This is a genomic window from Micromonospora sp. NPDC006431, from assembly GCF_042870725.1.
In the GTDB taxonomy this organism is placed as follows: domain Bacteria; phylum Actinomycetota; class Actinomycetes; order Mycobacteriales; family Micromonosporaceae; genus Micromonospora.
The window spans coordinates 1-55677 of record NZ_JBIAHQ010000024.1 but is presented as its reverse complement, the minus strand read 5'-3'; the positions used below and the strand labels follow the sequence as shown (position 1 = coordinate 55677).

59 protein-coding genes and 2 pseudogenes (1 of these 61 only partly in view) are annotated in these 55677 nt (G+C 72.7%); 42 read left to right on the top strand and 19 right to left on the bottom strand.

What is annotated here, in order from left to right:
- The 19 genes from ACFYM6_RS29855 to ACFYM6_RS29765 form a co-directional block, all read left to right on the top strand.
- Positions 1–647, top strand: the 3' portion of a protein-coding gene (locus tag ACFYM6_RS29855; protein WP_387280792.1) for an MlaE family ABC transporter permease. Its footprint begins 124 nt before the window's first position; only the last 647 of its 771 coding nucleotides appear in the window; the start codon falls outside the window, past its left edge; its stop codon occupies positions 645–647.
- Between the two features lie 10 nt (positions 648–657).
- Positions 658–1452: an ABC transporter permease gene (locus ACFYM6_RS29850; protein ID WP_338013282.1), complete on the top strand. Its 795-nt coding sequence runs from the start codon at positions 658–660 to the stop codon at positions 1450–1452.
- 2 nt (positions 1453–1454) lie between these two features.
- Positions 1455–2750, top strand: coding sequence for an MCE family protein (locus tag ACFYM6_RS29845; RefSeq protein WP_387280791.1), 1296 nt, complete (start codon positions 1455–1457; stop codon positions 2748–2750).
- The gene (locus tag ACFYM6_RS29840; RefSeq protein WP_387280790.1) at positions 2747–3781 is read left to right on the top strand and encodes an MCE family protein; all 1035 of its coding nucleotides are present in this window, start codon (positions 2747–2749) and stop codon (positions 3779–3781) included. The genes ACFYM6_RS29845 and ACFYM6_RS29840 overlap by 4 nt, the downstream gene beginning before the upstream one ends.
- Positions 3778–4761 carry an MCE family protein gene (locus ACFYM6_RS29835; protein ID WP_387280789.1) on the top strand — a complete coding sequence of 328 codons (984 nt, stop codon included), beginning with the start codon at positions 3778–3780 and terminating at the stop codon, positions 4759–4761. Before ACFYM6_RS29840 ends, ACFYM6_RS29835 begins: the two co-directional genes overlap by 4 nt.
- Entirely contained in the window at positions 4761–6011 is a 1251-nt protein-coding gene (locus ACFYM6_RS29830) for an MCE family protein (RefSeq protein ID WP_387280788.1), read from the top strand. The genes ACFYM6_RS29835 and ACFYM6_RS29830 overlap by 1 nt, the downstream gene beginning before the upstream one ends.
- Positions 6008–7420: an MCE family protein gene (locus ACFYM6_RS29825; RefSeq protein ID WP_387280787.1), complete on the top strand. Its 1413-nt coding sequence runs from the start codon at positions 6008–6010 to the stop codon at positions 7418–7420. The genes ACFYM6_RS29830 and ACFYM6_RS29825 overlap by 4 nt, the downstream gene beginning before the upstream one ends.
- Positions 7417–8652: an MCE family protein gene (locus ACFYM6_RS29820; RefSeq protein WP_387280786.1), complete on the top strand. Its 1236-nt coding sequence runs from the start codon at positions 7417–7419 to the stop codon at positions 8650–8652. Before ACFYM6_RS29825 ends, ACFYM6_RS29820 begins: the two co-directional genes overlap by 4 nt.
- Positions 8649–9494, top strand: a complete 846-nt coding sequence (locus ACFYM6_RS29815) for a hypothetical protein (protein ID WP_387280785.1) — start codon at positions 8649–8651, stop codon at positions 9492–9494. Before ACFYM6_RS29820 ends, ACFYM6_RS29815 begins: the two co-directional genes overlap by 4 nt.
- Positions 9495–9512: 18 nt before the next feature.
- Positions 9513–10016 carry a hypothetical protein gene (locus tag ACFYM6_RS29810; RefSeq protein ID WP_387280784.1) on the top strand — a complete coding sequence of 168 codons (504 nt, stop codon included), beginning with the start codon at positions 9513–9515 and terminating at the stop codon, positions 10014–10016.
- Between the two features lie 162 nt (positions 10017–10178).
- On the top strand, positions 10179–11084 hold the full coding sequence (locus ACFYM6_RS29805) for a hypothetical protein (RefSeq protein WP_387280783.1): 906 nt from the start codon (positions 10179–10181) through the stop codon (positions 11082–11084).
- 198 nt (positions 11085–11282) lie between these two features.
- A complete protein-coding gene (locus ACFYM6_RS29800; protein ID WP_387280782.1) occupies positions 11283–12500 on the top strand; it encodes an MFS transporter in 1218 nt (405 codons plus the stop codon).
- 243 nt (positions 12501–12743) lie between these two features.
- A complete protein-coding gene (locus ACFYM6_RS29795) occupies positions 12744–13505 on the top strand; it encodes a DeoR/GlpR family DNA-binding transcription regulator (protein ID WP_073834528.1) in 762 nt (253 codons plus the stop codon).
- Between the two features lie 55 nt (positions 13506–13560).
- Positions 13561–14931: an ABC transporter substrate-binding protein gene (locus ACFYM6_RS29790; protein ID WP_387280781.1), complete on the top strand. Its 1371-nt coding sequence runs from the start codon at positions 13561–13563 to the stop codon at positions 14929–14931.
- A 57-nt stretch (positions 14932–14988) separates the two neighbouring features.
- Positions 14989–15921 (top strand): carbohydrate ABC transporter permease, encoded by a 933-nt coding sequence (locus tag ACFYM6_RS29785; RefSeq protein WP_387280780.1) that lies wholly within the window; start codon positions 14989–14991, stop codon positions 15919–15921.
- A complete protein-coding gene (locus tag ACFYM6_RS29780) occupies positions 15918–16781 on the top strand; it encodes a carbohydrate ABC transporter permease (RefSeq protein WP_387280779.1) in 864 nt (287 codons plus the stop codon). Before ACFYM6_RS29785 ends, ACFYM6_RS29780 begins: the two co-directional genes overlap by 4 nt.
- Entirely contained in the window at positions 16778–17815 is a 1038-nt protein-coding gene (locus tag ACFYM6_RS29775; RefSeq protein ID WP_387280778.1) for a zinc-dependent alcohol dehydrogenase family protein, read from the top strand. The genes ACFYM6_RS29780 and ACFYM6_RS29775 overlap by 4 nt, the downstream gene beginning before the upstream one ends.
- A 102-nt stretch (positions 17816–17917) precedes the next feature.
- Positions 17918–19771 (top strand): transketolase, encoded by a 1854-nt coding sequence (locus ACFYM6_RS29770; RefSeq protein ID WP_387280836.1) that lies wholly within the window; start codon positions 17918–17920, stop codon positions 19769–19771.
- Positions 19772–19839: 68 nt separating this feature from the next.
- A complete protein-coding gene (locus ACFYM6_RS29765; RefSeq protein ID WP_387280777.1) occupies positions 19840–20247 on the top strand; it encodes a DUF2267 domain-containing protein in 408 nt (135 codons plus the stop codon).
- A 13-nt stretch (positions 20248–20260) separates the two neighbouring features.
- On the opposite strand, the gene ligD is transcribed toward ACFYM6_RS29765, so the two are convergent.
- Positions 20261–21226: a non-homologous end-joining DNA ligase gene (gene ligD / locus ACFYM6_RS29760; RefSeq protein WP_387280776.1), complete on the bottom strand. Its 966-nt coding sequence runs from the start codon at positions 21224–21226 to the stop codon at positions 20261–20263.
- 131 nt (positions 21227–21357) lie between these two features.
- On the opposite strand from ligD, the gene ACFYM6_RS29755 reads away from it, so the two are divergent.
- Complete coding sequence (locus ACFYM6_RS29755) at positions 21358–21747, top strand: DUF2267 domain-containing protein (protein WP_387280775.1); 390 nt, start codon at positions 21358–21360, stop codon at positions 21745–21747.
- A gap of 122 nt (positions 21748–21869) precedes the next feature.
- Here the strand turns inward: ACFYM6_RS29755 and ACFYM6_RS29750 are convergent, their stop codons facing one another.
- From ACFYM6_RS29750 to ACFYM6_RS29740, 3 genes are all read right to left on the bottom strand, one after another.
- Positions 21870–22259, bottom strand: coding sequence for a VOC family protein (locus tag ACFYM6_RS29750; protein ID WP_387280774.1), 390 nt, complete (start codon positions 22257–22259; stop codon positions 21870–21872).
- The gene (locus ACFYM6_RS29745; RefSeq protein ID WP_387280773.1) at positions 22256–22984 is read right to left on the bottom strand and encodes a hypothetical protein; all 729 of its coding nucleotides are present in this window, start codon (positions 22982–22984) and stop codon (positions 22256–22258) included. Before ACFYM6_RS29745 ends, ACFYM6_RS29750 begins: the two co-directional genes overlap by 4 nt.
- 230 nt (positions 22985–23214) lie before the next feature.
- Positions 23215–23973 carry a FadR/GntR family transcriptional regulator gene (locus tag ACFYM6_RS29740; protein WP_241825229.1) on the bottom strand — a complete coding sequence of 253 codons (759 nt, stop codon included), beginning with the start codon at positions 23971–23973 and terminating at the stop codon, positions 23215–23217.
- A 135-nt stretch (positions 23974–24108) separates the two neighbouring features.
- On the opposite strand from ACFYM6_RS29740, the gene ACFYM6_RS29735 reads away from it, so the two are divergent.
- From ACFYM6_RS29735 to ACFYM6_RS29700, 8 genes are all read left to right on the top strand, one after another.
- Positions 24109–25398 (top strand): sugar ABC transporter substrate-binding protein, encoded by a 1290-nt coding sequence (locus ACFYM6_RS29735; protein ID WP_073834537.1) that lies wholly within the window; start codon positions 24109–24111, stop codon positions 25396–25398.
- 77 nt (positions 25399–25475) lie between these two features.
- Positions 25476–26426 carry a carbohydrate ABC transporter permease gene (locus ACFYM6_RS29730; protein WP_387280772.1) on the top strand — a complete coding sequence of 317 codons (951 nt, stop codon included), beginning with the start codon at positions 25476–25478 and terminating at the stop codon, positions 26424–26426.
- Positions 26423–27238, top strand: a complete 816-nt coding sequence (locus ACFYM6_RS29725; RefSeq protein ID WP_387280771.1) for a carbohydrate ABC transporter permease — start codon at positions 26423–26425, stop codon at positions 27236–27238. The genes ACFYM6_RS29730 and ACFYM6_RS29725 overlap by 4 nt, the downstream gene beginning before the upstream one ends.
- A 5-nt stretch (positions 27239–27243) precedes the next feature.
- On the top strand, positions 27244–28392 hold the full coding sequence (gene dgoD, locus ACFYM6_RS29720; RefSeq protein ID WP_387280770.1) for a galactonate dehydratase: 1149 nt from the start codon (positions 27244–27246) through the stop codon (positions 28390–28392).
- A 4-nt stretch (positions 28393–28396) separates the two neighbouring features.
- A complete protein-coding gene (locus tag ACFYM6_RS29715) occupies positions 28397–29020 on the top strand; it encodes a bifunctional 4-hydroxy-2-oxoglutarate aldolase/2-dehydro-3-deoxy-phosphogluconate aldolase (RefSeq protein ID WP_387280769.1) in 624 nt (207 codons plus the stop codon).
- The gene (locus ACFYM6_RS29710; protein WP_387280768.1) at positions 29017–29970 is read left to right on the top strand and encodes a sugar kinase; all 954 of its coding nucleotides are present in this window, start codon (positions 29017–29019) and stop codon (positions 29968–29970) included. Before ACFYM6_RS29715 ends, ACFYM6_RS29710 begins: the two co-directional genes overlap by 4 nt.
- Before the next feature lie 23 nt (positions 29971–29993).
- Entirely contained in the window at positions 29994–31223 is a 1230-nt protein-coding gene (manD, locus tag ACFYM6_RS29705) for a D-mannonate dehydratase ManD (protein WP_357440261.1), read from the top strand.
- On the top strand, positions 31213–31761 hold the full coding sequence (locus ACFYM6_RS29700) for a gluconokinase (RefSeq protein WP_387280767.1): 549 nt from the start codon (positions 31213–31215) through the stop codon (positions 31759–31761). The genes manD and ACFYM6_RS29700 overlap by 11 nt, the downstream gene beginning before the upstream one ends.
- 84 nt (positions 31762–31845) lie before the next feature.
- Here the strand turns inward: ACFYM6_RS29700 and ACFYM6_RS29695 are convergent, their stop codons facing one another.
- Both ACFYM6_RS29695 and ACFYM6_RS29690 read right to left on the bottom strand, forming a co-directional pair.
- Complete coding sequence (locus ACFYM6_RS29695) at positions 31846–32262, bottom strand: YchJ family protein (protein WP_387280766.1); 417 nt, start codon at positions 32260–32262, stop codon at positions 31846–31848.
- Positions 32263–32283: 21 nt separating this feature from the next.
- Positions 32284–32766, bottom strand: a complete 483-nt coding sequence (locus ACFYM6_RS29690) for a hypothetical protein (protein ID WP_387280765.1) — start codon at positions 32764–32766, stop codon at positions 32284–32286.
- A gap of 174 nt (positions 32767–32940) precedes the next feature.
- Between ACFYM6_RS29690 and ACFYM6_RS29685 the strand changes: the two are divergent.
- Both ACFYM6_RS29685 and ACFYM6_RS29680 read left to right on the top strand, forming a co-directional pair.
- Positions 32941–33150: pseudogene (locus ACFYM6_RS29685) on the top strand (disulfide bond formation protein DsbA); the annotation flags it as partial.
- Between the two features lie 150 nt (positions 33151–33300).
- Positions 33301–34344 (top strand): phosphotransferase family protein, encoded by a 1044-nt coding sequence (locus ACFYM6_RS29680; protein ID WP_387280764.1) that lies wholly within the window; start codon positions 33301–33303, stop codon positions 34342–34344.
- On the opposite strand, the pseudogene ACFYM6_RS29675 reads toward ACFYM6_RS29680, so the two are convergent.
- From ACFYM6_RS29675 to ACFYM6_RS29650, 6 genes and pseudogenes are all read right to left on the bottom strand, one after another.
- Positions 34304–34468: pseudogene (locus ACFYM6_RS29675) on the bottom strand (CorA family divalent cation transporter); the annotation flags it as partial. The gene ACFYM6_RS29680 and the pseudogene ACFYM6_RS29675 overlap by 41 nt on opposite strands.
- Before the next feature lie 181 nt (positions 34469–34649).
- Positions 34650–35204, bottom strand: coding sequence for a class F sortase (locus ACFYM6_RS29670; RefSeq protein WP_387280835.1), 555 nt, complete (start codon positions 35202–35204; stop codon positions 34650–34652).
- A gap of 186 nt (positions 35205–35390) precedes the next feature.
- Complete coding sequence (locus ACFYM6_RS29665) at positions 35391–35894, bottom strand: hypothetical protein (protein ID WP_387280763.1); 504 nt, start codon at positions 35892–35894, stop codon at positions 35391–35393.
- 420 nt (positions 35895–36314) lie between these two features.
- Positions 36315–37139, bottom strand: a complete 825-nt coding sequence (locus tag ACFYM6_RS29660) for an ArsR/SmtB family transcription factor (RefSeq protein ID WP_387280762.1) — start codon at positions 37137–37139, stop codon at positions 36315–36317.
- Between the two features lie 269 nt (positions 37140–37408).
- Positions 37409–37693 carry a DUF664 domain-containing protein gene (locus ACFYM6_RS29655; protein WP_387280761.1) on the bottom strand — a complete coding sequence of 95 codons (285 nt, stop codon included), beginning with the start codon at positions 37691–37693 and terminating at the stop codon, positions 37409–37411.
- Positions 37618–37917 (bottom strand): DUF664 domain-containing protein, encoded by a 300-nt coding sequence (locus tag ACFYM6_RS29650; protein ID WP_387280760.1) that lies wholly within the window; start codon positions 37915–37917, stop codon positions 37618–37620. The genes ACFYM6_RS29655 and ACFYM6_RS29650 overlap by 76 nt, the downstream gene beginning before the upstream one ends.
- Before the next feature lie 143 nt (positions 37918–38060).
- On the opposite strand from ACFYM6_RS29650, the gene ACFYM6_RS29645 reads away from it, so the two are divergent.
- On the top strand, positions 38061–39347 hold the full coding sequence (locus ACFYM6_RS29645) for a vanadium-dependent haloperoxidase (RefSeq protein WP_387280759.1): 1287 nt from the start codon (positions 38061–38063) through the stop codon (positions 39345–39347).
- Positions 39348–39445: 98 nt separating this feature from the next.
- Here the strand turns inward: ACFYM6_RS29645 and ACFYM6_RS29640 are convergent, their stop codons facing one another.
- Positions 39446–40666 carry an MFS transporter gene (locus ACFYM6_RS29640; protein ID WP_387280758.1) on the bottom strand — a complete coding sequence of 407 codons (1221 nt, stop codon included), beginning with the start codon at positions 40664–40666 and terminating at the stop codon, positions 39446–39448.
- A gap of 58 nt (positions 40667–40724) precedes the next feature.
- Between ACFYM6_RS29640 and ACFYM6_RS29635 the strand changes: the two genes are divergently transcribed.
- Positions 40725–41687, top strand: a complete 963-nt coding sequence (locus ACFYM6_RS29635; RefSeq protein ID WP_387280756.1) for a helix-turn-helix domain-containing protein — start codon at positions 40725–40727, stop codon at positions 41685–41687.
- 29 nt (positions 41688–41716) lie between these two features.
- On the opposite strand, the gene ACFYM6_RS29630 is transcribed toward ACFYM6_RS29635, so the two are convergent.
- Complete coding sequence (locus tag ACFYM6_RS29630; RefSeq protein WP_387280755.1) at positions 41717–42235, bottom strand: pyridoxamine 5'-phosphate oxidase family protein; 519 nt, start codon at positions 42233–42235, stop codon at positions 41717–41719.
- A gap of 144 nt (positions 42236–42379) precedes the next feature.
- On the opposite strand from ACFYM6_RS29630, the gene ACFYM6_RS29625 reads away from it, so the two are divergent.
- Together ACFYM6_RS29625 and ACFYM6_RS29620 are read left to right on the top strand one after the other, a co-directional pair.
- Positions 42380–43648 (top strand): MFS transporter, encoded by a 1269-nt coding sequence (locus ACFYM6_RS29625; protein ID WP_387280754.1) that lies wholly within the window; start codon positions 42380–42382, stop codon positions 43646–43648.
- Between the two features lie 81 nt (positions 43649–43729).
- On the top strand, positions 43730–44971 hold the full coding sequence (locus ACFYM6_RS29620; protein WP_387280753.1) for a lycopene cyclase family protein: 1242 nt from the start codon (positions 43730–43732) through the stop codon (positions 44969–44971).
- A gap of 7 nt (positions 44972–44978) precedes the next feature.
- Here the strand turns inward: ACFYM6_RS29620 and ACFYM6_RS29615 are convergent, their stop codons facing one another.
- The gene (locus tag ACFYM6_RS29615; protein ID WP_387280752.1) at positions 44979–45395 is read right to left on the bottom strand and encodes a dihydrofolate reductase family protein; all 417 of its coding nucleotides are present in this window, start codon (positions 45393–45395) and stop codon (positions 44979–44981) included.
- 197 nt (positions 45396–45592) lie between these two features.
- Complete coding sequence (locus ACFYM6_RS29610; RefSeq protein ID WP_387280751.1) at positions 45593–46702, bottom strand: serine hydrolase domain-containing protein; 1110 nt, start codon at positions 46700–46702, stop codon at positions 45593–45595.
- A gap of 108 nt (positions 46703–46810) precedes the next feature.
- On the opposite strand from ACFYM6_RS29610, the gene rnhA reads away from it, so the two are divergent.
- The 3 genes from rnhA (at position 46811) to ACFYM6_RS29595 (ending at position 48866) form a co-directional block, all read left to right on the top strand.
- Positions 46811–47287: a ribonuclease HI gene (rnhA, locus tag ACFYM6_RS29605; protein WP_387280750.1), complete on the top strand. Its 477-nt coding sequence runs from the start codon at positions 46811–46813 to the stop codon at positions 47285–47287.
- Between the two features lie 83 nt (positions 47288–47370).
- Positions 47371–48594 carry a cytochrome P450 gene (locus ACFYM6_RS29600; RefSeq protein ID WP_387280748.1) on the top strand — a complete coding sequence of 408 codons (1224 nt, stop codon included), beginning with the start codon at positions 47371–47373 and terminating at the stop codon, positions 48592–48594.
- The gene (locus ACFYM6_RS29595) at positions 48591–48866 is read left to right on the top strand and encodes a ferredoxin (protein WP_387280747.1); all 276 of its coding nucleotides are present in this window, start codon (positions 48591–48593) and stop codon (positions 48864–48866) included. The genes ACFYM6_RS29600 and ACFYM6_RS29595 overlap by 4 nt, the downstream gene beginning before the upstream one ends.
- On the opposite strand, the gene ACFYM6_RS29590 is transcribed toward ACFYM6_RS29595, so the two are convergent.
- The 3 genes from ACFYM6_RS29590 to ACFYM6_RS29580 form a co-directional block, all read right to left on the bottom strand.
- On the bottom strand, positions 48815–49042 hold the full coding sequence (locus tag ACFYM6_RS29590) for a hypothetical protein (RefSeq protein WP_357447365.1): 228 nt from the start codon (positions 49040–49042) through the stop codon (positions 48815–48817). The two genes, ACFYM6_RS29595 and ACFYM6_RS29590, sit on opposite strands and share 52 nt — an antisense overlap.
- 41 nt (positions 49043–49083) lie before the next feature.
- The gene (locus ACFYM6_RS29585; RefSeq protein WP_387280746.1) at positions 49084–49320 is read right to left on the bottom strand and encodes a preprotein translocase YidC; all 237 of its coding nucleotides are present in this window, start codon (positions 49318–49320) and stop codon (positions 49084–49086) included.
- A gap of 234 nt (positions 49321–49554) precedes the next feature.
- On the bottom strand, positions 49555–50445 hold the full coding sequence (locus ACFYM6_RS29580; RefSeq protein WP_387280745.1) for a pentapeptide repeat-containing protein: 891 nt from the start codon (positions 50443–50445) through the stop codon (positions 49555–49557).
- A gap of 168 nt (positions 50446–50613) precedes the next feature.
- Between ACFYM6_RS29580 and ACFYM6_RS29575 the strand changes: the two genes are divergently transcribed.
- From ACFYM6_RS29575 to ACFYM6_RS29555, 5 genes are all read left to right on the top strand, one after another.
- Positions 50614–51222 (top strand): hypothetical protein, encoded by a 609-nt coding sequence (locus ACFYM6_RS29575; protein ID WP_387280744.1) that lies wholly within the window; start codon positions 50614–50616, stop codon positions 51220–51222.
- Between the two features lie 358 nt (positions 51223–51580).
- The gene (locus tag ACFYM6_RS29570) at positions 51581–52612 is read left to right on the top strand and encodes an ABC transporter permease (RefSeq protein WP_387280743.1); all 1032 of its coding nucleotides are present in this window, start codon (positions 51581–51583) and stop codon (positions 52610–52612) included.
- 59 nt (positions 52613–52671) lie between these two features.
- Complete coding sequence (locus ACFYM6_RS29565; protein WP_387280742.1) at positions 52672–54417, top strand: ABC transporter substrate-binding protein; 1746 nt, start codon at positions 52672–52674, stop codon at positions 54415–54417.
- Positions 54418–54476: 59 nt separating this feature from the next.
- A complete protein-coding gene (locus tag ACFYM6_RS29560; RefSeq protein WP_357447378.1) occupies positions 54477–55466 on the top strand; it encodes an ABC transporter permease in 990 nt (329 codons plus the stop codon).
- 14 nt (positions 55467–55480) lie between these two features.
- Positions 55481–55677: ATP-binding cassette domain-containing protein (locus tag ACFYM6_RS29555; protein ID WP_387280741.1), on the top strand; the 197-nt coding region annotated here is incomplete at its 3' end.

Below are 55677 nucleotides of genomic sequence, written 5' to 3'. Positions count from 1 at the left end.
TCAGCTCGGTGTCCATCCTCCCGGCCGCCCTGGTCTCCATCCCGTTCGGTGCGGTCATCGCCCTCCAACTCGGCTCGCTGGTCCGCCAGCTCGGCGCGCAGTCGTTCACCGGCGCCGCCTCGGTGCTCGCCGTGGTCCGCGAAGCCGGCCCGATCGTCACCGCCCTGATCATCGCCGGCGCCGGCGGCTCGGCGATCTGCGCCGACCTGGGCTCCCGGAAGATCCGCGAGGAACTCGACGCCATGCAGGTCCTCGGGATCGATCCGATCCACCGCCTCGTGGTGCCCCGGGTGCTCGCCTCGATGCTGGTCGCCGTCCTGCTCAACGGCCTGGTCAGCGTCGTCGGCGTCACCGGCGGGTACGCGTTCAACGTCCTCCTGCAGGGCGGCACCCCGGGGGCGTACCTGGCCAGCTTCCAGGCCCTCGGGCAACTGCCCGACCTGCTGGTCGGCGAGGTCAAGGCGCTGCTGTTCGGGGCCACCGCCGCGCTGGTCGCCTCCTACAAGGGGATGACCGCCAAAGGCGGCCCGAAGGGCGTCGGCGACGCGGTCAACCAGAGCGTCGTCATCACCTTCATGCTGCTGTTCGCGCTGAACTTCGTCGTCACGGCCGTGTACTTCCAGGTCGTACCGCAGAAGGGAAGCTGACGTGGCCGTGCTGCGCTACCTGGACGACCTCGGCGGGCAGCTCGCCTTCCACCTGCGCGCCCTCGCCTGGGCGCCACGCACCCTGCGCCGCTACAAGCGCGAGGTGATCCGCCTGCTGGCCGAGGTCAGCTTCGGCACCGGCGCACTCGCCGTGCTCGGCGGCACCGTCGGCGTGATCTGCTTCCTCACCTTCTTCACCGGCACCGAGGTCGGGCTGCAGGGCTACCAGGCGCTCGACCAGATCGGCAGCAGCGCCTTCACCGGGTTCGTCTCCGCGTACTTCAACACCCGGGAGATCTCGCCGCTGGTGGCCGCGCTGGCCCTGTCCGCCACCGTGGGCTGCGGGTTCACCGCCCAACTCGGCGCGATGCGGATCTCCGAGGAGGTCGACGCGCTGGAGGTGATGGGGGTGCCGTCCCTGCCGTTCCTGGTCACCACCCGGATGATCGCCGGCTTCATCGCGGTCATCCCGCTGTACGTGATCGGCCTGCTCTCCAGCTACCTGGCCACCCGCACCATCGCGGTCGTCTACTTCGACCAGTCCGCCGGCACCTACGACTACTACTTCCACCTCTTCCTGCCCCCCGGGGACGTGCTCTGGTCCTTCGGCAAGGTGCTGGTGTTCAGCGTGATCGTGGTGCTCGTGCACTGCTGGTACGGCTACACCGCCCAGGGCGGGCCGGCCGGCGTCGGCGTCGCGGTCGGACGGGCCGTGCGTACCGCCATCGTCGCCGTCAACGTCGTGGACTTCTTCCTGTCCCTGGCCATCTGGGGCGCCACCACCACCGTCCGGATCGCGGGGTGACCATGCGACACCGTGTCCTCGGCATCGTCTTCATCGCCCTGCTCACCGCGGCGCTGACCGGTTCCGTGCTGCAGTACCGGAAGGCGTTCACCCCGGTCGACCGGGTCACCCTGCACGCCGACCGCGCCGGCCTGCACCTCCTCGAGGGCGCCGACGTCAAGGTGCGCGGGGTGGTCGTCGGCGACGTCCGCTCGGTCGGCAGCGACGGCGGCGGCGCCGTCATCGGCCTCGCGCTCGACCCGGCCACCACCGACCGGATCCCCGCCGACGTGACCGCCCGGCTGCTGCCCAAGACCCTCTTCGGGGAGCGGTACGTCGAACTGGTCCCGCCGGCGGGCAGCACCGCCGGACCGATCCGCGACGGCGCGGTCATCAGCCAGGACCGCAGCCGCACCGCCGTCGAGCTGGAACGCGTGCTCGACCAGGCGCTGCCGCTGCTGCAGTCGATCCGCCCCGACCAGCTCGCCGCCACCCTCGGCGCGATCTCCACTGCCCTGCAGGGACGCGGCGACCAGCTCGGAGCGAACCTCACCCGGCTCGGCGCGTACCTGCGGCAGCTCAACCCGGAACTGCCCACCATCGCCGAGGACCTCCGCAAGCTCGCCGTCGTGCTGGACAGCTACGACGCCGCGCTGCCCGACCTGCTCGCCCTGCTGCGCGACGTCACCGTCACCGCCGGCACCGTCAGTGACCAGCGCACCCAGCTCGCCGCGTTCCTCGCCGACACCACCGACACCGCCGACACCGCCCGGGGCTTCCTGGACCGGCACGGCGACCAGCTCATCCGCCTCGGCCAGGTCAGCCGGCCGGTGCTGGAACTGCTCGCCACCTACGCCCCCGAGTACCCCTGCCTGGTCAGCGGGCTGGTCGCCCTGCAACCCCGGGTCGAGGAGGTCTTCTCCGGCGGGCGGATGCACATCACCCTCGAGGTCACCCGCGACGGCGGCGCCTACGAGCGGGGCCGCGACGAGCCGCTCTACGGCGCCCAGGACGGCCCGAACTGCCGGCACCTGCCCGACCCGCCGATGCCCGCCCCGCAGGTGCCGGTCGCCGACGGCTACGACTACCGGGGCACCCGTACCCCGCCGCTGCTGCCCGTCGGGCTGCCCGCCGCGTCCGGCGGCGCAGCCCCGGCCGCCGCCTCCCCGGCCATGGGCCAGGCCGGCACCGGCGCGGAACAGGCCCTGGTCAAACCCCTCGTCGGTGGGCTCACCGGCACCCCGCCGGCCGAGGTGCCGGACATCGCGGTGCTGCTCTGGGGGCCGCTGCTGCGCGGAGCGGTGGTGAACGCGCGATGACCGGGAAGACGACGCCCGCGCTGGTCAAACTGGTGATCTTCGCGGCGGTGACGCTGCTGGCCACCGCGCTGCTCGCGCAGACCCTCGGCGCGTTCCCGCCCGGCGGGGTGGCCTACCGGGCCCGGTTCACCGACGTCACCGGCCTGCTGCCCGGCGACGACGTCCGCATCGCCGGAGTACGGGTCGGCAAGGTCAGCGACATCGCCGTGGTCGACGACAGCGTCGCCGAGGTCACCTTCACCGTCGACCGGGACGTGCCGGTGGCCACCAGCGTCCGCGCCGCCATCCGCTACCGCAACCTGGTCGGCCAGCGCTACCTGGCGTTGACCGAGGGACCGGGCGACGGCCGGCCGCTACGGGCCGACGGGCTGATCCCGCTCACCCAGACCAAACCGGCGCTGGACCTGACCGTGCTGTTCAACGGGTTCCGGCCGCTGTTCACCGCGCTCAACCCCGACGACGTCAACAAGCTCGCGTACGAGATCATCCAGGTGCTGCAGGGCGAGGGCGGCACCGTCGCCAGCCTGCTGCGCCGCACCGCCTCGCTGACCAACACCCTGGCCGACCGGGACGCCGTGATCGGCCGGGTCGTCACCAACCTCAACCAGGTCCTGGAGACCCTGGCCAGCCACGACCAGCAACTGGACGAGAGCGTCACCCAGCTCCAGCAGTTCGTCTCCGGGCTGTCCGCCGACCGCACCGCCATCGGCGAGGCGCTGGTCAGCCTCGGCGAGCTCACCGACACCACCGCAGGGCTGCTGCGCCAGACCCGGCCGCCGCTGGCCGCCGACGTCCGCGCCCTCGGCGACCTCGCCGGCACCCTCGACCGCAACTCCGCCGTCATCGACGCCACCCTCGGCCGGCTGCCGCAGCGCTACGAGTCGCTGACCCGGGTCGCCTCGTACGGCTCCTGGTTCAACTTCTACCTCTGCGACTTCGACGGCCGGGTGGCCGTCGCCGGCCAGCCGCCGCTGACCACGCCCGGCGTCAGCGCCACCGCCGCCCGCTGCGCCACCGGAGGCAGCCAGTGAAACCCTTCCGCGAACGCAACCCGGTCGTCGTCGGCACCGTCGGGCTGACAGTGATCCTCGCCGCCCTGCTCGGCGCCTTCCAGCTCGACCGCCTCGCCGCGCTCACCGGCCGCAGCTACCAGGCGGCGTTCCACGACGCCAGCGGACTTGCCACCGGCAACGAGGTCCGGGTGGCCGGGGTGCGTGTCGGCGTGGTGACCGCCGTGGAACTCGCCCGCGAGAGCCAGCCGTACGTCCGGGTCCGCTTCCGGGTCGACGACGACGGCGTACGCCTGGGCCGGGACACCGGCGCCACCATCCGGATCAAGACCGTGCTCGGCCAGAAGTACCTCGCCCTGTCCCCGGCGGGACCGGGCAAGCTGCCCGAGCACGCCCAGATCCCGCTCGACCGCACCGCCGCCCCGTTCGACGTGGTCCAGGCCGTCACCGGGCTCGCCGACACCCTCGACAAGGTCGACACCGACCAGCTCGCGCAGGCGTTCACCACCCTGTCGCAGACCTTCGCCGACACCCCGGCCAGCGTCAGCACCTCCCTGACCGGACTGTCCCGGCTGTCCCGCACCGTCGCCAGCCGCGACGCCGAGCTGCGCACCCTGCTCGCCCGCGCCCGGGACGTCACCGGCGTGCTCGCCCAACGCGACGAGGAGTTCCGCAAGCTCGTCACCGACGGGGAGAAGCTGCTCACCGAGGTCACCCGCCGCCGGGACGCCATCCACCAGCTCCTCGTCGGCACCGACCAGCTCGCCACCCAGCTGTCCGGGCTGGTCGCCGACAACCGCACCCAGCTCGAACCGGCCCTGCGCAAGCTGCGCGACGTGGTCGCCGTCCTGCAACGCAACCGCGACGACCTGGAGCAGACCATCAAGCGGATGGGGCCGTTCGTCACCGCGTTCGCCAACGTGGTCGGCAACGGCCGCTGGTTCGACTCGTACGTCGACGGCCTGCTCCAGCCGTACCTGCCCACGACGGGAGGACGCTGATGCCCGGTCCGGTCCAGCGCTGGCGGCGCCCGCTCGCCGCGGCCACCGTCCTGCTTCTCGCCGGCGCCGTCGGCGCCGTGGTGTGGCGGCACGAGACACCCCAACGGCGGGTCGTCGCCTACTTCACCCGCGCGGTCGGCGTGTATCCCGGCTCGGACGTCCGGGTGCTCGGCGTCCGCGTCGGTGAGGTCGAAAAGGTCGTCCCGCAGGGCCGCACCGTCCGGGTCGAGATGCGCTACGACCCGGCGTTGCGGTTCCCCGCCGACGCCCAGGCCCTGATCGTCCCGCCCAGCGTGGTCAGCGACCGGTACGTGCAGCTCACCCCGGCGTTCACCGGCGGCTCCGCGCTCGCCGACGGCGCCGAGATCCCGGTCGGGCGGACCGCCGCGCCGATGGAGATCGACGACATCTACCGGGCGCTCGACGAGTTCAACCGCACCCTCGGTCCGACGGGCGCCAACGCCGACGGCGCCCTGTCCGACCTGGTCACCACAGGCCGGGCCAACCTGGAGGGCAACGGCGCCAACCTGCACGACACCCTCGACGGGCTGTCCCGCGCGCTGACCACCCTCTCCGACGGCCGCGGCGACCTGTTCGGCACGGTGGCCAACCTGCAACGCTTCACCACCACCCTGGCCCGCAGCGACGAGCAGGTACGCCGCTTCCAGCAGCAGCTCGCCGACGTCGCCGAGCAGCTCGCGGGGGAGAAGGAGGAACTGGCCGCCGCGCTGCGCAACCTGGCCGCCGCGCTGGCCGACGTGACCACCTTCGTCCGGCAGAACCGGACCGCGCTCACCTCCAACGTCACCGCGCTGGCGGACATCACCCGCATCCTGGTCCGCCAGCAGCAGGCCGTCGTCCAGATCCTCGACGTGGCGCCGCTGGCGCTGAGCAACCTCAACCTCGCGTACAACGCGCGCTCGGGGACGCTGGACACCCGCGACAACCCGCTCGGCCCGTACGACCCGGCCAGCTTCGTCTGCTCGCTGATCGTGGACCAGCTCCCCGCCGCCGAGGTGCCGGCGAAGTGCACCGCACTCGCACAGACCCTGCACTCCCGCAACCTGCCCCTGACCGACCAGCTGCGCAAGCTGCTCAAGCTGCCGCCCGGCGCCCCGGTGGCCGGCGGGTCCCCACCGGGCTCCATCAGCTCCCCCGGTGCGCCGACCGCCGACGAGGCGCCGGGCGGCTTCCCACCCACCACCACGAGCGACCCGACGCTCGGCGGCATCCTGCGAGGCAGCGCATGAGCATCCGGCTGCTGCGCCTGCTGGCCGGCGCGCTCGCGGTGGCGCTGCTGCCCGCCGGCTGCGGCCTGCCCGAGGTCGCGGACCTGCCGCTGCCCGGCGGCAAGCCGGCCAGCGACGGCTACACCATCACCGCCGAGTTCGCCGACGTGCTCGACCTGGTGCCGCAGGCCGCCGTCAAGGTCGACGACGTCACCGTCGGCAGCGTGGAGAAGATCTCCCTGTCCGGCTGGCACGCCCGCGTCCGGCTGCGCATCGACCGCGGCGTGCGGCTGCCCGCCAACGCCACCGCCGCCGTACGGCAGAGCAGCCTGCTCGGTGAGAAGTACGTGACGGTGGCCCCGCCGCCCACCGAGCCCGCCCGCGGCCGGCTCGCCGACGGCGACCTCATCCCGCTGTCCCGCACCACCCGCGGCGCCGAGGTGGAGGAGGTCCTCGCCGCCCTCGGCCTGCTGCTCAACGGCGGTGGCCTGGCCCAGCTGCGGACCATCAACGAGGAGCTCGGCAAGGCGCTCGCCGGCCGCGAACCCGCCCTGCGGGACACCCTCACCCAGCTCGACACCTTCCTCGCCGGGCTCGATCGGCAGAAGGCCGACATCGTCCGCGCCATCGACGCGCTGGACCGGCTGACCGGCCGCCTCGCCCGGCAACGGCAGGTCGTGGGCGACGCGCTGGACTCCCTGGCGCCCGGGCTGACCGTCCTGGCCCGACAACGCGCCCAGCTCACCAAGGCGCTGACCGTCCTCGGCCAGCTCGGCACGGTCGGCACCCGGGTGGTCGAGCGCAGCCGGGCGGACACCGTCGCCGCCGTACGCTCCCTGCAACCGATCCTGGAGCAGCTCGCCCGGGCCGGCGACGACCTGCCCAAGTCGCTGGACTTCATGCTGTCGTACCCGTTCCCGCCGAACGTCACCGGCGCCATCGTGGGCGACTTCGTGAACCTGTCCGTCACCGCCGACCTGGACGCCGCCAGCATCCTGGCCAACCTGGTGGCCGCCGCACCCGCCCCGGCCCAGCCGAACCGCCCCGCCCCGGGCGCCAAGGCGCCGACCGCGCCCCGGTCACCCGGCACCGGCCCGAACCGGCCCGGCGGCAAGCCCGGCGGCATCCTCCCCGAGCTACCGCTGACCGGGTGTCTGCCGGATCTGAAGAACTTCCCGGCCATCTTCACCCCGCCCGAGGAGTGCGGGCTGCCGGAGGGCTGCCAGCTGCTCAAGCCCGGCTCGACGGTGCCGCTCGGCGGGTTGCTCCTGCCCAAGGGCCTCGTGCCGCCCGGCACGGCGTTCCCCGCCGGCACCGAGCTGCCCGACGGCACCGTGCTCACCGCCCAGTGCGTGCTCCCAGTGACCGGGGCCGTCATCGGCCAGCTCGGTGGCCTCACCGACCTCCTCGGAGGAGGGCTGATCAAGTGATCGGACGCACCGCGAAACTCCAGGTCCTCGCCTTCGTGCTGGTGAGCCTCCTCGGCGTCAGCTACGTCGGGATCCGCTACGTCGGCCTCGGGGACCGGCTGTTCGGCACCGGCTACGTCGTCCACGTCGACCTCGCCCGGGCCGGCGGCCTGTTCGCCAACGCCCCGGTCACCTACCGCGGCGTGCCCGTCGGCCGGGTCACCGCCGTCGCGCTGCGCGCCGACGGGGTCCGCGCCGACCTGCGGATCGACCGGGGCGTACGCGTGCCCGACGCGCTGCGGGCCGTGGTCACCCAGCGGTCCGCCGTCGGCGAGCAGTACCTCGACCTGCGCCCCGACCGCGACGGCGGGCCGTACCTCGCCGACGGGGCGGTGATCCCAGCCGACCGGACCGGCCTCCCGCTCGCCCCGGAGACGCTGCTGACCAACCTCGACGCCCTGGTCCGCTCGGTCGACCCGGACGACCTGAGCGTGCTGATCACCGAACTCGGCACCGCGTTCGAGGGCAACGAGCAGGCCCTCGCCCGGATCCTCGACGCGGGTGACGCCCTGCTCACCGAGGCGGACACCCGGCTGCCCGAGACGCTCACCCTGATCCGCGACGCCCGGACCGTGCTCACCACCCAGGCCGAGTCCGCCGAAGCGCTGCGCCGCTGGTCAGCCGGCCTGGCCGAGCTGGCCGCCGCCATCCGCGCCGCCGACCCGGACCTGCGCCGGCTGCTCGCCACCGGACCGCCGGCCGGCGCCGAGCTGCGGGCGCTGCTGCGCGGCCTGGAACCCGACGTCGGGGCGCTGCTCGGCAACCTGGTCACCGTCAACGGCATCGCCGCCCGGCGGCTGCCCGGCATCGAGCAGCTGCTCGTGACGTACCCGATCGCCGTGGCCGGCGGATTCACCGTCACCCCCGGTGACGGCACCGCCCACCTGGGCCTCGTGGTCAACGCCGGGGATCCGCCGTCCTGCGTCTACCGGGGCGGTAGCACCAGGTGCAGCGGCAACGAGCGCGCCGCCGGCGCCAGCGTACGCGGGGCACAGAACGCCCCCCGACCCTCCGGCCGGGAGCCGGCGCCGCCGCCGTCCGACGCGGGGGCGAACGCCGGCTACGACCCGGCGACCGGCCTGGTGCTCGGCTCCGACGGACGACCGCTGCAGTTCGGCGGGACCGGCGGACAGTACCGGACGGCCGGTGACCAGTCCTGGAAACAGCTGTTGCTCGCCGGGGTGACCCCGTGACCGGCGTACCCGAGGAGGTGGCGGTGACCAGCCGCAGGAACACCACGCTGAAAGTCATCAAGGGAGCGTTGGCCGGTGGCCCGTCCCCGGCGCGACGCCGCTTGGTCACCCGTCCCGTGCCCCGCCCGGCCGAGCCGATCGAGCAGGTGCTGGAACGCCTCGACCGGGAGCCGGTGGCGGCCCCCGCGGCGGCCGGCGACCTGAAGGTCGTCGTCGACCCTGTCGGGGTCGAAGACCCGCCCGACCCCGACGACAAGGCGGCCGGCACCGACACCGGGGGTGACCCGAAGGCGAAGGATGCCGGCGCCACCGCGGCGGCCGACGGCGGGCGGGCCGAGGCGGCGCCGGGCACGCCGGGCCGCGGCCGGGCGCTGACCGCGCTGCTCGTCGTGCTGCTCGCGGCCGCCCTCGCCGCCGCCGGCGTCTACGGCCACCGCTGGTACGTCGACCGGGCCACCGACCAGGCCCGCGGCGACGCCGTCGCCGCCGCCCGGCAGGCCGCCGTCAACTTCGTCTCGGTCAGCGCCGCCAGCGTCGACCGCGACCTGCAGCGCATCACCGCCGGCGCGACCGGCGACTTCAAGGACGAGTTCACCCGCGGCCAGGCGCAGGTCCGCACGGCCGTGGTGGAGAACAAGGTCCAGTCGCAGGGCACGGTGCTGCGCGCCGGCCTGGTCTCCGGGGACCGCCAGCACGCGGTGGTGCTGGTGGCGGTCGACGCCACGGTGAAGAACGTGAAGTCACCCGACGGGCGGCCGTCGCACTACCGGATCCAGCTCGACCTGGTCCGGGACAAGGACTCGGGCGACTGGCTGGTGTTCAAGCTCCAGTTCGTCGGCTGACCGGAGGAGGAGACCCCGATGCGTGTCCCGACCGTCCTGCGCCGCCCGCCGCGGCTGCGCCCCGTGCCCGCCCTGGTCGTCGCGCTGGTCCTGGTGGCGGCGGTGGCCCTCGCCGCCTGGTACGGCGACCGCCGCGCCGGCCAGCGCGACCAGGCAGTACGCCAGGCCCTGGCCACCGCGCCCGCCGCGGCGAAGGCACTCTTCTCCTACGACTACCGCACCTTCGACGACAGCATCGCCAACGGCCGCACCTTCGCCACCGGCGCGTTCGCCGACGAGTACGCACAGACCACCGCCGCGCTCAAGCAGACCGCCACGAAGCAGCAGGCGGTTGTGCTGGCCGAGGTGTCCGCCACCGGCGTGGTCAGCGCCGACAGCGACCGGGTGGAGCTGCTGCTATTCCTGAACCAGTACCGGCGGAACGTGACCACGGCGGGGGAGAAGGTCGACCAGAACCGGGTCGTGCTCACCATGGTCCCGGTCGACGGGGAGTGGAAGGTCGTCAAGGCCACCGCGATCTGACCGGCGGGCTCCCGTCATCGGTGCCGGCGGGACAGCATCGTCGAGCCGTCGCCGGCACCGGCCGGCGCGCAGGTCGCTGCAGGGGCTGACCGCGTTTTCCGCCGGTGTGCCCGGGGTAGGTCCTCACGGGACTGACCGGAACACATGCGTGGAGGCCCTTCGATGAGAGACAACTTCGGCAACGCGGTGGGAGACGCGTTCCGTTCGGTGATGCTGTTCCTACCCAAGGCGGTCGCATTCATCGCGATCCTGGTGGTCGGCTGGCTGATCGCCAAGGCCGTGCTGAAGCTCGTGGACAAGGTCCTGGAGCGGGTGCACTTCGACCGGGCCGTCGAGCGCGGCGGCATCAAGACCGCGCTGGCCCGCTCGAAGTACGACGCCAGCGACATCGTCGCCAAGCTGGCCTACTACGCGGTGCTGCTGGTCACCCTGCAGCTCGCGTTCGGTATCTGGGGCCCGAACCCGATCTCGGACCTGATCCGCGGCGTGGTGGCGTGGCTGCCCAAGGCGTTCGTCGCCATCGTGATCGTGGTGGTGGCCGCGGCGATCGCCAAGGCGGTGAAGGACATCATCGCCAGCGCCCTCGGTGGCCTCTCCTACGGCCGGGTGCTGGCGAACATCGTCTCGGTGTTCATCCTCGGCCTGGGCGTCATCGCCGCGCTCAACCAGATCGGCGTCGCCACCACGGTCACCACCCCGGTGCTGATCGCCGTGCTCGCCACGATCGGCGGCATCCTGGTCGTCGGCGTCGGCGGCGGGCTGGTCCGGCCGATGCAGGCCCGCTGGGAGAGCTGGCTGGCCCGCGCCGAGGAGGAGCGTCGGACCATCGCCGAGCACGCCCGGGCGTACCAGGCCGGGCGGCGGGACGTGGCGGCCCAGCTGGGCAGCCCGTACGCCGAGGCGGAGCGGACCCAGCCGGTCGGCCCGCACGGTGCGGCGGAGCCCACCCAGCCGATGCCGCACGCCGGCGCGGCGGCCACCCCGCAGCAGTCCACGGCCGGGCAGGCGGTGGACAACGACGCCACGATGGTGATCCCGCAGGCAAACGCGGAGAAGTTCCGCCGCTGACCGCCCGCGTCGCGACCGGGGTGGGGCCCAGCCGGGTCCCACCCCGGCTTCGCGTCCGGCGGGGCGGCGGGGACGACCGCCGCCGACTACCATCGGCGCATGACCTGGCGATGTTGATCCCACCCTGAAGGCCGAGGCCGCGGGCCGCCGCGGACACCGCATGTCCGGTGTCCGTCACGTCCCCGTGGGAAGGCCTCCATGCTCATTGTCTCCGCGCGTCGATCCGACGTCCGCCCGGTGGCGGCGGCGCTCTACGCGTACGCGTTCCTCACCGACCTCGTCCTGCTCTACCCGGTCTACGCGCTGCTCTTCGCCGACACCGGGCTGTCGGTCGGGCAGATCTCCTCGCTGTTCGTCATCTGGTCGGCCACCGGCATTCTGCTGGAGGTGCCCTCCGGCGCCTGGGCCGACGCGGTCTCCCGGCGGCTGCTGCTCTGCCTCGCGCCGCTGCTGCCCGCCGCCGGCTTCGCCCTCTGGGTGCTCGTCCCGTCCTACCCGGCGTTCGCCGTCGGCTTCCTGCTCTGGGGCGCCGGCGGGGCACTGCGCTCCGGCGCCCTGGAGGCGCTGGTCTTCACCGAACTCGACCGGCTCGACGCCACCGGCCGGTACGCCCGCCTGATGGGCCGGGCGAAGACCGCCGAGATCCTGGGTGTGCTCGCCGCGATGGGACTCGCCGGCCCGGTCCTCGCCCTCGGCGGCTACCGGGCCGTCGGCGCGGCCAGCGTCGCCGCCTGCCTGCTCGCCGCGGCGGTCGCGACCCGGTTCCCCGAGCACCGCCCGGCCGGCGGCGACGGCCCGGCCGACGACGACGGGTCGGACGACGACGGGTCGGACGCCGATCCGGGGTGGCTGGCGAGTCTGCGCGGCGGGCTGGCCGAGGCCCGCGCCGACCGGTCGGTCCGGGTCGCGTTGCTGCTGGTCCCGGCCGTCGCCGCGATCTGGGGCGCGCTGGAGGAGTACACGCCGCTGCTGGCCCGGGACACCGCCGTCGCGCTGGACCGGGTGCCGCTGCTGCTCGTGCTGGTGTGGGCGGGCACGACGCTCGGCGGGCTGCTGACCCCGGTGGGGGAGCGGTTGACCACCCGCGGGTACGCGGCCCTGCTCGTGGTCGCGGCGGTGGCCCTGGCCGCCGGTGCCCTGGTTCGCCATCCGGCCGGGTTCGTGCTGATCGGGGCTGCGTTCGGCGCGTTCCAACTCGCCACGGTGCTCGCCGACGTCCGGCTGCAGTCCCGGATCACCGGGCCGAGTCGGGCGACGGTCACCTCGGCCGCGGGGATGGCCACCGACCTGAGCATCATCGCGGTCTACGCCGGCTACGGCGTGGTCGCCACCGCCGCCGGCAACGCCGTGGCGTTCGCGGTGGCCCTGGTGCCGTACCTGGTGGTGGCGGTCTGGCTGGCCGCCCGCCGGACCTGACCGGCCGGGCGGGGGCCGCAGGCCGGTCCCCGCCCGGCCCGCTCGGGCGGGCCGGGTCGAGATCGGGCAGCGGATGGTGAGAAACGGGCGAGCCAAAAGAGAGGTATGCCGGATGCGCCCGGTCTCCGCTGCCCGTTCGGGCGGCATCCCGGGCGGCAAACCCAAGTCATTACCCGAGATGTGACCGTCGTCACGCCCGTTTGGCGGTGTTAGAAACAGAGGCACGAGTCGGGGAGGTGCCAGGTGGACGCAGCGCAACGGAGACACCACATCCTCACGCTGGCCCGCCGGCACGGCGAGGTCGACGTGCAGAAGCTGGCCGCCGACCTGGGCGTCGCCCCGGAGACCGTCCGTCGCGACCTGAGCATGCTGGCCCAGCAGGGCGTGGTGCGGCGCACGCACGGTGGCGCGTACCCGGTGGAGACGGCCCGCTTCGAGACCACCCTGGAGACCCGCACCACCCGGATGGTCGCGGAGAAGCGGCGGATCGCCGCCGCCGCGGTCGAACACGTCGGCGACGCGGAGTCGATCTTCATCGACGAGGGTTACACCCCGCAGTTGATCGCCGAGGCGCTACCCACCCACCGGCCGCTGACCGTCGTCACGGCCTCGCTGCACACCGCCGCGGCGCTGGCCCACTCACCCACCCTCACGGTCCTCCTGCTCGGCGGCCGCGTCCGCGGCCGCACGCTCGCCACCGTCGACCACTGGGCCACCGCCATGCTCGCCGGCTTCGTCATCGACCTCGCCTTCGTCGGCGCGAACGGGATCTCCCGGGAACACGGGCTGACCACGCCCGACCCGGCCGTGGCCGCGGTCAAGGCGCAGGCGATCGGGGTGGCCCGGCGGGTGGTCTTCGCCGGCGTGCACACCAAGTTCGGCGGCCACAGCTTCTGTCGCTTCGCCGACGTCGCCGACGTCGACACCATCGTCACGGACACCGCGCTACCGGCGTCCGAGGCACACCGCTACTCGCTGCTCGGCCCCGTGGTGCTGCGCGTCTGAGCGCCCGGCCGACCCGCCTCCACCACAACCCCACCACCACCCATGGAGGTTCACTGTGTCCAGAACACGGTCTCCTCGCCGATGGCGCGGCGCGTTCGCGGTCGCCGTCGCGGCCGGCCTGACTCTGACCGCCTGCTCCGGAGCCGGTGGCGGCTCCTCGTCCGGCCCCGGGGGTGGCAAGACCATCACCGTGCTGATGGTCGGCAACCCGCAGATGGAGGACCTGGCGAAGGTCACCGCCGACAACTTCACCAAGCAGACCGGGATCACGGTGCGGTTCACGATCCTGCCGGAGAACGAACTGCGCGACAAGGTCACCCAGGACGTCGCCACCCAGGGCGGACAGTACGACGTGGCGACGATCGGCGCGTACGAGGCACCGATCTGGGCCAAGAACGGCTGGTTGCACGAACTGAGCTCGTACGCCGACGCCGACGGCGGCTATGACGAGGGTGATCTGCTCAAGCCGATGGTCGCCTCGCTCTCCGGCGAGGACGGCAAGCTCTACGCGGCGCCGTTCTACGGCGAGTCGTCCTTCCTCATGTACAACAAGGAACTCTTCGCGGCCAAGGGTCTGACCATGCCGGAGCGACCGACCTGGCAGCAGGTGGCACAGTTCGCCGCGACGCTGGACGACAAGAAGGCCGGCGTCGCCGGCATCTGCCTGCGCGGCCTGCCCGGCTGGGGCGAGCTCTTCGCGCCACTGACCACCGTCGTCAACACCTTCGGCGGCACCTGGTTCGAGAAGGACTGGACGCCGAAGGTGAACGCGCCCGAGTTCACCGAGGCGACGAAGTTCTACGTCGACCTGATCCGCGCCCACGGTGAGCCGGGCGCCCCGCAGGCCGGCTTCACCGAGTGCCTGAACACCTTCGGCCAGGGCAAGGCGGCGATGTGGTACGACGCCACCTCCGCCGCCGGCACGCTGGAGGACGCCAGCGCCAGCAAGGTCGCCGGCAAGGTCGGCTACGCGTACGCGCCGGTCAACCGGACGACGTCGTCGGGCTGGCTGTGGGCCTGGGCCCTCGCGATGCCGAAGACCACCAAGAACGCCGACGCCGCCTGGAAGTTCATCGCCTGGGCCACCGGCAAGGAGTACGAGAAGCTGGTCGGCTCCTCCCTCGGCTGGTCCCGGGTGCCGGCCGGTAAGCGCCAGTCCACCTACGAGATCCCGGAGTACCGGCAGTCCGCCACCGCCTTCGCCGACCTCACCCTGAAGTCGATCCAGGAGGCCGACCCGGTCAGCCCCGGCCGGCAGCCCCGTCCCGCGCTCGGGGTGCAGTTCGTCGGCATCCCCGAGTTCGCCGACCTCGGCACCAAGGTCTCGCAGGAGGTCTCCGCCGCCATCGCCGGCAGCACCACCGTGGAGAAGGCGCTCGCCGACGGCCAGCGACTGGCCGAGGACGTCGCCAAGGAATACCGGTAGCCGCCGCCGGGGCCGGCCGCCGAACGGCCGGCCCCGGCCACCCCACGAGGTGAACCGATGACCCGGACCATCACCGCCGGTGCCGGCGCACCGCCGCGCCGAGCCGTCCGACCCGTCCCGCTCGGCGCACGGCAACGCTGGACCCGCCGCGCCCCGCTGCTGCCCGCACTGATCTTCGCGATCGTGGTGACCCAGATCCCGTTCCTGGTCACCCTCTACCTGTCCACCCTGGACTGGAACGCGCTGCGACCCGGCCGCCGCGCGTTCATCGGCCTCGCCAACTACGGCGAGGTGCTCACCGACGCCCGGCTGCGCGCCGCCCTGCTGAACACGGTGCTGCTCACCGCCGCCTCCGTCGTCGTCTCCGTCCTGCTCGGCCTCGGCCTGGCCATCCTGCTCGACCGCCGGTTCCCCGGACGCGGCGTCGTCCGCACCCTGCTCATCACACCGTTCCTGGTGATGCCCATGGCGGCGGCGCTGCTGTGGAAGCACGCCATCTACAACCCGTCGTACGGCCTGATCAACGGCATCGCCGGCGGCAGCACCGACTGGGTGTCGCAGTACCCGATGATCTCCGTGGTGACCACGCTGGTCTGGCAGTGGACCCCCTTCATGATGCTGATCATCCTGGCCGGCCTGCAGGGCCAGTCGCTGGAAACCCTGGAGGCCGCCCGGGTCGACGGGGCCGGGCCGTGGCAGGCCTTCACCCGGGTGACGCTGCCCTACCTGCGCCCCTACCTGGAGCTGGGCGCCCTGCTCGGCTCCATCTATCTGGTGCAGACCTTCGACGCCGTCTTCACCATCACCCAGGGCGGCCCCGGCACCGCCACCACCAACCTGCCGTACGAGATCTACCTGACCACCTTCCGCAAGTTCGAGTACGGCGAGGCCGCCGCGGCCGGCGTCGTGGTGGTGATCGGCACGATCGTGGTCGCCACGTTCGCGCTGCGGGTGATCTCCAGCCTCTTCCGGATGGAGGACGCGCGATGACCACCCTGACCCGGCACCCGTCCCGGCGCCCCAGCCCGGCCCGGCGGGCCAGCGGCGTGCGTGGGGCGGCCTGGACCACGCTGGCCTGGCTCGCCGGACTGCTGTTCTTCCTGCCGGTGCTGTGGATGGTGCTCACCGGATTCAAGCGGGAGGTCGACGCGGCCAGCAACCCGCCGACCTGGTTCTTCACCCCGGTGCTCGACGGCTATCGGCAGGTCTTCGACCGGGACCTCACCCCGTACCTGCTCAACTCGGTGACCGCCAGCCTGGTCTCCACCCTGCTGGTGCTCCTGCTGGCCACCCCCGCGGCGTACGCGTTGTCGATCCGGCCGGTCGCCAAGTGGCGGGACGTGCTGTTCTTCTTCATCAGCACCAAGATGCTGCCCGCGGTCGCCGCGCTGCTGCCGATCTACCTGCTGGTCAAGCAGCTCGGCATGCTCGACAACGTCTGGACCATGGTCGTCCTCTACACGTCGATGAACCTGCCGCTCGCGGTCTGGATGATGCGCTCGTTCCTGCTGGAGGTCCCATCGGCGCTGATCGAAGCGGCGGCGATGGACGGCGCCAGCCTGACTGTCACGATCCGGCGGATCCTCCTGCCGATCGTCGCGCCGGGCCTGGCCGCCACCGCGCTGATCTGCTTCATCTTCAGCTGGAACGAGTTCTTCTTCGCGGTCAACCTCACCGCGACCCGGGCCGGCACCTCACCGATCTTCCTGGTCGGCTTCGTCACGTCCGAAGGGTTGTTCCTCGCCCGGCTCTGCGCGGCGGCGACCATCGTGTCGCTGCCGGTCGTGCTGGCCGGCTGGATCGCCCAGAAGCAGCTCGTCCGAGGACTCTCCATGGGGGCGGTCAAATGAAGGCAGCGGTCATCGTCACGCCGGGACAGATCTCGCTGGAGTCCGTGCCGGATCCCACGCCAGGGCCACGGGAGGTGGTCGTCGAGGTCGCCGGCTGCGGGATCTGCGGCACCGACCTGCACATCATGGACGGCGAGTTCGCGCCCGCGTACCCGATCGTGCCCGGCCACGAGTTCGCCGGCACGGTGGTCGCCACCGGGCGGGACGTCACCGAGGTGCGGCCGGGCGATGCGGTCGCCGTCGACCCGTCGCTGCACTGCGGCGAGTGCTACCAGTGCCGGCGCGGCCGGGGCAACCTCTGCGAACGCTGGGCGGCCATCGGCGTCACCGCCTCCGGCGGCGCGGCCGAGTACGCGGTGGCGCCGGTGCGGAACTGTTTCCTGCTCCCCGAGAGCATCGCGCCGGCGGACGCCGCGCTGATCGAACCGCTGTCCTGCGCGGTACGCGGCTTCGACGTGCTGCCCCGCCGACTCGCCGACCACTACCTGATCTACGGCGCCGGCACCATGGGCCTGATGATGCTGGAGCTGGCGAAGCGTTGCGGCGCGGCCAGCGTCAGCGTGGTGGACCCGAACCCGGACCGGCTCGCCACCGCGGTGCGGCTGGGCTGCTCGGCCAGTGCCGCGAGCGCCGACGAGGTGCTCCGCCCGCGGGGGTGGGACGTGGTCATCGACTGTACGGGCGTGCGGGCGGCGATCGACGACGGGCTGGGCCGGGTCGCCCCGGCCGGGACGTTCCTGCAGTTCGGCGTCTCGGAGTACCGCACCCGGGCCACGGTCGAGCCGTACCGGATCTACAACCGGGAGATCACCGTCACCGGCTCGATGGCCGTGCTGCACAGTTTCGAACGGGCCGGGGAACTGTTCGCCGCCGGCGTGCTCGACCCGGAGGTGTTCATCAGCCACCGCTTCCCGCTCCACCGGTACGCCGAGGCGATGGCCCAGTTCCGGGCCGGCGTCGGTCGCAAGATCCAGGTGACCGGGCCGGGCGGTGATGCCGACAGCCGGACCGGCAAATCAGGCGTTACCGGATGATGTCCCGCCTTTCGGACTACCGTTGGCGGGAGGCGGTCAGCCGCCCGTGCGGGCCGAGGACCGGCCGAGCGGGGCGGACCTCGGGAGGCGATACCGGTGACCATGGAAGCAGAGCGCACCCTGCGCGCGGAGGAGATCAGCCAGCTGGGTGAACTCGCCGCCCAGCTACGGGTGGACTCGATCCGCTGCAGCACCCAGGCCGGCTCCGGACACCCCACCTCCAGCCTGTCGGCCGCCGACCTGATGGCGGTACTGATCTCCCGGCACCTGCGCTACGACTGGGTGAACGCCCGCAACCGCAACAACGACCACCTGATCTTCTCCAAGGGCCATGCCTCCCCCCTGCTGTACGCGGTCCTCAAGGCGGTCGGCGCGATCAGCGACCAGGAACTGATGGACACCTACCGCCAGCTCGGGTCGCGCCTGCAGGGCCACCCCACCCCGGCGCTGCCCTGGGTGGACGTCGCCACCGGTTCGCTCGGCCAGGGGCTGCCGGTCGGCGTCGGCATCGCGCTGGCCGGCCAGTACCTCGACCAGTTGCCGTTCCACGTCTGGGTGCTCTGCGGCGACAGCGAGACCGCCGAGGGCTCCATCTGGGAGGCCCTGGACAAGGCCGGGCACTACGGGCTGCGCAATCTCACCGCGATCGTGGACGTGAACCGGTTCGGGCAGCGGGGGCCGACCGAGCTGGAGTGGGACCTGGACACCTACCGGCGACGGGTCGAGGCGTTCGGCTGCCATCCCCTGGTCGTCGACGGCCACGACCTGGCGGCGATCGACGCGACGTTCAGCCGCGCCCGGCAGGCGACCGGGCCGACGGTGGTGCTCGCTCGCACGGTCAAGGGCAAGGGGGTGGCCGAGGTCGAGAACAAGCCGGGCTGGCACGGCAAACCCCTGAAACCCGACATGGCCGAACGGGCCGTCCAGGCGCTCGGCGGCGTCCGGCAGATCCGGGTCGCCGGCCCGAAGCCCGAGCCCGCCAAGCCCGCCGCCAAGCCCGAAGCCAAGCCGCCGGAGCTGCCCCGGTACGACAAGGGGGCGAAGGTGGCCACCCGGAACGCGTACGGTGAGGCGCTGCGCGCACTGGGCTCCCGGCCGGACGTGGTCGCCCTGGACGGCGAGGTGAGCGACTCCACGCGGTCCGACAAGTTCGGCGAGGCGTACCCGGACCGGTTCTTCGAGATGTTCATCTCCGAACAGCAACTCGTGGCCGCCGCGGTCGGCCTGCAGGTGCGTGGTTACCGGCCGTTCGCCGCGACCTTCGCGGCGTTCCTCTCCCGCGCCTACGACTTCATCCGCATGGCCGCCATCTCCCGGGCCGACATCGCCCTGTCCGGCTCGCACGCCGGGGTGGAGATCGGGGCGGACGGGCCCTCGCAGATGGGGCTGGAGGACCTGGCCGCGCTGCGCGCCGTCCAGGGCTCGACCGTCCTCTATCCCAGCGACGCCGTGTCCTGCGCCGCCCTCGTCGCGCAGCTGGCCGACCGGAAGGGCGTCAGCTACCTGCGCACCACCCGCGGCAAGTACCCGGTGCTCTACGACAACGGCGACGAGTTCCCCATCGGGGGCAGCAAGCTGCTCCGCCCCGGTGACGACGTCGCGTTGATCGGCGCGGGGGTGACCGTGCACAACTGCCTCGCCGCCGCCGACGAGCTGGCGCGGGAGGGGATCGACGCCCGGGTCATCGACCTCTACTCGGTCAAGCCGCTGGACCGGCAGCGGCTGCTCGACGCGGTGCGGGACACCGGCGGCCGGCTGGTGGTGGTCGAGGACCACTACCCGGAGGGCGGGCTGGGGTCGGCCGTGCTGGAGTCGCTGGCCGACCTCGCCGGCCCGGTGCGGGTGACCCACCTGGCGGTACGCGGGCTGCCCACCTCCGGCACGTCGACGCAACTGATGGACCAGGCGGGGATCGGGGTGAGCGCCATCGTCTCGGCGGCCCGCGCCCTGGGGTGAGCGCCCCCGCGTCGTTTCACCCCCGCCGGCGCGGGTACCCGCAGGTCCGGTCCGAGAGGGGGATCCAGGTGAACTACACCGAGTTCATCCAGTCGGTGGCGGCGAAACCGCTGGCGGCACCGGCGCAGGCCGAGCCGATCACCCGCGCCACGCTCGTGACGCTGGCGGAACGGATCACCGGTGGGCAGGCGCGGGACCTCGCCACCCAGCTTCCCGAGGAACTGCGGTCTTGTGTCGACAAGCCCGACGAGCACCTCGAACCGTTCGGGCTGACGGAGTTCCTCGAGCGGGTGCAGAACCGGGCCGCGGTCGACCGTCAGGAGGCCACCGACGGTGCGCGCGCCGTGCTGGACACCCTGCGGGAGAAGATCAGCGCCAAGGAGTACGGGGACGTCGTCGACCAGTTGCCGCAGGAGTTCTGGCAGCTGACCGGACCGTCGGTCAACCGGTTCGAAACCCGCCGGGTCGGCACCTAGGGCGGTCGCGGGGTCACCCCTGCAGCCGGATCTCAGCCGGCTCGCGATCGCTGCGCAGCCCCTTCCAGGACGGGTGCCGCAGCCGCCGGTCCGGGGTCCAGGACCGGAAGGTGACGTCCCCGACCAGGGCCGGGTCGACCCAGACGGCGTGGCGGGCATGCTCGCGGGGCACCGGGGAGTCGAACGGCGAATCCGGACGGCCCAGCGGCTCCAGGCGCCGCTGCAGGTCGCGCAGCACGGTCTGGGTGAAGCCGGTGCCGACGTGACCGATGTAGATCAGCTTGTCGTCCGCGTCGTACATGCCGAGCAGGAGGGAACCGATGGTGCCGGCCCGCCGGCCGGACCCCGGCTTCCAGCCACCGACGATCACCTCGACCGTGTCGTTGAGCGGCACCTTGACCCATGCCGGTGCCCGGCGGCCGGGCTGGTACGGCGCACCCAGCTGCTTGGCGACGACCCCCTCCAGGCCGAGTTCGGCCGCCGCCGTGGCCAGGTCCCGGCCGGCCTCGCCGGTCCAGTACGGCGGCGTGTCGACGCTCTCGCCGCTGACGCCCAGCTCCTCCAGCGCCGCGCGGCGCTCGGTGTACGGCAGCGCGGTGAGGTCCCGCCCGTCCAGGTGCAGGAGGTCGAACAGGTACAGCCGCACCGGGGTCGCCTCGACCAGCGCGGCGGCCGGCGCCCGCACGTGCATCCGGTGCTGCAACGCCGAGAAGCTGGGCCGCCCCTGGCCGTCGAGCGCCACGATCTCCCCGTCGAGCACCGCCCGCCGCCCCGCCAGCAGCCGCGCCAGCTCGCCCAGCTCCGGATACGCCCGGGTGACGTCCCGGTCGTTGCGGCTGAGCAGCCGGAACCCGCCGTCGACGTAGGCGATCGCGCGGACGCCGTCCCACTTGAACTCGTAACCCCAGCCCGACCCGGTGGGCAGCGCGCCGCTGGAGGCGAGCATCGGCGGCACGAGCTTCGGCATCCTGGCACCCACGCCTCGATCATGGCCAACGCCGCCGCCGGGCAATGCCGGTTTCCGACCTTTCGCCCGGTGGCCGGACCGCCGTCGTTTGTGGCAGGCGGCGGCGGGTAGCCACCCGGTCTCCGGGACGGGAAGGACGGGGCATGGCTGAGCTGGAGTTCGTCGAGAAGGTGGCGGCGGGGGCCGGGGTCCCGGCGGAGACGGCGCGAGCGCTGACCGAGGCCACCCTGCGTACCCTCGCGGAGCGGATCAGCGGCGGCGAGGCGGCCGACCTGGCCGACCACGTGGCGCACCAGCTGCGTCCGCTCCTGGCCCGGGCCCGCACCGAGGAGCCGGAGGCGTTCGGGTACGACGAGTTCCTGCGCCGGGTGGCGGAGCGCGCGGAAGTGGAACGTGAGGTCGCCGAGCGGGGCGCCCGGGCCGTCCTGCGGACCCTGGACCCCGTGGTCGGGCACCAGGAATTCACGAACGCGCTGTCGCAACTGCCGGCGGACATCCGAAGCCTGGCCCAGCCGGTGCCCCGCAGGCGCTGACCGCCCGGCTCGGGCGGCCAGCCGGGGCGGACGAACACCCAGCGGCGACGCCCCAAGAGGCGGCCGGGGCGGGCATTTCCGTGGTCCCGGCGGTCGCCCGTGGACCGCCGGGACTCCTCCGGTCAGCCGGGCAGGTACAGGAACGACCACTGGTGGCCGTCGAGGTCGCGGAACCCGCGCATGTACATGAACCCGAGGTCCTGGCCCGGGCCCAGCGACTGCCCGCCCGCGACGGCCGCCAGGTCGACCAGCTCGTCGACCCGTTCCCGCCGGTCGACGCCGAGGCCCACGATGACCTCCCGGCTGGTCGCGGTGTCGCACACCGCGGTGCCGGCGAACGCGGCGAAGGCCGCCGGGGTGTGCAGGATCAGGTGGGTGCTGCCGCCGAGAGTGAGCTGGGCGCTCTCCCCGCCGGGCTGCCGGGCCCCGGCGGTGAAGCCGAGGGCGGTGAAGAACTCGACCGCCCGGTCGAGGTCGCGTACCGGCAGGTTGACGAACGTTCCGCTGCTCATCGGGTCTCCTCCGGCGACTCCAGGAGTTGCTTGAGGGCGCCCAGCCGGTCCCGCCAGTACGCCCGGAGCCGGTCCGCCTCGTCGGCGTCGGCCAGCTTCTCGTGCAGGACGGACACCCGCGCCTTTGCCTCGCCCGCCGGGGTGAAGCCGACCGCGATCCGGGTGGGCCCGCCCGCCCAGTCCGCCCGGAAGGTCTTCGGCGCGGTGGCGGTACGCACCCGGACCGGCACGTCCGGCAGCCACCGCCGGCGTACGGCCTCGTCGGCGAACGCGGCGAACAGCACCGCCACCGGCACCGCCACGGTCCGGCTGCCGGTGGCCTCGAAGCTGCCGCCTCTGCGCTGCCCCGGCTCGCGCAGCCCGCGCGCCTGCTCGTACCCGACGGTGACCGTCTGCGCCCACCAGCCGGGCACGTCGTGCGTCGTGACCAGCCAGCGCGCGATCTCGGTGTGGCCGCGCTCGACGGCGCCCCACTCGTCGAGCAGCCGGAACCAGTCGTCCCAGGCGCGTCCGGTCCGCTCGCGCAACACCGCATCCGAGACCCGGTCCCGCTGCCCCCGGCCGCCGGCGGCGGCCGGAACGGGGCCGGGCGTGCCGGCGGTCGTGGGGGTCGGGGCGTCGGTGGTGGCCTTGGCGAGCAGTTGGCGGTGGGCGGTCGTGTAGCTCTCGCCGGTCTTCGCCATCCGGGCCCGCACCCGGGTCTTGAACGACTTCTGAGTCGTCATCACATGCTCCCGTCGGCGGCGCGGTCGCAGGGACTCACGCTCCCGTCGACCTCGCCGCACTGGAGTGCATGTGGCGTGTCGAGGTGGGCCAGGCGGCACCGCGCCCCGAGGACCCGAGGTCCCCTTTGCCTCCGCGAGGCCGGCGGCGTGAGCACCGGGCAGGAGGTGAGGCGCGGGACTGCGCCGGGGCCAGCATACGCCTCCGAACGCCCGGGGTGGGGGAGGTCAGCTCACCGGGCCGGTTCGGCGGTCTGCTCCCAGATCGACTTCATCTCGTCGAAGGCCTGTTCCATGAGCTGCACCATCGCCTCCCGGGCGCGCTCGCCGTCGTGCCGCTGGATCGCCTGGGCGACCTCGGCGTGCAGCTGCAGCGCCTGCTCGTGCGGGTGGTGTGGCATCAGGTGGTGCTTGTGTCGGCCGGTGAGCACCTCCGCGACCAGATCCTGCAACCGGACGAACATCTCGTTGCCGGAGGCGAGCAGCACCCGCCGGTGGAACTCGATGTCGAGGCGCAGGAAGCGCTCCTCGTCGCCGGCCTTGCCGGCGGCCCACATCTTCGCCGCGAGTCCGACCAGATCGCTCGCCTCGTCGTGGCCGGCCCGGTTGGCGGCCAGCAGGGCGGCGTGCGGCTCGATGGCGGTGCGCAGCTCGGTGATCGACCGGAGCTGGGTGATCCGGCTGTCCGAGGCGAGCCGCCAGCGGATCACCTGCGGGTCGAAGACGTTCCAGTCGTGCGCCGGCCGGATCGTCACCCCGACCCGGCGGCGGGTCTCGATGAACCCGATCGACGCCAGGACCCGCAGCACCTCGCGGACCACCGAGCGGGACACCTCGTAGCGGTCCACCAGGTCGTCGATGTTGAGGACCGCCCCGGGGGCGAATTCGCCGCCGCAGATGGCGGTGCCGAGGTGCTCAAGGACACGTGCGTGCAGCCCGGCTTCGGCTGGGGCGTGCTGGGCGGTGGTGCCCCCGGAGGAGTACGGTTCCACGCCAAGGATCATATCAGTTGGGTCTACCCCTTGAATAAGTCAGCTTTTTCGTCCTAGCATCCCGACGTTAAGCGGATGTAAACCCCGAGGTGGCGCCCATCAGGGGCCGCGACCGGGACCGAAGGAGAGATAAGCGTGCGACGTCGATCGATAATCGGCACTTCGCTGGCCGTCGTCGCCGCCATGGGCCTGTCCGCCTGCGGCGGCGGGGCCGACGGCGGCAGCGGGTCGAAAACCCTGCGCGTGACGCTGGTGAACCACGTCTGGACGGAGAACATCAAGAAGGCCCTGCCGGAGTTCGAGAAGCAGACGGGCCTCAAGGTCGAGGTCACCCAGCTCGGTGAGGACCAGCTCTCCGACCAGTACAACGTCAAGCTGAACGCCGGGTCCAGCGACCTCGACGTGATGATGTACCGGCCGCTGCAGGAGGGGAAGCTGTTCGCCAAGAACAAGTACCTCGCCGACCTGACCGACCGGACCAAGTCCGACAGCGCCTTCGACTTCAGCGACTTCCAGGCCGGTCCGGTGCAGGCCACCACGTACGAGGACAAGATCGTCGGCGTGCCGATCATCACCGAGCAGGAGGTCCTCTACTACCGCAAGGACCTGCTGGAGAAGTCCGGCTTCACGGCCCCGCCGAAGACCCTTGACGAGCTCAAGACGCAGGCGGCGAAGGTCGCAGCCGACAACCCCGGAGTCGCGGGCTTCGTGTCCCGTACCGGCAAGGCGGCCGCCGTCACGCAGTTCTCCAGCTTCCTGTACAGCTTCGGCGGCGACTTCGTCGACGGCAGCGGGAAGGCCTCGGTCAACACCGAGCAGGCCAAGCAGGCGTACGCCTACTACGGCGGGCTGCTCCGCGACCACGGCCCGAAGAACATCAGCACCGACATGAGCTGGTCCGAGGCGATGGCGATCTTCACCCAGGGCAAGGCGGCCTTCTACACCGAGGCCAACTCGCTCTACAAGAACGCCACCGACCCGGCCAAGTCGAAGGTCTCCGACACCGTCGGCTTCGCGACCTTCCCGGCCGGCCCGGCCGGCTCGAAGCCGTACAACATCCCGTCCTGGGCGCTCGGCATCAACGACGCGTCGAAGAACAAGGACAACGCCTGGAAGTTCATCCAGTGGGCGGCCGGCAAGGAGCAGTCCCTGACGCAGCAGAAGGCCGGCGTCCCCGGCGCCCGGGCCTCCGTCTGGGACAACCCGGAGGGCACCGCGACCTACCCGAAGGACCTCGCCGAGGCCACCAAGGTCAGCACCGCCAACGGCATCGGCCACGACCGTCCGCTGGTCGTGAAGGTCGCCCAGGCTCGCGAGATCGTCGGCCAGCCGATCGTCGACGCGATCACCGGCAAGGACGCGGCCGCCTCGGCGGACGCGGCGAACGAGGCGTTCCAGAAGTTCCTCGACGACGAGGCGAAGTAGTCCGACCGCGGGGTGGCGGGGCTGACCGGCTCCGCCACCCCGCGCCGGGACCCTGGCCCTGAACACCCGGAGACCTCATGTCAGCCGTCACCACACCCGTCACCAGATCGCCCGACGCCGGCCCGGCACCCTCGGCGGAGTCGGCCTGGTCGCGCTGGGCCAACGCGCACCGCAAGTGGCTCTTCGCGGCACCCGCCATGGCATTCGTCGCCGTGCTGATCATCTTCCCGGTGGCGTGGACCGGATACCTCAGCCTGACCGACGCCGAGGGTTCGGTACGCGCCGAGAGCCAGTTCATCGGGTTCCAGAACTACCTCGACGTGCTCACCGACACCGACCGGTTCTGGCCGGCGGTGTGGCGAACCGTCTTCTTCACCGGCGTCGTGCTCCTCGTCGAGGTCGTGCTCGGCATGGCGATCGCCCTGCTGCTGTGGCGACCGTTCCGCGGTGAGAAGTGGGTCCGGGTCGCCATCCTCCTGCCGCTGGTGGCCACCCCGGTCGCGGTCGGCATGATGTGGCGGCTGATCTTCGACCCCAACATCGGGATGGCGAACCAGATGCTCAGTTGGGTCGGCATCGGCCCCCAGCCCTGGCTGGCCGGCCAGAGTTCGGCCCTGCCGACGACGATGTTCATCGACATCTGGCAGTGGACCCCGATGGTCGTGCTGATCCTGCTCGCCGGGTTGACGTCGCTCTCCGACGAGCCCCAGGAGGCGGCCCTCATCGACGGCGCCAGCACCTGGCAGCGGTTCCGGCACGTCACCCTGCCGCTGCTGATGCCCACCGTGATCGTCGCGATCCTGCTGCGCGGCATCGATGCGCTGAAGACCTTCGACATCCTCTACGCCACCAAGGGCCGCGGCGGCGGGTCGTTCCACGAGGTGGAGACCCTCAACGTCTACGCGTACGGCCTCAGCTTCGACTACAACGACTACGGCGTCTCATCGACGGTCCTCATCATCTTCTTCCTGATCATCATCGGCGTCATGTGGGCTCTGACCTACCGCAAGAAGGGGCTGCAGCGATGAACCCGGGCAAGCCGTTCAAGGTGTTCAAGGCGCTGGCGCTGGCCGTCGTGGTGATCTCGCTGGTCGCGCCGCTGCTCTGGATGCTCGCCGCCTCGTTCAAGACCAACGTCGACATCTACGACACCAGCAAGGCGTTCTCCTTCTCGCCGACGCTGGACAACTACCACAACGTGCTCCAGCAGGCGAACTACGTCCAGTTCATCGGCAACAGCCTCTGGGTGGCGTTCGCCGCCACGGTGCTCTCCCTCATCCTCGGGGTGCCCGCCGCGTACTCGATGAGCCGCTTCAACATGAAGAAGTCCGCGCTCGTCGTGCTCATGGCCCGGGTCATCCCCGGTGTCTCGCTCCTGGTGCCCTGGTACTACGTCTTCTCGAACCTGCAGATGGTCGGCGGCTTCACGGTGCTGATCCTCAGCCACATGTTCGTGTCGCTGCCGCTGATCGTCTACATCATGATGGGCTTCTTCGACAGCCTGCCGGAGGACCTGGAAGAGGCGGCGCTGGTCGACGGGCTGACCCACATCGGCGCGTTCCGCCGGATCACGCTGCCGCTGTCCGTGCCGGGCATCGCGACCGCCGGGATTCTGTCCTTCATCTTCTCCTGGAACAACTTCATGTTCGCCCTGGTGCTCTCCGGCGCGGACACGAAGACGCTGCCCGTGGCGATTTTCGACTTCGTCGGCTACGCCAGCATCGACTGGGGCGGCCTGATGGCCGCGGCCGCCGTGGTCACCCTGCCGATCATGGTGATCGCCCTGTTCGTGCAGAAGTACATCGTCTCCGGCCTCACGGCCGGTGCCACGAAGGGCTGAGCAGCATGACCACCATCGCACGCATCGAGACCTTCCTCGTCGCCCCCCGCTGGCTCTTCGTCCGCATCGAGACCACCGACGGGATCGTCGGCTGGGGCGAGGCGACCTGCGAAGGCCGGTCCGAGACCGTCCGCACCGCCGTCGAGCAGCTCAGCGAACTGCTGATCGGCCAGGACGCGCTGCGCATCGAGGACCACTGGCAGGTCATGACCAAGGGCTCGTTCTACCGCGGTGGGCCGATCCTGGCCAGCGCCGTGGCCGGCCTCGACCAGGCGCTGTGGGACATCGCCGGCAAGCACTACGGCGCCCCGGTGCACCAGCTGCTCGGCGGCCCGGTCAGGGACCGGATCCGGGTGTACGGCTGGGTCGGCGGCGACGAGCCCAGTGAGGTCCGCGACCAGATCAGCGCCGCCGTCGAGACGGGCCTCACCGCGGTGAAGATGAACGCCTCGGGCCGGATGAGCCCGGTGGCCTCGGTGGCCGAACTCGACGGGGTGGTCCAGCGGGTGGCCGCGGCCCGTGAGGTACTCGGTGATCAGCGGGACGTCGCGGTCGACTTCCACGGCCGGTTCAGCCTCGCCACCGCCCGCCGGGTTGCCCCGCTGCTCGAGCCCTACCGGCCGTTCTTCCTTGAGGAGCCGGTGGTTCCGGAGAACTCGCACCTCATCGGCGAGTTGGTCCGCGCCACCACCACGCCGGTGTCCACCGGGGAGCGGCTCTACAACCGGCAGGAGTTCCTGCCGGTGCTCCAGGCCGGCATCGCGGTCGCCCAGCCGGACCTCTCGCACGCGGGTGGCATCACCGAGGTCCGCAAGATCGCCGCGCTGGCCGAGGTGTACGACGTACAGCTCGCGCCGCACTGCCCGCTCGGCCCGATCGCCCTGGCGTCCTGCCTGCAGGTCGGCTTCGCCACGCCGAACTACCTGATCCAGGAGCAGAGCATCGGCATCCACTACAACCTCGGCGCCGAGGTGCTCGACTACTGCCTCGACAAGAAGCCGCTGACCTTCGTCGACGGCCACGTCGAGCGGCTCACGGGACCCGGCCTCGGCATCGAGATCGACGAAGACGCGGTGCGGGCGGCGGACAAGCGCGGCCACGCCTGGCGCAGCCCCACCTGGCGGCACCGCGACGGCTCCTACGCGGAATGGTGACCACATGACCGTCAATCTCACCGCCGAACTCGCCGCCGCCCGGATCCTCGCGGTGATCCGGGGCACCGACACCGCCGGTGCGATCGCCGCCGGCACCGCCCTGCTGGAAGAGGGCGTACGCATTGTCGAGGTGGCCCTCACCACGCCGAACGCGGCGTCGGCCGTCGAGGCGCTGCGCGCGGCCGCGCCCGCCGGTTCCCTGGTCGGCGCCGGGACGGTGCTCACCGCCGCCGACGTCGCCGACGTGGCCGCCGCGGGCGCGCAGTTCGTGGTGACGCCGGCCGTGGTCGAGTCGATCCCCGAGGCGGCGCGGCGCGGCCTGCCCGTCGCCGCCGGCGCGTTCACCCCGACCGAGGCGTACACCGCGATGCGGATGGGGGCGTCGGCGATCAAGCTGTTCCCGGTGTCGGTGGGGGGCCCGGCGTACCTGAAGGCGGTGCGCGACCCGTTCCCGGACATCCCGTTCGTCGCGGTCGGCGGGGTGGGTCTGGCCGACCTGCCCGGCTACTTCGCCGCCGGGGCGATCGCCGTCGGCGTGGGCGGGCCGCTGGTCGGCGACGCGGCCTCCGGCGGCAACCTCGACGCCCTGCGGGAACGGGCCCGCGCCTACCTGGCTGCCACCTCGTGACCGCCGTCGACCTGCTCTCGTTCGGCGAGGCCCTGGTCTCGCTGCGCTCGGCCGGGCCGCTCGCCGCCAGCAGCCCGCTCACGCCGCACCTCGCCGGAGCGGAGTGCAATGTGGCCGTCGGCGTGTCCCGGCTCGGGCACCGCGCGGCCTTCGCCGGCCGGGTCAGCGACGACGAGCTGGGCGGGTTCTTGCTGCGGCAGCTGCGTGCCGAGTGCGTCGACGTGGCGCACGTGACCCGCGATCCGGAGCGCTCGGCCGGGCTGATGTTCCTGGAGCGGCGCACCGCCGACCTGACCCGGGTGATCTACCAGCGGGCCGGGTCGGCCGGATCGGCGCTCCGCGTCGACGACCTGCGGGCCGCCCTGGCGGCCGGGGCGCGGGTGCTGCACCTGACCGGGATCACCCCGGCGCTGTCCGACAGCGCCCGGCAGGCCACGACGTGGGCGGCGGAGAGCGGCGCCCGGGCCGGGTCACTGGTCTGCCTCGACGTCAACTACCGGGCGAAGCTGTGGAGCCGGGACGCCGCCCGGGCGGTGCTCGCCCCGCTCGCCGACCACGTCTCGGTCGTCGTGGCCTCGGCAGACGAGCTGGACCTCGTCGGCGCGCCGGGCGCCGACGAGCAGACCGTGGTGGCCGGGCTGCTGGACCGGGGTGTGTCGACCGTGTTGGTGAAGCTCGGCGGCGACGGTGCCCGCGCGTACACCCGGGACGGCTGCCGGCACGCGGCGGCGCTGCCCGTGACGGCGGTCGACACCGTCGGCGCGGGGGACGCCTTCACCGCCGGCTACCTCTCCGGCCACCTGGACGGACTCGACCTGGCCGGGCGGCTGCACCGCGCGGTCACCCTCGGCGCCTTCGCCGTCGCCGGGCACGGCGACTGGGAGGCCCTGCCGCGCCGCGACGAGCTGTCCCTCCTGGACGACCTGCTGCCCGGCAGCACCCTTCGCTGATCCACCCCGAGAAAGGCACCCGCGTGAAGATCGTCGCAGCGGACGTCATCGTCTCCAGCCCCGACCGTAACTTCGTCACCCTCAAGATCACCACGGACGAGGGGCTGACCGGACTGGGAGACGGCACCCTCAACGGGCGCGAACTCTCCGTCGCGTCCTACCTGGCCGATCACGTCGTCCCCCTGCTGATCGGGCGGGACCCGCACCAGATCGAGGACACCTGGCAGTTCCTCTACCGGTCGGCGTACTGGCGGCGCGGCCCGGTGACCATGGCCGCCATCGCGGCCGTGGACGTCGCCCTCTGGGACATCAAGGCCAAGGCCGCCGGGATGCCGCTCTACCAGCTCCTCGGCGGCGCCTCCCGGACCGGCATCATGGCCTACGGGCACGCCTCCGGCCGGGACCTGCCGGAGCTGTTCGACTCGATCCGCCACCACCTCGACCTCGGCTTCCGGTCGATCCGGGTGCAGACCTCGGTGCCCGGCATCAACGCCGTCTACGGGGTGGCCGCGCAGCCCAGCGCCGACGGCAAGCGCTACGACTACGAGCCGGCCCAGCGCACCCCGCTGCCCGCCGAGGAGGACTGGGACACCCGCGCCTACCTGCGCCACCTGCCCGGCGTCTTCGAGGCGGTGCGCAACGAGTTCGGCCCCGAGCTGCCGCTGCTGCACGACGGGCACCACCGGATGACCCCCATCCAGGCCGCCAAGCTCGGCAAGGCCCTCGAACCGTACGACCTGTTCTGGCTGGAGGACTGCACCCCGGCCGAGAACCAGGAGGCGTTGCGGCTGGTCCGCCAGCACACCACCACCCCGCTGGCCATCGGCGAGATCTTCAACACCGTCTGGGACTACCAGACCCTGATCCGGGAACAGCTGATCGACTACGTCCGGTCCGCCGTCACCCACACCGGCGGCATCACGGCCATGCGCAAGCTGCTCGACTTCGCCGCCCAATACCAGATCAAGTCCGGCATCCACGGCCCCACCGACATCTCGCCGGTCGGCATGGCCGCCGCGCTGCACCTGGACCTGGCCATCCACAACTTCGGCATCCAGGAGTACATGCAGCACGGGGCGCTCACCAACGAGGTGTTCCGCCAGTCGTTCACCTTCGCCGACGGGTACCTGCACCCGGGAGAGCAGCCCGGCCTCGGCGTGGAACTCGACGAGGAGGCCGCCGCCCGGTTCCCGTACCAGCCGGCGTACCTGCCGTACAACCGGCTCAAGGACGGCACCGTCCATGACTGGTGAGCGGCGGCCCACCCGGCACATCGTGGTGATGGGCGTGTCCGGGGCGGGCAAGACGACGGTGGCCCGGGGGATCAGTGAGCTGACCGGGCTGCGGTTCGCCGAGGCGGACGAGTTCCACTCGGCGGCCAACGTGGCGCAGATGCGGGCCGGCATCCCGCTCGACGACGCGCAGCGCTGGCCCTGGCTGCGCGCCCTGGCCGGCTGGATGGCCGACCGGCACGCCGAGGGGGTCTCCACCATCCTGGCCTGCTCGGCGCTGAAGCGCGTCTACCGGGACGTGCTGCGGCAGGGCCCGCCGGACGTGGAGTTTCTCCACCTGGACGGGACGGCGGAGCTGATCCGGGACCGGTTGAGCCGGCGGGTCGGGCACTACATGCCGGCGAGCCTCCTCGACTCGCAACGGGCCACCCTGGAGCAGCTGGACCCGGACGAGTCCGGGGTGGTGCTGCAGGTGACGGCAGCACCCGCCGAACTGGTCACGGCGGCGATCGAGCGGCTCGGCCTGCCGTTGCTGGGCACGGCGGCCGCCGGCCGCTGACCGGCCGCCGCCGGCCCGGGGTGCGGGGCGGCGACGCCGAGACACCGGGCCGGTGGCGGCGCGAGCGGGCCGCGCCGCCGATGATCAGTCGGGCAGCGCGTCGAGATAGACCCACCGGCCGTCCTCCCGGACGAAACGGCTCTGCTCGTCCAGCGAGCCCGGGCGGCCCGCGTCGCGGTAGTGGGCGCGGAACCGGACTGTGCCGGTGGTGTCGAAGAGGCCACCCCGGTCGGTGCCGAGGATCTCCAGCCGGGTCCACCGCTGCCCCGGATCCAGCCGCAGCCGGGCCGGCCGGGTGCTGGAGTGCCAGCTGCGCAGCAGGTAGTCGGCGTCCCCGACGGCGAAGGCGCTGTACCGGGAGCGCATCAACGCCTCGGCGGTCGCCGCCGTCGACGCGCCCTGGTGGACCGGGCCGCAACAGTCCGCGTACGGCACACCGGAGCCGCACGGACAGGTTTCGATCGGAACGGCCGCGCTCCGGCGGCCAGCGCGCTTCGCCACCCGGCCATTCTCGTCGACCGGTCAGCGCGGCGGGCGAGTCGCCCTGCCCACCGGCTTGCGGCCGGGCGTGCTCGCCGTGTTCCGTTTGCCGAACGACGCCATGGTGGTGGCCTTCTTCGCCGCCTTCGCCGGGGCCCGGCTCGCGGCGGTGGTGCGGGTCAGCGACGCCTCCGTCGCCCGCTTGGCCGGCGCCTTCGCGGCGACCTTCTTCGCCGTGGCCTTCTTCACGGGCGCCTTCTTCGCCGCTGCCTTCGTGGCCGGCGCCTTCGTGGCGGGCACCTTCTTCGTCCGGGCGGGGGTCGCGGTGGCCGCGGTGGCCTTCTTCCGGGCGGCTCGGGCCGTCGTCGGGGTCGGCTTGCCACCCGGCGTCTTCGCCTGGGTGGCCCCGGTGGCCCGTTTCGCGACGGTCGCGACCTTCTTCGCCGCGGCCTTGTTCGGCATCGGGGACTTCCGCGCGCCGGTCGCCTTCCGGGCGCTGCTGGGCCTGGTCGCCGCCTGGGCCATCGTCACTCCTCCTCGGCTGCGTCGTCCGCGCCGGTGGCCCGGGGACGCCCGGGCGTCCGCCGGCCGGCACGCTCGGCGGGCCGGTGTCTTCCCCCGAACCGGGCGACCAAACGCGGAGGTGATCCGGCCTAGCCGCAACTGGCCCAGTGGCGGAGGTCCGGATCGGCTCTCTTCCTGGCACCGGTCGGCGAGGACCGCGGCACCCCGACCATCTACGTCACCGGCCCCGACGGACGGGTGGACGCGTTCTTCGAGCCGGTGGTGGCGCCGATCCCGCGCGGCGAGGACGCCGGCCGGCTCTGGAACGGGGTGCTGCTGGTCTCCGGCACCGACGGGTTCTTCGAGCTGAAGCGAGCCCGGACCCGCCGGCCGATCGAGGGCTGAGCGACGCCCGCACGTGCTCCCCGCGAGAGGGACCGGCGCGGCCCGCACGGTGGTCGCGGGACACCGCCGGGGCGGCGGAACCGTTAGCGTGGGACGGAACATGGAGCTGACGACGGGGATCCGCAGCGGCCGGACGGGGTGGGCGGCCGGATGAGCCCGACGCAACGCCGCCTCGACCCGGACATGGTCCGCCGGTACGTCGCCGCGTCCCTCGGCCCCGCGCCCCGGGTGACCGGATGCGGGCCGATGACCGGCGGCGGCTTCGCCGCCGTCTGGTGGGTGAACCTGGCCGACGGGCGCGCGGTGGTGCTCAAGGTGGGGCCGCCGGCACAGGTGCCGCTGTTGCGCTACGAGCACGACATGGTCGGCGCCGAGGCCCGCTACCTGCGGCTGGTCACCGAGCGCGCGCCCGCTGTTCCCGTCCCGCCGCTGCTTCACCACGGCAGCGACCCGGTGCTGGGTGACTGGCTGCTCACCGGCCTGCTGCCCGGCCGCAGCCTGTGGGAGCTGACCCAGGCCGGCGACGACACCGACGAGGTCCGGGCCGAGTTCGGCGTCGCGCTGGCCGCCGTGCACGGGATCACCGGTGACCGGTACGGCTACGACGGCGGCTGCGCGGGCGCCGACACCTGGCGGGGCGCGTATCTGGCCATGCTGGACGATCTGCTCGCCGACGCGGCGGACTGGCGGGTGCCGTTGCCGGTGCCGGCGGACCGGGTCCGGGAGCTCGTCGACCGGCACGCTCCCGTGCTCGACGCGGTACGCCGCCCGGCGCTGCTGCACTTCGACGGCTGGGCGGGCAACGTGCTCGCGGTCGCCGGCCCGGACGGTACGCCCCGGCTCAGCGGTCTGGTCGACGGCGAGCGATACCTGTGGGGCGACCCGCTGATGGACCTGGTGTCGCCGCTGTTGTTCCGGCGAACCGAGGACGAGCTGGACGACCCCGTGGTGCGGGCCTACCGGACGATCGCGCCGTTCCCCCTGGACACCGGAACGCGTCGCCGCCTGAGCTTGTACCGGATGTACCTGTACCTGCTGATGACGGTGGAGATGCCCAGTCGCGGCATCACCGCCGAGTCCGACCCGTGGCGGGTGGCCCGCCTCGCCGAACTGCTCGACCAGGAACTGTCCGACCTGGACAGACCGGGTGCCCTCACAGCCAGCCGGAGCGGCGGAACAGCCGGTACAGGGTGAACGCGGCCAGCGCCATCACCAGCACGGCACCCGGGTAGCCGTACCGCCAGCCCAGCTCAGGCATGTGGGCGAAGTTCATGCCGTAGATGCCGGCCACCGCGGTCTGGGTCGCGGCGATAGAGGCGGGCGAGCAGGGCGGGCAACCGCCGTCCACGCTGCCGGGTCCGTGCCGCCGACCGGTCCACCGCGCACCTCCTTCGGCAACTCCAGCTCGGCGCGTTGCCGCGCCGCGACCGGGAGCCGTCCGCCGGGAACTGACGGCCCACGGTACGGCGTGGGAAGGGGCCGGTGGTGTCCGGCTGCCGTCAGCGGGTGGCGGTGGCGAAGACGACGATGTTGTCCGGATAGCTGCCGGTACGCGGGTTGAACCGGCCGCCGCAGGTGATCAGGCGCAGCCGGGCGTCCGTGCCGCCGCTGTACACCCGGTCGGTGGGGAAGCGGTCCTTCGGGTACGCCCCGACACCGTCCACCGTGAACGTGGCGACCCGGCCGTCGGCGCGGGTGACCCGGACGGTGTCGCCCGGACGGAGCCGACCCAGGTCGAAGAAGACCGCCGGGCCGTGTTCCGAGTCGACGTGCCCGACCATGACCGCGTTGCCCGCCTCCCCCGGGGTGGGGCCGGGGCGATACCAGCCGACGATCTCCGGGTACTCCAGCGGCGGCACCTCCAGCGCGCCGTCGGCGTCGGTGGCGACCGGGATGATGCCGGCGTCGACGCCGATGCGGGGGATGGTGACGCGGACCGGGTCGGAGCGGGGGAGCACCGGCCCGGACGGGCCGGAACGTTCGGCGGTCGGGGCCACTGCGGCGCCCGGCTGCGGTGGCCGCGGGGAGGTGGTGCCGAGACCGGCGGCGACCATTCCGGCGCCGGTGGCACCGGCGATGGTCACCGCGGCGACGATGGCGGCGGTCCGGGCCTTCGACGGCCCGTCCCCGGGGCTGCTCTGTGGCGACAGGTGCCCACCTCCGTCCGACGTGGGAGCGGTGCCCGCGCCGGTTGTCGTCCGGCGCGGGCACCCTCGCTCAGGGATGGTGTGGCGAGGCCGTCAGGCGACGGTGGTCGCGCGCCGTCGGCGGCGCACCAGCACGTACGTCCCGCCGGCGACCGCCGCGGCGGCCAGCGCGCCGCCCGCGGCGAGCACCCCGGTGTCGCCGCCCTTGCCGCCGGCCCCGGCCGGGGCGCCGCCGATCGGCGTGGCGCCGATCGCGATGACGGTGAAGGTGGCCGTCCCGCCGTTGCTGCCGTTGCCGCAGGTCGTGCTGACCGTGTACGTGCCGAGGGTGAACCCGGCGGTGAAGAGTTCCGCGCTCAGTCCGCCGCCAGCCGCGGCGGTGGTGGACCGCACGTTCTCGTCCCGGTTGGGCCCGGTGACGTGGAAGATCGCGTCACCGTCCTTCGGGTTGCACTCCGTCGTGGTGAGCACGACCGTCCCGCCGACCGGGGTGGTCGCGGGTGAGACCGTGGTGTCCGCGAGCGCGGCGGCCGGGAGCAGGAGTGTGCCGAGGCCCACGCCGACCGCCGCCGATCCGAGAATTCTCTGTGCCTTCATCCGCGTCTTCCCTCACTTTTCGTCCGCTGACTGCGTGGGACGCCGTTCGGGTGGCCAACTCCGTGACTAGCACCGGTGTGGCCAACACTAGGAGGGTTGCGGCGGTCACTCGGCGTAAATGAGAAATCCTCGTTGCCGTCACGTGTCCTCCCTCCCGCCGGGCAGCGCCGGACATGCCCGCCCACCCGCGCCCGGAGCACCCGGACGCCGCGGCACCCGTTGCGCCGCCTGCCCGGTTCCGGGCCGGCCCGCCGTTCTGCTTCGGCCGTGGCGGTGAGTGGGCGGTCAACCGGCCCTGGAGACCCTCCGTGCCGTTTGCCCCACCACCCGTCGCGGCGGTGGCCGACGCGAACATTTCGACCGCTCGGGCCGCTGGGTGGGGGAGTGGGTACGGCGGCGACGGTGACGCTGGTCGCGTGGTCAGCCGGCCGGGAGCGGCTCCGGCAGCGGCTCGCCGGTCTCCAGCAGGCTCTTCAGGCTGGCCAGCAACTCCGGCCAGCCGCCGCTGCCGTCGAGCTGGCCGCTGATCGCCCGGTGCATCTCGCTGTCGGGGGAGAAGTCGTCGTGGGTCACGGTCAGCCGGACCGCCTCGCCGTGTGGCGCGAGGTCGAAGGTCACCTTCGACCGCCGTTCCCGGAGGCGTTCGGCGAGCTCCTCGTCGGACCAGCCGAAGTGGGCCGCGTGCTCGGGCTGGAAGCCGTGCCAGCTGTAGGAGAGGAGGCGGTACGGTTCGGCCACCAGCACCCGCTGGCCGATGTCCTTCGGCTCCGCGTCGGGCGCGTCCTGCCAGAGCACCGGCGACCCGACCCGCCAGTCGGAGACCAGCGCCGCCCCGCCCCAGTAGCGGCGGGTGAACTCCGGCTCGATCAGCGCCCGCCAGAGCTGCTCCGGCGTCGTCCGGATGTAAGTGGTGTAGACGAACGTGGGGTTCTCCATGGGCTCCCGCTCCAATGCTCTCTGCAGGTCGGCGAGGGCACGCGCCCGCTCGCGGTGGTACCGGCCGATCCAGCGGTCGGCGACGGCGTTGATCGGGGCCGCGTTGAGGTGGTGCAGCTTCTCGCGCCCCCGTCGCGTCGTGGTCACCAGCCCGGCCGCCTCCAGCACGGCGAGGTGCTTGCTCACCGACTGCCGGGTCATGTCGAGCCCGGCGCACAGTTCGCGCAGGCTCTGCCCGTTGCGGACGTTCAGGCTGTCGAGCAGCCGGCGGCGGCTCGGGTCCGCCAGCGCTCGGAACACCTCGTCCACCGCTCACCCACCCTCGATAAAGGCAGCCAGAAGGTTGCCTTTCTTCACCATAGGCAGCCGGATGGCTGCCTGTCCACCGGAACAGTGGCGGCACTGCGAGACGGGGAACCCAGCCTCCTAGGATGCCTTAGCGGATGTGACCCCCGCCGGCTGAAGATCTGCCTCAAGCAGGGACGGACGCCTTCCCGATGACGGTCAGCGGCAAGGCTCGCAAGGCCGAGCTGCGCCACGTCGGCGTCGCCGGGTGACCGGGACGCCAGGCCCGCCGGTCACTCCCCGGTGCGTCCGTCGTTCAGCTCGCGGACGATGTCGAGGTGACCGGCGTGCCGGGCGTACTCCTGCAGGACGTGGAAGAGGATCGCGGCCAGCGTCGGCCGGCTGGCCTCGTCGGTGAACCGGCCGCCCAGCGTGGCGGGCGTGCTCAGCGGGGTCGCCTCGACGATCTGCCGGGTCCGTGCCCCGCCCCCGCGCAGGGCGGTCACCAGGTCGGCGACCCTCTCGTGCGGGCCGACGTGCCAGCGGTCGTCGGCGCGGTCGCCCCACGGGTCCGGCACCGGTTCGCCGAGGACCCCCAGACCAGCCAGCGCCGCTCCATGAAGGTCAGGTGCTTGACCAGCTCGACCGGCGTCCAGCCGGAGGGCACCCGGGCGGTGCGGGCCTGCGCGTCGGTCAGCCCGGCGAGCCGGTCGGCGACCGTGCCCCGGTAGTAGTCGAGATAGGTGAGGAACAGGGCGGGCACGTCGGACGACGGGCCGGGCTCCGGGAACGGCACGCGCATGCCGGGCAGTATCCCGCAGGGGGGCGGCGGCCATCTGACCTATCGACCGGCACCGATGCGAGCCCCTATAGTCATGTTGCTCAATGCTGTGGCCTCGTGACACGGGGTGAACTGACGGGTCGGAAGCAGCAAGGAGAAACATCATGACAAGCAGGGTTCGCACCGCGCGCAGAGCGACATCCGCGATCGTCGCCGCCGTCCTGGCCGCCGGGTCTTCGCTCGCGGTCGCATCGCCGGCCGCGCAGGCCGCAGGGGCGACCGGGTCGGCGCAAGCCGTGCTCACCTGGGATCGCCACGCCGAGACGGCGATCTGGGACACCGCACAGCAGGCGCCACAGGTGCAGTCGCGCGGTGCCGCGATGGTGCACGGCGCCATCTACGACGCGGTGAACGCCATCGCCGGCACGCCGTACCAGCCATACCTGACCGCACCGCCGGCCGACGGCTCCGAGTCCGTCGACGCCGCCGTGGCCGCCGCGGCGTACCGGGTGCTCGACGCGATCTTCCCAGAGCAGCACGGCGCCCTCCGCGCGAAGTACGACGAGTCACTCGCCGCGATCCCGGCCGGCCCCGCCAGACAACGGGGGATCGACATCGGCGCGCGGGCCGCCGCCGCGATGATCGACGCCCGACGCGACGACGGTTCCTTCGGTCCGCAGACCTTCCCCGTCGGGACCGAGCCCGGCCAGTGGCGACCCACGCCACCGTCGTTCGCCAACGACGGCGGCTGGGTCGGCCACATGACGCCGTTCGTCCTTCCCCGCGCGTCGGTCTTCCGCACCTCCGGCCCGCCCGCGCTCACCAGCGCGCAGTACGCCAGTGACTACAACGAGGTCAAGACGGTGGGCTCGGCCACCAGCACGGTCCGCACCACCGACCAGACCGAGGCGGCGATCTGGTGGCACGACCGGCGCCTGGGCGAGTGGGAGATCAAGCGCCAACTCGTGACCACCCAGCGGCTGAACGCTCTCCAGGCGGCACGCATGTTCGCGATGGTGGACCTCGCCGAGGCGGACGCGGTCATCGCCTGCTTCAACGAGAAGGAGACGTGGAACCGCTGGCGACCCATCACCGCGATCCGCCTGGGCGACACCGACGGCAACCCGGGTACGGTCGCCGATCCCGCCTGGACACCGCTGCTGGTCACGCCGCCGCACCCCGACTACACGTCCGGCCACACCTGCAACACCGGCGCCACCATGTCGGCGTTGGCGTACTTCTTCGGCCGGGACGACATCGCCTTCAGCGCCTACAGCAGCGACTCCGGCACGAGAAGACACTTCAGCAGCTTCTCGCAGGCGCTCACCGAGGTCATCGACGCCCGGGTGTGGGGCGGCATCCACACCCGCAGCGCCGACCTGCAGGGGGCGCGGATCGGCCTGCAGACCACGGCGTACCTGGTCCGGCACCACTTCCGCCCGCTGAGGTGAGCATCGCCCCGGCTGCGCGGGCCAGCGGCGGCGGCGGTGAGGCAGGTGTACCCTGACCGTCCGATCCTCGCCCGGACCGGTGGGGGAGGGGCGGCCTCCTAACGTCCGTCGGGCGTCGGGGCAAGAGGGCGTGCCGCCTCCGGCTCAGCCCCAGACGCGGCCTCGGTTTGCCGCAGGCCCCGGGTGAGCGCCACGGTGGCTACCAGGGACAGCCCGGCCATCGCCGCCACGGCCCAGCTGGCCGGCAGCCGGTCGGCGATCACCCCGGCCAGCGCCGCGAACACCGCCTGGCCGGCCATCATGCCGTTCTGGTGCAGGCCGAGCACCTGTCCCCGCATCTGCTCCGGTGAGTGGGCGATCAGCCGCTCCTGCAACGGCAGCGACGCGGCGAAACCGGCCGAGGCGACGAGCGCGACGAGCATCGCCAGCGGCAGCGCCGGGTGCAGCACGAAGGCGAGGTACGGCAGGGCGAGCAGCAACCGCAGCGGCCGGACGGCCCAGTCCCGCTGGGCCGGCGTGAGGAACCGCCCCACCACCACGTCACCGGCGAGCATGCCGAGGGCACCCGCGGCGAACAGGAAGCCGGCCCGCTCCCCGGCGTACGGGATGAACAGCGCCTCGCAGCCCACCACGAGACCGTTGGGCACCCACAGGTTCAGGTAGAGCGACCGGCGGCGCGGGTCGGCCCACAGTTCCCGGTTGATCCGCAGCGTGCGGGCCGTCGACGCCCGTTCGCTCGCCCGGGCCGGTCGTTTGGCCAGGCCGAACCAGCCCAGCGCGGTGGCCACGGCCCGCAGCGCCGCGGCGATCAGGAACACCTGGTACGGGCTGAGCCAGACCAGCAGCACGCCACCCGCCCCGAAACCGGCGATCTGCATGACGCCGACGCTCGTGTTCATCGTCGACCGGCCGAGCACGTACGCGCCGGGCGGCAGCATGTCGCTGATCATCGCCCAGCGCGCGCCGCTGGTGATCGAGCCGGCGTACGCGGTGCCGAAGATGATGGCGAACCGGGCCCACAGCGGCAGAGTCGGCACCGCCTGGAGGGCCGCGCCGGCGGTGGCGATCAGCGCGGCGAGGGTCAACGCCCGGCGCGGTGGCAGGCTGTCGGCGGCGGACAGCAGGGTCAGGCTGCCGAGCACGCCGGCCAGCGGCGCGCCGAACACGCTCAGCGCGGTGAGCAGGGCGGAGTCGGTCGCCGCGTAGGTCAGCGAGCCCAGCGCAAGCGCCGAGGTGGTGTGCGCGGCGAGGCCGGCGCAGTTGGCGACGAACAGGTTCCGGAACTCGCGGACCGCGAAGAGATCGGAGTACGTCCTCACGCCGAGGATCCTTCAGGCCGGCGCGCCGGGCCCGTAGAGTTACGCCTGGAGGCGAAACATGGGTGTCTGGCAGGTGCCGGCGGACCTGCTCGCGCGGAGCCGGTTCACGGTCTCCCCGATGACCGACACGGTCGCCGCCTTGCGGGCGCTGAACGATCCGCGTCGACCCTGGCAGCGGGCCTGGCGCCGGCCGTACGCCGAGGCGTTCCAGCGGATGGTGGCCGACCGGCCGGTGGTGCGGGCGTTGCTGGCGGCGTCGTTCCAGCCCCGGTGGACGGCCGATTTCCTCACCCTCGCCCCCGAGGCGGCGAACCCGACGTTCGCCGAGGAGTTGGCGGCCGTCGCGCGGCGCGGCGACGAGCAGGTCCGGGCCGACCTGCGGGCGACCCGGCCCGGGCCGCTGGCCGAGGTGCTGCTGGGCGACGGACTCACCGACCAGGTGGTGGGCCTGCTGGACTGGGTCTGGACGCACACCGTCCAGCCCGAGTGGCCGGAGCGGGAACGCCGGCTGCGCGCCGACATCGTGGCCCGCACCGCGCGGCTGAGCGCGTACGGCTGGGCGGGCGTCTTCGCCGACCTCAACCGCAACGTGCGCTGGGTGGGTGACGGCTGCCTCCAGGTCAACGACTACCCGGCTCCGCCGTTGCCGCTCGACCAGGCCGAGCAACTCGTCTTCGTCCCGGCGCACTGCGCCCGGGGCTGGGTGGTGTGGGACCGGCCCACCCGGTTCGGCATGGTCTACGCGGCCAGCGGGGTGCTGGCCGACGCCGGGGCGGTGGCGCCGGACGGACTGGAGCGGTTGATCGGCGCCAACCGGGCGGCCATCCTGGCCCGGTTGGACACTCCGTTGAGCACCTCGCACCTGGTGGCCCTCACCGGCCTGTCCCTCGGCACGGTCGGCGACCACCTGCGGGTGCTGCTCGACGCGGGCGCCGTGACCAGACGACGGTCCGGCCGGGAAGTGCTCTACTGGCGTACCTCGCTGGGCACCGCCCTGGTGGGCGCCGGCCGCACCGGCTGACGGTGCGCCGCCTGCCGTCCACTCGGCGGTCACCCTTCGGCGGTTCGCCAGAACTGGCGCGGCGCGTACCCGTCGCGGCGCAGCCAGTGCTCGGTGTAGACGATCCGCTGCGCCGGCACCACGACCAGCGGCCCGGTCGGCGGCTCGTCCAGCTGCCGGGACCGCTCCACGTGGTCGGCCTGCCACCGGTACGCCGGCCAGTGGTGCTCGAACTCCGGGTCACCGGGATGGAGCACCCGGGCCCGGCCGAAGACCTGCGCGCCGCGGCTGCTGGCCTGCCCGACCAGGGGAGCGAAGACGCCGATGGAGACGCGCGGGTCGGCGGCGAGGTTGCGCATCTTCGGCGAGGTCGCCGCGGCGGTGAACATCAGGGTGAAGTCGAGGTGGAAGTAGCGCACCGGGGTGGCGAGGGGACCGTCCGGGCCGGTGGTGGCCAGCACGCACATGTTCTGCGACGACAGCAGGTTGAGGATCCGCTCCTCCAGGCGCTCCCGGTCGAGGCGGGCGGTGGGGGCGGGACCGGCGAGCCAGGGATTGGTGACGGGCATGCGTGATCTTCCCATCCACCGTGGCGTCCAATGGTGGTGGCGGGCGTGATTCCACGACCTGCACAAGCGGCGGTGGTGCGGTGGACGGATCCGGCACCGTAACCCGGTCGGCGGAACCCGCGACCACTGGTAGGTTCGCTGGCCGTGACGGGGACTGCGGGGGAACGGTTGGGCGCGCGTTTCGCGCGGCTCTGGGCGGCCAGCACCATGTCGGCGCTGGGCAGCGGGATGGCGACGGTGGCCGCGCCGCTGTACGTCGCGTCGCGGACCGACGATCCGCTGATCGTGTCGGCGGGCGCCGCGGTGGCGTGGCTGCCGTGGCTGCTGTTCGCGCTGCCCGGCGGGGTGCTCGTGGACCGGGTGGACCGGCGCCGGCTCATGGTGGTCATCGACTGGGTGCGGGTGGCCGTGCTGATGGTGCTGGCCGCCGCGATGGTCACCGACCGGGCCGGGGTGGCACTGCTGTACGCGGTGCTGTTCGTCGTCAACACCGGCGAGGTGGTGTTCCGCACCGCCGCCCAGGCGGTCGTGCCGGCGGTGGTGCCCCGGTCGCGGCTGGAACGGGCCAACGGCTGGCTCGGCGGCGGCACCCAGGTCATGCAGAACATGGTCGCCGGCCCGCTCGGCGGCTTTCTCTTCGTGGTGGCCCCCGCCATCCCGTTCGGCGTCAACGCCGGCACGTACGCCCTCAGCGCCGTGCTGGTCGGGCTGCTCGCCGGGACGTACCGCGCCTCGCTGGAGCCGGGCCGGCGCCGTTCGGTCCGCGCCGAGGTCGCCGAGGGGTTCCGGTGGCTGCTCTCGCAGCGGCTGCTGCGCACCATGACCCTGCTGATCGGCATGCTCAACGTCACCCTCACCGCCGCCCTGGCGGTGCTGGTGCTGCTGGCCACGGACCGGCTGGGTCTCGGCTCGGTCGGTTACGGCGCGCTGTTCACCTGCATTGCCATCGGTGGGCTGCTCGGCTCGGCCGTCGGTGACCGGCTCGTCGCCGCGATCACCGCGACCTGGACGATCCGGATCGGCCTGCTGATCGAGGCCGGTCTGCACCTGGCCCTGGCCGCCTCGCGCAGCGCCGTGGTCGTCGGGCTGGCGCTGTTCGTCTTCGGGGTGCACAGCGCGCTGTGGAACATGGTGGCGAACTCGCTGCGGCAGCGGCTCACCCCACCCGCGCTGCTGGGCCGGGTGGGCAGCACGAACCTGTTCCTCGCCGCCGGCGGCAACTGCGTCGGCGCGCTGCTCGGCGGGGTGGTCGCCAACCGGTTCGGGATCACCGCGCCGTACTGGGTGGGTTTCGTGGTCGCGCTGGTGGTGATCGCGGTGACCTGGCGGGTCTTCGACCGGGCGACGGTCGCCGCCGCGTACGCATCCGGCTCGGCCCCCGCGGCGCCGGAAACCCCGGCGAGCGTCGCCTGAGCGGCCTCGCTGCCCGCCTGGTCGGGCGGCGCGTCGTGGGGGCCGCGCCGCACGGGCACGGGGATGTGACAGCGTGGGCGGGTGAACCCGTCCCCGGTCGACGTCGACCTCGCGCTGGTGGGCGGCGGCGGCGCCGCCTCGCTGGTGCTGGCCGCCCTGGACCGGCACGACCTGACCGGCCTGCGGGTCGCCGTGGTGGACCCCGTGCACAAGCGGGGACAGGATCGCACCTGGGCGTTCTGGGGCACCCCGGGCGGCGACCTCGACCCGCTGCTGACCGCCAGCTGGTCACGGGTCGACGTGGTCACGCCCGCGGGCCGCCGGGTCCTGTCGCTCGACCCGCTGCGGTACGCCATGCTCCGCTCCGCCCCGGTCTACGACCGGGCTGCCGCGGCCGAACGCCGCCTCGGCGCCGTGCGGATCGGCGCGCCGGCCGGGGCGCTGCACGACGACGGCCACCGGGTGACCGTGTGCGACCCGGCCGGGCGGGTGCTGGTCCGGGCCGGCTGGGTGCTCGACTCGCGGCCACGGCCGCCCGAGCGGCCCGGGCGGACCACCTGGTTGCAGCATTTCCGCGGCTGGTGGCTGGCGGCCGACCGGCCCACTTTCGACCCGGACCGGGCGGTGCTGATGGACTTCCGCACTCCGCAGCCCGTCCGGGGCGTCTCCTTCGGCTACGTGCTACCGGTCGACGACCGGTACGCGCTGGTCGAGTACACCGAGTTCTCACCCGCCCAACTCACCGACGCCGGGTACGACGCGGCGCTGCGCGGGTACGCCGCCCAACTCGGCCTCGACCTGACCGCGCTGCGGGTGCGCGAGGTGGAGAACGGGATCATCCCGATGACCGACGGCCCGTTCCTGCCCCGCCCGTCGCCCCGGGTGGTCCGGCTCGGCACCGCCGGCGGCGCCACCCGACCGTCGACCGGGTTCACCTTCGCCGCCATGCTCCGGCAGGCCGACCAGATCGCCCGGGCGCTCGCCGCCGGCCAGGCGCCGGTGCCGGCGCCCGCGTACCCTCGGCGGCACCGGTGGCTGGACGCGGTGGCGCTGCGCGCCCTGGACCGGGGACACGTCGGCGGGGTCGAGTTCTTCGCCCGGCTGTTCGACCGCAACCCGCCGGAGCGGGTGCTGCGCTTCCTCGACGGGACCACCTCACCGGCGGAGGAGCTGGCGGTGATGCGGTCCAGCCCGCTGTTGCCGATGACCGGCGCGGTGCTCGGCGACGCCGTCGACCGGCTTCGCGCCCGGCTGCGCCGCGACCCGACCCCCACCCCGGTGCCCGAGGCCGGGTCGCGCGCGGCCGGTCAGGCCGGCTCGTAGGTGGCGATCACCACGCCGGTGGTCGTGCTGACGCTGTCCACCAGCCGCAGTGCGCCGTGGTCATCGCCCGCGGCAACAGCCGCCGCCCGGTGCCGAGCACCAGCGGATGGATCAGCAGCACGTACGCGTCGACCAGCCCGTGCCGGCGCAGCGAGCGGACCAACTCGCCGCTGCCCAGCCCCGCGATGTCCGGCCCGGGTTGCGCCTTCAGCTCGGTCACCGCCTCGATCACGTCGCCGTGGAGCAGATGAGAGTTCACCCACGGCAGCGGGTCGGCCAACGTGGTCGAGGCGACGTACTTGGGCAGCGCGTCGAGCACCGGGGTGAACGGGTTGTCGGTCTGCCGGGGCCAGTAGCCGGCGAAGTCGAGGTAGGTGCGCCGGCCGAGCAGCAGCGGGCCGGTCGAGGTCGTGCCCTCGCCCATCTTCCGGCCCAGAACCGGGTGGTTGTAGGGGACCGCCCAGCCGCCCCCGGGTGAAGCCGTCCCGGGTGTCCTCGTCTGGGCGCCCGGGGGCCTGCATGACCCCGTCCAGGCTGACCGATTCGATGATCGATGATCGGTGATCATAGGTTGATCTGGGTGGAACGTTTTCGGCTTTCCAAGGTCGGGAAGCGGTCCGCTCAGGCGGATCCGGCGACCACCGCGTCGCGCACGAGCGTCCGCAGGCCCTCCATCGGGTCGCCGTCGCCCGCTCCGAGCCGGTTGCGCACCGCCGCGACCGTCAGCCCCAACGCCGGGTACGCGAACGCCAGGCTCCCGCCGCTGCCGGCCGTGCCGAACGACCCGTCGCCGTCGACCGCGTACCCGAGGCCGAAGGTCACTTCCTGCCCGAACACCCAGTCCTCGGCGCGGACCGCCACCGCCGACACCTCCTCCAGGCGCTCAGGTGAGATCAGCCGTACGCCGTCGACCGGGCCGAGCAGGGCCGCGTACATCCGGGCGACCGCGCGGGCGCTCATCGTGCCGACCGCCGGCACGTCGGCGCGCAGCACGTCGGGGCGGCTGCCGATGGTCGCGTCGGGTCGGACGCCGGGCGGGGCCACCGCGTCGAAGTTCGGCAGGTGCGCGCTCGCGTACGCGATCATCGCGGTCAGGCCGGCGTCCTCCAGCCGGGCCAGCCGGGGCAGGTCCGCCTCCGGCACCCCGAGGAACAGCTCCCCGGCCACGCCGAGCGGGCCGGCCACCTCCTCGGCGAGCACCTGCGAGATCGGCCGGCCGGTGACCCGCCGGACCACCTCGCCGACGATCCAGCCGAACGTCCAGGCGTGGTACGCCAGTCGCGCGCCCGGCGCCCACAGCGGCTCGGCGTCGGCGATCACGGCACACATCCGGTCCCAGTCGGTGAAGTCCTCCGGGGTGGTGTCGGCCGGCAGCGCGGGCAGCCCGGCGGTGTGGGTGAGCGCGTGCCGCAGGGTGATCCCGTCCTTGCCCCGCCGGGCGAACTCCGGCCACACGTCGGCGATGCGCAGGTCGTAGTCGAGCAGCCCGCGCTCGGCCAGCACGTGCACCACGGTGGCGGTGAGCCCCTTGCCGGTCGAGACCGCGTGGATCGGGGTGTCGGCGGTCATCGGTCGCCCGGTGGCGGGGTCGGCCAGGCCGGCCTGCTCCTGCACGATCGGCTCGCCGTCCAGGTAGGCGGCCACCTGCACTCCGGCCTCCCGGCCGGAGGTGACCAGCTCGTCGATCGTCGTGCGTACCGCGGCCCGCCGGCCGTCCCAACGTCCGTCCACGACCGGTCACCCTGCCAGGCCGTCGGGCGGGTGTCGCGGGCTTTTCCGGGACCCGGCTCGGCCGGGTCGGATGCTCGCGCCGGCGGGCGTACCGGGTAGGTTGCCGGCATGGCGGACGACGTGAGCGGCAGGGTCGTGGAGATCTGGACCGACGGGGCGTGCAGCGGCAATCCCGGTCCCGGCGGCTGGGGTGTCGTGCTGCGCTGGGGCGACCACGAGCGCGAGCTGTGCGGCGGCGAGGCGACGCCGACGACGAACAACCGGATGGAGCTGACCGCCGCCATCCAGGCGCTGGAGAGCCTGACCCGACCGGTCACCGTGCGCCTGCACACCGACAGCACGTACGTCCGCAACGGCATCACCGGCTGGCTCGCCTCGTGGAAGCGCAACGGCTGGCTGACCGCGGCGAAGCAACCGGTGAAGAACGCCGACCTGTGGCAGCGGTTGGAGGCCGCCTGCGCCCGGCACGACGTGACCTGGCTGTGGGTGAAGGGCCACAACGGACACCCGGAGAACGAGCGGGCCGACGCGTTGGCCAACCGGGGCATGGTCGAGGCGCGGGCGGAGGCGGTCGCCGCCCGCTGACGCCGGCGGGTTGTGTCGAACCCCGTCGATGAGTAACGTAGCGGATCGATGCCGTCACGGACAGTCGCCCCGGAGGTGTCCGCGTGACCATTGCGCCGCTCACCGACCTGCCCCTGTGGCCGCCGATCAACCTCGACCGCGACCCGCTCGTCCCGCTCGACGCGGCGGAGCGGCACCGCTTCTCCGGACCGGTCACCCGGGTCCGGCTCCCCACCGACGCGACCGCCTGGCTGGTCACCCGGCACGCCGACGTCCGGCAACTGCTGCGCCACCCCGGCTTCAGCGCCGACCTCAGCCGACCGGGCTTCCCCCTGCTGCGCCGGGTCGCCCCCGGCACGCCCAGCGACCGGCGGGGCGGCTTCATCCGGATGGACGGAAGCGAGCACTCCCGGCTGCGCCGGATGCTCACCGCAGAGTTCATGATCAAGAACGTGCGGCGGATCGAGCCGCTGATCCAGCAGACCGTCGACCGGGCCCTGGACGGGCTGCGCGACGCCGGCCCGCCGGCCGACCTGGTGGCGCACTTCGCCCTGCCGGTGCCCTCGATGGTGATCTGCCACCTGCTCGGCGTCCCGTACGCCGACCACGACTTCTTCCAGCAACGCAGCCGGACCCTGATCGACCGCGACGCGCCACCGGACCGGGTCCAGCTGCACGTGCGGGAGCTGCGCGACTACCTGCACCGGCTGGTGGAGACGAAGGTGGCCGCCGGGGACCGCACCGACGACCTGCTCAGCCGCCTGGCCCGGGACCGGGTCGACACCGGCGAACTCGCCGTCGACGAGCTGGTCGGCATGGCGGTGCTGCTGCTCATCGCCGGCCACGAGACCACCGCCAACATGATCGGGCTGAGCACTCTGCTGCTGCTCCGCCACCCCGCCCGGTACGCCGCCCTGCGCGACGACCCCGGGCACGCCGACGGTCTGGTCGACGAACTGCTGCGCTACCTGAGCATCGTCCGCACCGGCCTACCCCGGCTCGCCGTGCAGGACGTCGAGATCGGCGGGCAGCTCATTCGGGCGGGGGAGGGCGCGATCGGGGTGCTCTCCCTGGCCAACCGGGACCCGGGGGTCTTCGACGCGGCCGACGAGTTCGACCCGTACCGGCAGGCGCAGCAGCATCTGGCGTTCGGGTTCGGCGTGCACCAGTGCATCGGCCAGCCCCTCGCGCGGGCGGAACTGCGGGTCGCCCTGGTGGAACTGGCCCGACGGTTCCCCCGGCTGCGCCCCGGCACGGAGGCCGGGCGGCTGCCGACCCGGGACACCTCGGTCGTCTTCGGCCTCGACGCGCTGCCGGTGACCTGGTGACCGAGGCGGCGGCCGTGCGGATAAGAGTGGACCGGGACCGCTGCTGCGGGTCGGGCAACTGCGTGGTGACCGCGCCGGAGGTCTTCGACCAGGACGACGACGACGGCCTCGTGGTGCTCCGCCGCGCCGAGCCCGCGCCGGACGCAGCCGACCGGGTCCGGCGGGCCGTCGACCTCTGCCCGTCCGGCGCGATCAGCCTCGACCCGCCGTCCCGGCCGGATCACTCCACGTTCGGCAGCTCGCCGGTGCCCGAGACCTGGTCGACGTCGTAGCCCGCCCGGCTCGTCTCCCGGGCGGAGCGTCGATCCTCGGCCGGCAGGTCGGCGAAGTCGTCGCCGGTGTCGTCGGTGGTGTGCAGGGATTCGCCCGGCGGTCGCAGCGACGCCTCGTACGCGGTGGCGCCGTCCGGTTCGTCCGTGGGCGCGCGGCCGAAATGCTCACTCGTCATGTCGAACTCCTGCCCGCGTCGCTCGTGGGTAAACGCCCCGGTCAGCGGGGCGCATCCGGGTGCGTCGGCATCGACGAGCCGCCGGCGCTGGTGCCCGACGACCCACCGGCCACCCCGGAACCGTCGTCCTCGGTGACCACGTCCGGCTTCGGTGTGCCCGGCTCCGGCGCCGGTACGTCCGTGTCCGCGTCGACCTGGACCAGCCGGGCCTGACCGGCCTCGTCCTCGGCGTGCGCCGGATCGACCGGCTGCTTGCCCTGGCGTACCCGATACTTCACCCGTCCGCCTCCCGTCGGTGCCGCGTCACCCGCGTCGCCCGAGGTGACGCCGACTCCGGCTACCCCGCTCCGGCGCCCCGAAACGTGCGGCACCGCCCGGCCGGCTCCCCTCGGCGCAGGGCGAACGCCGTATCGGGGGCGAGCAGTTCCCACGTCCCGCGTGATCCACTCGGTGTGCGGCAGGGCGCGGGGTCCGCGCGGTGGGACGGCCCGGGATGCCGCATCCGGGGTCGGTCAGCGCCGGCGGCGTGCGGAGCCGGGTCGCCCGCGCGAGGGCTGGACGGGGGTGACCGCCAGCGACCAGTGCGCGGGCCGGCGCAGGCGGGGTGGCAGGACGGTCCGATGGTCGCCGCGGGCCGCCTCGAGCTGCGACTGGTGCACGAAGAGACAGCGCCCGAGGTCGGCGCCGCGCAGGTCGGCGCCGCGCAGGTCCGCCCCGGTCAGGTCGGCCGGGCCGAGGTCCACGCCCCGCAGGTCCGCGCCGATGAGGCAGGCCCCGCGCAGGTTCGCCCCGGACAGCCCGGCCCGGCGCAGGTCCGCCCCGATCAGCACCGCCCCGCGCCGGTCCACGCCCTCCCGCCCGGCCCGGGCCTGCGCGCCGGCCCGGGACAGCAGCTGGTTGACCCGGTCCCGCTGCGCGTCGACGTCCAGCGCGAGCAGCTCGTCCGGTGTGCCGTCGGTGAGCCGCCCGGTCTCGGCCAGCGCAGCCGCCAGGTCGTCCCGCAGGGGGCCGGCCGGGGTCAGCGCCAGGGCCTCGGTGAGGTACCAGAGCAGCTCGTGCAGCGGCCGCATCACCGTGAAGGTGTCGAACATCCGCCGGGCGCTCGCCGGGTCCGCCCGCCAGTCCCGCCCGCCGAAGGTCCCCTGCGCCACGTGCTGGCCCGCGCCGAAGCAGTCGAAGACCGTGCAGCCGGGGAAACCCCGCTGCCGCAGGTCGCGGTGGATGCCGCAGCGGGAGTCGGGGCGCAGGTTCGGGCAGGGCTGCCCGGCGGGCTTGTCGATGGCGAAGTCGGCGGAGGCGGCGAACGCGGGCGCGACGCAGCAGATTCCGAAGCACCGGGCACAGTCGGCCTGCAGCTCACGCCCCCCACTCGCCACCGCTTGCCGTTCCGCCGCCTCGGACACCCTGCCCGGCCTCCCATCGTCTCGCCACCACCGGCCACCACCGCCGCATCCGGATGCCATTGTCCCGCCCCGGCCGTGGCTGGACGGCGGGCGGGGCGACCCCCTGCCCGTTCTGCCCCGGGATGCGGCGTTGCTCCGTATCGTGGAGTGACGAAGGAGGCGGCGGGGATGGACGAGCAGACGCGGGAGCAGGCCCTGCTCACCGCCGTCACCACCGAGCACTTCGTGCTCCAGACCTCCCGCAGCGCCACCATAACCGAGTCGGTTGGCCGGGCCACGATCTTCATGTCGGTGCTCTCCGCCGCGCTGATCGGGCTGGGCTTCGTCTCCAGCAGCGGGCACCTGCTGCGGCCGTACCTCGGCGCCGTGCTGCCGACCCTGGTGATCACCGGGCTGCTGACCTTCGCCCGGCTGGTGCAGAGCATGGTGGAGAACGAGGTGGACCTGCAGCGGATCCAGCGCATCCGCGCCTGGTACCACCGGCGGTTCGCCGAGGACCAGGACTTCTTCGCCGACGCCCTGACCCAGGGTGGCGGCACGCGGGCGGAGTGGGCGGCAGTGGGCAGCCGGCCCGGCCGCCGGCACATGCTGCTCACCGCGGCCGCGTTGGTCGGCGCGGTCAACGCGCTGTTGATCGGGCTCGGCGCCACCCTGCTGAGCGGCCTGTCCGGCGCCGCACCCGGCCTGGCGATCGCGGTCGGCGTGGTGGTGGTGCTGGCGGCCTTCGCCGTCCAGGTCGGCTACATCAACCGGGCCTCCATCTCGCTCGGCCGCTGAGCCGGGCGGCGCCCGGGTCCGCAGCCAGGGCGTCGAGGTCACCGACGACGCGAGCGGCGAGCCGGCCGGCGGTCGCCGGGTCGGGGCGAGGGAGAGCCGGGTGCGGGCCGGTGGGAATGTCCGAACGGGTGACAACCGGAAGGCGGGTCCGCCGCAGCGTATTCGGAAACTGCCGGGAAGATGGCCGAACGGATGACAACCAAATCGGTCCGTTATTGCACCGAGTCATTTCGTAAATCAGATCGTTGTCAATGTCTGACAACCGATCCGGCCGTTACCGTAACGATTCAATTCGTCGTTCCCCAGCGGTTTACCGTCGGGTGGCAGGACGTTTTCGTCGCCGTCGGGAGGGCTCCTCATGAGCGACATGTCCCACCCACCGTCGTTGACCGTGCCCGGTGACCCGGCCGCCCCGGACGTCGCCGTCGAAACCGAATCCCCGCCCCAGGCCGGCCGGCGGGAGATCGTCGGCCGGTCGCCGAATCAGCTCGCCTGGCTGCGGCTCAAGCGGGACCGGACCGCCCGGCTCAGCGCCCTGACGCTGGTCGTCGCCGCCCTCGTCGCCCTCTGCGCGCCGCTGCTCGGCTGGCTCACCGGAATGGACCCGACGGACAAGTTCGTGAATCGGCTCAACGATTTCGGAATGCCGATCGGCTACGCCGGCGGCATCACTTCCGAACACTGGCTCGGACTCGAACCGGGCAGCGGTCGGGACATCCTGCTCCAGTTGGTGTACGGACTGCGGACGTCATTGTTCATCGCCTTCACCTCGGCCCTGCTGGCGTCGGTCATCGGGGTGACGGTGGGTGTGGTGGCCGGGTGGGCGCGCGGCTGGCTGGACAGCGTCATCAACTGGCTGGTCGACCTCACGCTGGCGTTCCCGTTCCTCATTTTCGCCCTGGCGGTGATCCCGATCCTGCAGGACCGCTTCTACACCGAGCGGGAGGCGCCGCCGCCGGCCTTCCGGGTCGCCCTGATCATCGCCACCTTCGGCCTGTTCAGCTGGACGTACACGGCCCGGCTGGTCCGCGGCCAGGTGATCTCCCTGCGCGAGCGGGAGTTCGTCGAGGCCGCCCGGGCCGCCGGCGCCGGCACCGGGCACATCCTGTTCCGGCAACTGCTGCCGAACATCTGGGCCCCGATCCTGGTCACGGTCTCGCTGAACGTGCCGCAGTTCATCGCCATCGAGGCCGCCCTGGCCTTCGTCAACATCGGCGTCACCGAACCCACGCCTGACCTCGGCCGGATGATCTACAACAGCATCGGCTACGTGGCCAGCGACCCCTGGTACACCCTGTTCCCCGGATTGACGATCTTCCTGCTGGTCCTGGCGTTCAACCTCTTCGGTGACGCCCTGCGCGACTCGCTGGATCCCCGGTCGACCCGGTAACCCCCGGCCATCAAACACGCCCGGCCGGCGGGGGCCGCCGGGCGGGAAGGGAGCACACCGTGCGAGCACGAACCCGGACACTGACCACCGGTGTCCTCGCCGCGGCGCTCGTCGCCGCCGGTTGCAGCCCGACCACCGAGAGCGGTGGTGGCGGCGACGACAAGACGAAGACCCAGACCGGCTCGGTCTCCTACGAGCCCGCCGACAACCAGGGCCCGGCGAAGGCGGTCGACGGGGCCGCCCGCGGCGGCACCCTCACCATCATGCAGAACTCCGACTTCGAGCACCTCGACCCGGCCCGTAACTACGTCAACGTGCAGCAGGTCACCGGCGGGCTCCTCTACCGGGCGCTCAACGGCTACAAGGAGGACGGCACCGGCAAGCTGCTGCTCGTCGGCGACCTCGCCACCGATCCGGGCAAGGACGTCAACAAGGACTGCAAGGTGTGGGAGTTCACCCTGCGGGAGGGGGTGAAGTACGAGGACGGCTCCCCGGTGACCAGTAAGGACGTGGCCTACGGCATCGCCCGCTCGTTCGCGTCCAACCTCAACGAGGGGCCGCACTACATCCAGCAGTGGCTCTACCCGGGTGGGGCGTACAACGCGAAGTACCAGGGGCCGTACGACGGTGGCAAGCCGGCGCCGGACGGCATCGAGACGCCCGACGACCGGACCATCCGGTTCACCTTCCCGGAGGCGCACTGCGACCTGCCGTACGCCGCCGCGCTGCCCACCAGCGCGCCCGTGCCCGCCGCCAAGGACACCCGGGCCAACTACGACCTGCGGCCCTTCTCCTCCGGGCCGTACAAGGTCAAGTCGTACCAGCGCGACGTGGCGCTGGAACTGGAGCGCAACCCGAACTGGGACCCGAAGACCGACCCCATCCGCAACGCGTACCCGGACGCCATCCGGATCACCTTCGGCCTGGAGCAGGCGCAGATCGCCGAGCGGCTCGTCGCCGACGCCCCGGCCGACCAGGCCGCGCTGAGCTGGACCGACGTGCCGCCGGCCGTACTGCCCCGGACCACCACCGCCGGCGTCGTCGAGCGGGTCGCCAAGGGCCCGACGCAGTACACCTGGGTGCTGAACATCAACACCCAGCGGGTCACCGACCTGAACGTCCGCAAGGCGCTGAACTACGCCGTGGACAAGGACGCCGCGCTCAAGGCGATCGGTGGGCAGGCCGCGGGCTCCCCGGCCACCACGCTGATGTCGCCGACCACGGCCGGCTGGAAGAAGTACGACGTCTTCACCGCCCCGGTCACCGGTGACAAGGCCAAGGTCACCGAGTTGCTCGCCGGCAAGCGCCCGAAGCTGGTCTTCGCCCACTCCAACACCGAGCTGCGGACCCAGCAGGCCGAGGCGATCCGGAAGAACCTCACCGACATGGGCTTCGACATCGTGATGAAGCCCATCGAGAGCAGCAGCTACTACGACGAGATCGGCCGCAAGAACAACCCGTACGACCTCTACATCAGCGGGTGGGGCTCGGACTGGCCGACCGGCTCGACCGTCATCCCGCCGGTGTACGACGGGCGGGAGATCGTCGCCGAGGGGAACAACAACGTCTCGTACCTCAACGAGCCGTCGATCAGCGCCGAGGTCGACCGGGTCCGTAACCTGCCCGCCGCCGAGCAGGACGCCGGGTGGATGGCCCTGGACGAGAAGATCATGCGGGAGTACGTCCCGGTCGTGCCCTGCTACTACGACGCCGCCTACGAGCTGCACGGGTCGAAGGTCGGCAACGCCTTCCTCAGCGACGCCTTCGGGATCATCTCGCTCAACGGCATCTACGTGAAGCAGTGACCGCCGTGGGGGCGGCCCTCGTCCGGGCCGCCCCCACCGTCCATCGGGGAGGTGTTCCCGTGTTCCGTTTCGTCCTCCGGCGGCTCCTCGTCGCCGCGGTGACCCTCGCGGTCATCAGCCTGGTCACCTTCGGTCTCTTCTTCGCGGTGCCGAGCAGCCCGGCCAAGGTGATGTGCGGCAAGAACTGCACCACCGAGGACATCGCCCAGGTCGAGCAGCGGCTCGGCATCGACCAGCCGTTGCCCCGCCAGTACGCGGACTTCGTCAAGGGGGTCTTCGTCGGCCGCACGTACGGCTCGGGGGACTTCCGGCAGGACTGCCCGGCACCCTGCCTGGGCTACTCGTTCCGCAACAACCAGCCGGTCACGGAGATCATCACCCAGCGCCTCCCGGTCACCTTCAGCATCGTCTTCGGTGGCGCGGTGCTCTGGCTGGCGTTGGGCGTCTCGCTGGGCATGGTGTCGGCGCTGCGCCGCGGAACGGTCTTCGACCGGGCCGCGATCGGCATCACCCTGGCCGGGGCGTCAATGCAGGTCTACTTCTTCGGGCTGATCCTGCTCTACCTGCTGGTGTACGCCACCGGGCTGCTGCCGTTCCCCAGCTACACCCCGTTGACCGAGAACCCGGCCCGGTGGGCGGTGGGCCTGCTGCTGCCCTGGATGACGCTCGGCTTCCTCAACTCGGCGCTGTACGCCCGGCTGTCCCGGGCGCAGATGCTGGAGACGCTGTCGGAGGACTTCGTGCGGACCGCCCGGGCCAAGGGGCTCTCCACGCGGCAGGTGCACACCCGGCACGCGCTGCGGGCCGCGATCACGCCCATCGTTACCATCGCCGGCCTGGACATCGGCACCAGCCTCGGCGGGACGTTCATCACCGAGACCATCTTCGGTCTGCAGGGGCTGGGCAAGGCGACCGTGGAGGCGGTGCAGTTCCTCAACCTGCCGGTGGTCATGGCGACCGTGCTGCTGGCGGCGGTGTTCATCGTGGTTGCCAACATCGTGGTCGATGTGCTCTACGCGGTCATCGACCCGCGGGTCCGGCTGAACTGAACGGAGGGATCGAGATGGTGAAGCTACCGGCGCCCCGCTCGGGCGAGGGTCCCTATCTGCGGGTGGCGGACCTGCGGGTGGGGTTCGACACCGAGGACGGGGTGGTCCGTGCCGTGGATGGGGTGTCGTTCTCGGTGGAGCGGGGTCGCACCCTCGGCATTGTGGGGGAGTCGGGTTCGGGTAAGAGCGTGACGTCGCTGGCGATCCTGGG

Coding starts and splice junctions, on each gene's coding strand:
- ACFYM6_RS29845 (WP_387280791.1), top strand. CDS start 1,455: ATGCGACACCGTGTCCTCGGCATCGTCTTCATCGCCCTGCTCACCGCG.
- ACFYM6_RS29840 (WP_387280790.1), top strand. CDS start 2,747: ATGACCGGGAAGACGACGCCCGCGCTGGTCAAACTGGTGATCTTCGCG.
- ACFYM6_RS29830 (WP_387280788.1), top strand. CDS start 4,761: ATGCCCGGTCCGGTCCAGCGCTGGCGGCGCCCGCTCGCCGCGGCCACC.
- ACFYM6_RS29825 (WP_387280787.1), top strand. CDS start 6,008: ATGAGCATCCGGCTGCTGCGCCTGCTGGCCGGCGCGCTCGCGGTGGCG.
- ACFYM6_RS29810 (WP_387280784.1), top strand. CDS start 9,513: ATGCGTGTCCCGACCGTCCTGCGCCGCCCGCCGCGGCTGCGCCCCGTG.
- ACFYM6_RS29805 (WP_387280783.1), top strand. CDS start 10,179: ATGAGAGACAACTTCGGCAACGCGGTGGGAGACGCGTTCCGTTCGGTG.
- ACFYM6_RS29800 (WP_387280782.1), top strand. CDS start 11,283: ATGCTCATTGTCTCCGCGCGTCGATCCGACGTCCGCCCGGTGGCGGCG.
- ACFYM6_RS29785 (WP_387280780.1), top strand. CDS start 14,989: ATGACCCGGACCATCACCGCCGGTGCCGGCGCACCGCCGCGCCGAGCC.
- ACFYM6_RS29780 (WP_387280779.1), top strand. CDS start 15,918: ATGACCACCCTGACCCGGCACCCGTCCCGGCGCCCCAGCCCGGCCCGG.
- ACFYM6_RS29775 (WP_387280778.1), top strand. CDS start 16,778: ATGAAGGCAGCGGTCATCGTCACGCCGGGACAGATCTCGCTGGAGTCC.
- ACFYM6_RS29770 (WP_387280836.1), top strand. CDS start 17,918: ATGGAAGCAGAGCGCACCCTGCGCGCGGAGGAGATCAGCCAGCTGGGT.
- ACFYM6_RS29755 (WP_387280775.1), top strand. CDS start 21,358: ATGGCTGAGCTGGAGTTCGTCGAGAAGGTGGCGGCGGGGGCCGGGGTC.
- ACFYM6_RS29750 (WP_387280774.1), bottom strand. CDS start 22,259: ATGAGCAGCGGAACGTTCGTCAACCTGCCGGTACGCGACCTCGACCGG.
- ACFYM6_RS29745 (WP_387280773.1), bottom strand. CDS start 22,984: ATGACGACTCAGAAGTCGTTCAAGACCCGGGTGCGGGCCCGGATGGCG.
- ACFYM6_RS29730 (WP_387280772.1), top strand. CDS start 25,476: ATGTCAGCCGTCACCACACCCGTCACCAGATCGCCCGACGCCGGCCCG.
- ACFYM6_RS29725 (WP_387280771.1), top strand. CDS start 26,423: ATGAACCCGGGCAAGCCGTTCAAGGTGTTCAAGGCGCTGGCGCTGGCC.
- dgoD (WP_387280770.1), top strand. CDS start 27,244: ATGACCACCATCGCACGCATCGAGACCTTCCTCGTCGCCCCCCGCTGG.
- ACFYM6_RS29715 (WP_387280769.1), top strand. CDS start 28,397: ATGACCGTCAATCTCACCGCCGAACTCGCCGCCGCCCGGATCCTCGCG.
- ACFYM6_RS29700 (WP_387280767.1), top strand. CDS start 31,213: ATGACTGGTGAGCGGCGGCCCACCCGGCACATCGTGGTGATGGGCGTG.
- ACFYM6_RS29690 (WP_387280765.1), bottom strand. CDS start 32,766: ATGGCCCAGGCGGCGACCAGGCCCAGCAGCGCCCGGAAGGCGACCGGC.
- ACFYM6_RS29680 (WP_387280764.1), top strand. CDS start 33,301: ATGAGCCCGACGCAACGCCGCCTCGACCCGGACATGGTCCGCCGGTAC.
- ACFYM6_RS29670 (WP_387280835.1), bottom strand. CDS start 35,204: ATGGTCGCCGCCGGTCTCGGCACCACCTCCCCGCGGCCACCGCAGCCG.
- ACFYM6_RS29665 (WP_387280763.1), bottom strand. CDS start 35,894: ATGAAGGCACAGAGAATTCTCGGATCGGCGGCGGTCGGCGTGGGCCTC.
- ACFYM6_RS29650 (WP_387280760.1), bottom strand. CDS start 37,917: ATGCGCGTGCCGTTCCCGGAGCCCGGCCCGTCGTCCGACGTGCCCGCC.
- ACFYM6_RS29645 (WP_387280759.1), top strand. CDS start 38,061: ATGACAAGCAGGGTTCGCACCGCGCGCAGAGCGACATCCGCGATCGTC.
- ACFYM6_RS29635 (WP_387280756.1), top strand. CDS start 40,725: ATGGGTGTCTGGCAGGTGCCGGCGGACCTGCTCGCGCGGAGCCGGTTC.
- ACFYM6_RS29630 (WP_387280755.1), bottom strand. CDS start 42,235: ATGCCCGTCACCAATCCCTGGCTCGCCGGTCCCGCCCCCACCGCCCGC.
- ACFYM6_RS29615 (WP_387280752.1), bottom strand. CDS start 45,395: ATGGGCGAGGGCACGACCTCGACCGGCCCGCTGCTGCTCGGCCGGCGC.
- rnhA (WP_387280750.1), top strand. CDS start 46,811: ATGGCGGACGACGTGAGCGGCAGGGTCGTGGAGATCTGGACCGACGGG.
- ACFYM6_RS29590 (WP_357447365.1), bottom strand. CDS start 49,042: ATGACGAGTGAGCATTTCGGCCGCGCGCCCACGGACGAACCGGACGGC.
- ACFYM6_RS29575 (WP_387280744.1), top strand. CDS start 50,614: ATGGACGAGCAGACGCGGGAGCAGGCCCTGCTCACCGCCGTCACCACC.
- ACFYM6_RS29570 (WP_387280743.1), top strand. CDS start 51,581: ATGAGCGACATGTCCCACCCACCGTCGTTGACCGTGCCCGGTGACCCG.